Genomic DNA, 49104 nt, shown 5'->3' on the forward strand with positions numbered 1-49104 from the left:
CATGTAGTCATGACTGACCAGGCGACCGCCTTCTGCGGTGCCGAGGTAGCGGCTGTCGCCGTGCGTGGGGATAAACCAGAAAACGTTCATTGCAAACTCCAATCGATATCGGTATCAGGTAAAACCAGCGGCGCGCCGCTCTCTCGAAAGCCGGCGCATCCTTCGTGCGTATTACTTTCTTACTTCAGCACCGCGTCCTTGACGCTGAGTTTTTTCGGGATCAGCTTGAGCTCGAAGAAGGCGTCGGCGATGCGTTGCTGCTCTTCCAGCACCTTGGCGTCGATCGGCCGGAAGATATGTTCATAGCGCTTCAGGCTGATTTCGATGACATCGGTGTCCAGACCCTGGATAGGCGCGAGTTGGGTCGCGGCTTCCTTGGTGTTGGCGCGGATCCATTGGCCTTCCTTGGTGATTTCTTCCAGCAGCACTTTGATGATCGCCGCATTCTTTTCAGCGAACGGACGCGCGCTCAGGAAGAACTGGTGATGGCTGACTGCGCCCACACCGGTTGCCAGGCGACGTGCGCCGATCTGTTTTTCAGCGGCGGCCTGGAACGGATCCCAGATGGCCCACGCGTCGATGGCGCCTTTTTCAAACGCGGCACGGGCATCGGCCGGCGCCAGGTAAACCGGCTGGATATCGCTGTAGCTGAGGCCGGCTTTCTTGAGCAGGGCCACCACCAGCCAGTGCACGTCGGAACCCTTGTTGAAGGCGATCTTCTTGCCCTTCAGTTCGGCCACGCTCTTGATCGGCGAATCCTTTTGCACCAGCAGGCCTTCAGCATCCGGCGTCGGGATTTCATACGCGGTATAGACGAAGTTCGCACCTGCCGCCTGGGCAAACACCGGCGGCGCTTCGCCGACATAGCCGAAGTCGACCGAGCCGACATTCAGCGCTTCCAGCAGTTGCGGCCCGGCCGTGAATTCGGCCCATTTGACTTCCACGCCTTGCGCCTGGAGACGCTTTTCCAGCAAGCCGTGCGCCTTGAGCAGCACCAGCGTGCTGGCGGCTTTTTGATAGCCGATGCGCAGCACTTGCCTGGACTGGGCCGCGGCGAAGTTGCTCACGCCAAGGCCTGCAGCGGCAATGGCCAGAGTGGTCAGCAGGCCGAGGGTACGGCGTCTGGCGGAACGTTGTTGTGCACTCATCTGTTTTCCCGTAACTGTTATTTTGTGAAATTCGGCGTAACAAGGCCCCTCCGCTTCTGCAGCGGATCTTGGGTCTTGCATGGATGACTAATTTGAAGCGGAGCTAGATTCGGAGCTACGCTTAAACGCTACATCGGATTTGCGAAAACGGTACGTCGGTGAATGCTCCCGGCGCGGTTTTGTGCAAGGCCAACAGGCTGCTCGACAGTTGATCGACGCCTTCCTGCACGCGCGCCACGATGGGCGCATCGAGCACCAGGCCGTCCTGCTCCGACCAGATCACTTGTGCTTCGGTCGCGTAAATGCTTGGCAGTACATGCTTGGGCCCCAGCGACGACAGCACCGGACGCAGCGCGTAATCGAGCGCCAGCATGTGCGATTGACTACCGCCGGTCGCCAGCGGCAAGACCAGCTTGTCGGTCAGGCCGAACTGCGGCAACAGGTCGAGGAAAGCCTTGAGCGCACCGCTGTAGGCTGCCTTGTAGACCGGCGTCGCCACGACGACTGCGGAAGCTTCTGCAACGCGGGCCAGCGCGGCCTTGATCTCGGGGTCGTTGAAGTCGGCGCGGATCAACGCCTGTCCAGGCAAATCGCGTACGTCCAGTTTGGAATAGCGGTGCCCGAGCGCAGCCAGCTTTTCGCCGACGTGGTGCAGCAAGCGGGTGGAACGGGACGGAGCGGAAGGACTGCCGGCCAACAAGAGAATCGTCATGGTCAACTCAAAGGGTGAATCAGGTGAATCTGGAGATGATTCCGGAAGCCGTGATGCAGGCTCCCGGAGTTTGGCGCTGAGGGTCGAACTTGTATCGTTACGCCGGGTGCTTACTTCTTGTTCGGTACGTACAACTGATCGAAACTGCCGCCGTCGGAGAAGTGATCCTTCTGGGCCTTCTGCCAACCGCCGAAGGTGTTGTCGACGGTGATCAGGTTGACCTTCGGATATTGCGATGCGTACTTCGCAGCGATCTTCGGGTTGATCGGACGGTAGTAGTTCTTGGCGATGATTTCCTGGCCTTCATCGGAATACAGATACTTCAGGTATTCTTCGGCGACCTTGCGGGTGCCGCGACGATCAACGACTTTGTCGACGATCGATACTGGCGGTTCAGCCAGGATGGAGATCGATGGGGTGATGACGTCGAACTTGTCCGGACCCCATTCTTTCAGCGAGATCAGCGCTTCGTTTTCCCATGCCAGCAGGACGTCGCCCAGGCCGCGTTCAACGAAGCTGATGGTGGCGCCGCGTGCGCCGGAGTCCAGCACCGGCACGTTCTTGAACAGCTTGGAGATGTAATCGCGTGCAGCGGCGTCATTGCCGCCCTTCTTCAGCGCGTAGGCCCATGCCGCGAGGTAGTTCCAGCGTGCGCCGCCCGAAGTCTTCGGATTCGGCGTGATCACCGAGACGCCCGGCTTGATCAGGTCGTCCCAGTCCTTGATTTTCTTGGGGTTGCCCTTGCGCACCAGGAACACGATGGTCGAGGTGTATGGCGAGCTGTTGTGGTCGAGGCGTTTTTGCCAGTCGGCCGGCAGCAGTTTGGCCTTTTCCGAGATTTCGTCGATGTCGTAAGCCAGCGCCAGCGTCACCACGTCTGCGTCGATGCCGTCGATGACGGAGCGTCCCTGTTTGCCGGAACCGCCGTGGGATGCCTTGATGGTCAGGTTGTCGCCGGTCTTGGCCTTCCAGTACTTGGCGAAGGCCTTGTTATAGTCGGCGTAGAGTTCGCGAGTCGGGTCGTAGGAGACATTCAGCAAGGAGATATCCGCAGCGTGCGCCAGCGGCACAACCTGGGAAAACAAGGCTGCCACGGCAACCGACTTGATAAGCTTTTTCAACATGATCTGCATCCCTCTTTGTTCAGTTTTGTTCTGGAGAGCACAGGTTAATGAGGCGGCAAGAAAAAACGAACGAATACTTTCTTCTCTCAATATGCAAAAAACAGATATGCAACAACAAGACTGCCGAATATAGACAGGCGCTGTTCATATCAAATTCGCATAAGGGAATCACCGGCAGCAATATAGCCGGGAGGCATGGATGAATAGGAATTCACGGCGAATCGCAATATCGGCCGTTATGACGCAATCACGGAGCCGGGGCTGCTATCTGTCCCTTGAACACTGTCGCCGCCGTTTCATTTTTTTATCGTAAAACTACCGGCGGCCCCGTAAAACGCCTCGTCCTGGCGCACCGTCTTCTTCTCATTTTCACAATGTGGTATAAAGAACCTATTGCAATGCATCAGAAATCGAGATGAAAAAAGAAGCCCACGACGAGACAGGCGCGATATCGATCCAGGTCATTGAGCGGATGGTGTCCCTGCTGGACGCGCTGGCAATGTATCCGGATCCGGTCAGCCTGAAGGAATTGTCGGCCGCCACCAAGCTGCATCCATCGACGGCCCACCGCATCCTCAACGACCTGGTGGTGAAGCGTTTCGTCGATCGCTCGGAGCCCGGCACCTACCGCCTCGGCATGCGTCTGCTGGAACTCGGCAACATCGTCAAGAGCCGCCTGAGCGTACGCGAAGCCGCACTCGACTTCATGCGCGCCCTGCACCGCAAGACCCATCAGACCATCAACTTGTCGGTGCGCCAGAGCGATGAAATTGTTTATATCGACCGCTCCTTCTCCGAACGCTCGGGCATGCAGGTGGTGCGCGCCATCGGCGGCCGGGCGCCGCTGCATCTGACCTCGACCGGCAAGCTGTTCCTCTCCATCGACGACCCCAAGGCGGTGCGTTCCTATGCCACGCGCACCGGGCTGGCCGGCCACAACAAGAATTCGATTACCGACCTGAGCAAGCTGGAGCGCGAGCTGAGCATGGTGCGCGCGCTTGGCTACGCACGCGACAACGAAGAGCTGGAGCTGGGTGTGCGCTGTATGGCGGCAGGCATCCGCGACGACTCCGGCAAACTGGTCGCTGGACTGTCGATTTCGGCGCCGGCCGATCGCCTGCAGGAAGATTGGGTGGAAGACCTGGTCACGACCGCGGCGCAGATCTCCTCGGCATTGGGCTTCGTGAACCAGCAAAACCTGCAGGATGGCGCGGCGTAATCCGACCGGCGACCCGATGCCGGGACGGGGGCAATAAAAAAGGCGAACCGAGGTTCGCCTTTTTTAATTATCCGGGACTAAATCCGGATCAGCCTTCGTCCGCGCGTGCGCGCAGATTCACGCGGGTCAGGTTCTGCGGCCCCTGCTCGGACAGCCATTTGCGCATACGTGCGGCGTCGCCCACGTGGGACAGCTTGCCCTTGGAATCGAGGAACACCATCACCACCGAACGGCCTTCGATCTTGGTCAGCATGACCAGGCAGTGGCCTGCTTCGTTGATGTAACCGGTTTTTTGCAGGCCGATGTCCCAATCCTTGCTGGCGACCAGGCGGTTGGAGCTGGCGTATTGCAGAGCGTGGCCGCTGGGCTCGACCATGTATTTGGCATCGGTCGAGTATTGGCGAATGATCGGGTAGTTATAAGCTGCAACCACCAGTTTGGCGAGATCGCGTGCGCTGGCGACGTTATTGCTGGAGAGGCCGGTCGAATCCACGTAGTGCGTATCCATCATGCCCAACGAGCGCGCCTTGGCGTTCATCGCGGCGACGAATGCCGGCAGGCCGCCCGGATAATTGCGACCGAGCGCCGATGCAGCGCGATTCTCGGAACTCATCAGTGCAATGTGCAGCATGTCGTCGCGCGACAATTGCGCACCGACGCGCAGGCGGGAACTGCTGTGTTTTTGACGATCGACATCGTCATCGCTGACGGTCAGGATTTCTTCCATGTTCTGGCGCGCTTCAACCACCACCAGCGAAGTCATCAGCTTGGTGACGGAAGCAATCGGCAAGGCGACGGAGGAATTTTTTTCAAACAGGACTTGCGAACTGGCCTGGTCGATTACCAGTGCGACGTTGGAACGCAGCGCCAGCGGATCTTGCGTCAGGTTGAGGCCGGCCATGTCGCCGGCGGTCATGACGGGCGGCACCACCGGAACGGTCGGCATCGCTGCGACGCGCTGATACACCACGCGGCGCCTGCCGTGGACGACGGCGACCTTCTTGACCAGTTTTTCACGGCGGTCCAGCGAAGCTTGAGTGGCCCGCTTGGGCGCGGCGACTGGACGACGATGGACGACGTTCTTCTTGATTACGGCCTTTTTAACGGCGGTTTTCTTGGAATTAGGCGAAGTTTGCGCTTGCACAGAGGAAGTGCCGACCAGGACCAGAAGTGCCGTAGCGACGGCAGCTAGCGCAGATTTGAGCATTGGTGAACCTCCCCCTGATTGATACATACAAGAAACTGTTGGCAGTGTAGCAAACCAAGGGAAAATCGCAAGATAATTAGGTAGTTAGCGCAACTTTTTAAACAACTTTCTTGAAAAATGCGCTTTTTTTAATTTTTAGAAACCCCATGCGACTCTTTTTAACGGTCGCGATACCTCAGATTTGCTATAAACAGACCCGCCAGTACGAAATAAAATCCACAGCATGATACCAGTGTAACGCCACCTCCAGCCAGTCCATCGCGATAACAGAGGCGAATATCGGGACCAGATGAACGCATTGCAACGCACTCGCGGACCCGATGCGGACGAAGCCGTAATTGCACACCAGCGTCGCCAGGATACTTGGGGGGAAACAGTCAGATAAAGAACACCGCTCACACTACCTGATTGAGCGGTATAACGAACCTCCCCCCGCCTCCGTTGACGAGCATCAGCAAAGTGAATGCAAACAGCCCGAGCGCACATGGGGTCCAGTATATTCTCGGGCGTGCTTTAAATCGGCTTGATCGCTTCCACCAGCACGGTATCGATGTCGAAGGAATAGTCTTCCGCCACGTTGAAGTAAGCGCGCACCTCTACCGGCGCGGCGCGCCACAGCGACTTGATGGCGACGATGTGTTCCGGCGAGGTGCGCATGCGTGCGACCCATGAGGCGAATTCCAGCGTCAGTTTCCAACTCTTGGAAAATTCGACCTGCAGGCCGGTCTGCGCAATCAGTTTTTTCCACGACGACAGGCTGACGTTGCGCACGTGCGAGGTGTCGCGCAGCAGTTCGATGCCCTGCATGTAGGTGTCGGCCAGCACATCGGCCGGCGCTGCGGTGTCGATCACCACAAAGCGACCGCCCGGCTTCAGCACGCGCGCGGCTTCCTGCAAGGCCTGCGGCAGATTGCGCCAGTGATGCGCGCTGAAACGCGTACAAACGACGTCGAATGAGGCATCGGCGAACGGCAGGCGGTCGGCGCTGCCCTGCTGCACTTCAATATTCGATAATTTGCGTTCGACGGCGGCGGCGCGCACCACTTCCAGCATCTGCGCCGACAAATCGTAGGCGACCACTTGTGCGGCGAACGGCGCCGTGGCGAAACTGGCGTGGCCGCCGCCGCAGCCCAGATCCAGCACGCGGGCGTGCGGATAGGCTGCGGCATACGCCGCGAGGTCTTGCAAATCCGCACCCTGCGCGTGGACAGCGCTGGTCAGATACGAGGCGGCGGTAGTGCCGAATTGTTCGGAAATCACTTCATTGTGGCTACGCATTCCTGGCTCCCTGGGTTGATATGTTCACGTGGTGATTGAGTGGCTGGAGACGCAAGTTTAGTTGTTCTGTATCCTGGTACAAGTTCACCATTTATACTATTACCAAAACCAACAGCCTCAACCTCCCCTTTCGCCATGCCATCCGACGACGCCAGACAGGACAAGACTCTCAAACCCGATATCAAGCGCAAAGCACTCGGCGAGTTCATCAAATCGCAGCGCGAGCAGATCTCGCCGACGCTGGCCGGACTCGGCCATCTGTCGCACGGCACCCGACGCCGCACGCCGGGCTTGCGACGCGAGGAAGTGGCGCAGCTGTGCGGCATCAGCGTGACCTGGTACACCTGGATAGAACAAGGCCGCACCGATTCGATCTCGCCGCAAGCGCTGGCGCGTATCGCCGATGCCCTGCACCTGCCGCGCGCCAAACGCACCTATTTGTTTGAACTGGCGGAAAAGAAGGATCCGGTGCATCAGGAGGATCACACCGAAAGCATCGCGCCGGAAATTCTCGATGTCGTGCGCAGCATCCGCCAACCGGCGTATGTGCTGGACCGCTACTGGAACGCACTGGCCTGCAACGCGCCGGCTCGCAAGCTGTTCACGGGCTGGCTCACTGCCGGCAGCGAATATGGCAACCTGCTGTTTTTCACGTTTTGCACGACGGCCTCGCAAGAACTGATCACCGATTGGGAACAGCGCGCACGCCGCCTGGTCGCGGAGTTTCGGGCCGATTGCGGCCAGTACCTGGACGATCCGCAGATCAAGACGATGGTGGAAGAATTATCGGCGCGCAGTGCGCTGTTCAAGCGCGCCTGGAGCCTGCAGGATGTGGTCGAACGCGAAGGCGGCAAGCGCCTGTTCCGCCATCCCGTACAGGGCGAGCTGACTTACCAGCAGGTGAATTTCCGTGTGGCGAACCGGCCGGATCTGAAGCTGATTACCTTGATGCCCGTCTGAACGAAACTACTTGCGCACCACGAAAGCGACGCCGATCACGGCTACCACCATGCCGATGATGCCGACCAGGCTGAAGACTTCGCCGAACATCAGCCAGGCCATCACGGCAGTGGTCGGCGGCGTCAGGTACAGCAGGCTGGTGACGGCCGTCGCCGCGCTGCGCCGGATCAGCGCGAACAGCAGGAAGATGGCGCCGATCGACAAGGCCAGCACCGACCACAGCAAGGCGCCGATGAACTGCGGCGTCCACGCGACCGCATGTAGACTCAGGTCGAAGTCTTCCAGGAAAATCGCAAACGGCAGCACCACCAGCAACGACGCCACGAACTGCACGATGGTGCCGGTGCGCAGGTCGAAGTGCGGGCAGAAGCGTTTCTGATACAGCGTGCCGATGGTGATCGTCACCAGCGCCATGACGCACAGGGAAATCGCTTGCCACGACAAGCCGATCAGTGAAATCTTGTTGGCCACCACCAGCCCGACGCCGCACAAACCGAGCCCCAATCCCAGCCATTGGCGTCCCTTGACGCGCTCGCCGACGAAGGGTGCGGCGAATGCAGTGAGCACCGGTTGCATGCCGACGATCAACGCGGTCAACCCGGCCGGCATGCCCATCTTGATGGCGCTCCACACGCCCGCCAGATAGGCCGCATGCAACAACACGCCGGCCACGGCGATGTGTCCGATCTGCCGTCCTTGCGGCCACGGCGCGCGCAGCACCAGCACCAGCGGCACCAGGACAATCAGCACACCGGCGAAGCGCAGCACCAGGAAAGTCAGCGGCGGCGCGTACGGCAGGCCGAACTTGGCGACGATGAAGCCGGTGCTCCAGATCAGCACGAAGGCCAGCGGAACGAAATTGAGCAGCAAGGGATTCCAGGAGCGTTTGTCCTGGGCGGCGCCGGCGGCGATGCGAATCATAGTTATCCAAAACACACTGCGGGAGGTCTGCGCGGAAGCGGGGTGAAAATCCTGGCTCCGGGTTCAATTCCAGTCGGCAGCGTATCGACTGGCTAGCGTTATTGTTTGTACGTGGACGGCGACGGTGTCTTCGATGTTTTTTCCGTAACCGCCCGCCATCGTAACCGCGATCGGAATTCTTTGCTGACGACCCAGTTCGAACACCAGCGTGTCGCGCGCCGCCAGGCCGTCCATGCTCAGTTTCATGCGCCCGAGCCGGTCGCCTTCGTGCGGATCGGCGCCGGCCAGGTAGATGATGAGTTGCGGAGCGAAGCGCGCCATCAGTTGCGCCAGCGCCGCCTCCAATGCAGCCAGGTAGTCGGCATCGCCAACGCCGTCGGGCAAGGCGACGTCGAGGTCGCTGCGTTCTTTTTCGAATGGATAGTTGCGTTCGCCGTGCAGCGACAAGGTGAACACCGAATCGTCCTTCGCCAGAATCGATGCGGTGCCGTTGCCCTGATGGACGTCGAGGTCGACGATCGCCACGCGCGCGGCGCGGCGTTCGGCTTGCATCAGGCGCGACGCCACGGCGGCGTCATTGAACACGCAAAATCCGGCGCCGCGATCGGCATAAGCGTGATGCGTGCCACCGGCCAGATTGATTGCGACGCCCTGCTCCAAAGCGCTGCGGCAAGCGGCAATGGTGGCGCCGGCGGACCGGCGCGAACGCTCGACCATTTCCGGCGACCAGGGGAAGCCGATGTCCTTTTGCACCTGCTCCGGCAAGGCGCCGCGCGAGACCAGATCGACATAGCGCGGATGATGCGCCAGCGCCAGCACGCCGTCGGTGGCTGCCTGGGCTTCATGGAATTCCAGATCCGCCACTGCACGCGCGGCGCCCTCGCGGATGAGGCGATACTTGATCATCGGGAAACGATGTCCGACCGGCAGCGGCAGGACGAAATGGTCGCTGTAGTAGGCTCTCAAACATTGACTTTCAATAGGCATTCAGCAGCTTGATGCGGACGCCGATACAGGCCTGATGCAAGACTGAAGCGGCCCCAAAAAAAACCGACTCGGGAGTATGTGTGACATCTGCGGGAAATGCGCCACAATCTTTTTGAAAATCGTCGGCAAACCTATTGACATGCCGGTGTTTTCACCTAAAATCCGAATTGTGCACCGCACAAAAGAGTGTCCAACAATAGCGTGCATTTCCCTGCCCCATTCCATTCAATCTTGATATCGGACCAAAGGACTACGCAAAATGACGACTCTCACCGAACAATTCTCCGCCGCAACCAAAGCGAACTTCGAAGCGCAAATCGCACTGTTTAGCCAGTTTGCCAACAAGACCTTCGAGGGCGTCGAAAAGCTGGTCGACCTGAACCTGAAAGCCACCAAGTCTTCCCTGGAAGAAACGCGCGAAGCGACACAGAAGCTGCTGACCGCAAAGGATGCGCAAGAATTCTTTTCATTCTCGAGCGCGCAGGCTCAGCCTACCGTCGAAAAGAGCCTGGCTTATGGCCGCCATCTGGCCGGCATCGTGTCCACCACGCAAGCGGAACTGACCAAGACCGCCGAAGCGCAACTGGCGGAGGTCAACCGCAAGGTGATTTCGCTGATCGACGAGGCCTCCAAGAACGCCCCGGCCGGTTCGGAAAACGCGATCACTTTCGTCAAGACAACCATCGGCAACTTCAACGCCGGCTACGAGCAATTCACCAAGAGCGCCAAACAAGCGAGCGAAGCACTGGAAGCCAACGTCTCCAGCGCCGTCGATCAGCTGTCGCAGGCAACCGTAAAAGCAACAAGCCGCAGCAAGAAATAATTTCAACGAATAATTCGAGCCTGAACAACACCCGGGCAGACAATATTCGTTATGATGATTGCTCTGCCCCGGTTTGCTTTACTGGTTTGTTGACACAGTTGTAACGCTGCAAGATTTCTGCAAGTGGTTGCAAGTAGTGCTTGTGCAATACCCGTTATTCAGCAATGAGGCGTATCCCCGTTCTACCCGTAGCGCCTCAGAGCAATCCTTGTCTCCTCGGTATCTGATTTCCTCCTAAGATACCGTTTCTGATGCCTCGGTGAGCCGGGGCATTTTTTTGCCCACGGCATCATCTCCGACTCAGTTCAGTTTCCACTTGCCTGCTGGTAATCCGCCTTCAACTGGCGCAGGCCCTCTTCCATCTTGCGGAAAGCATCTTCCACCTGCGCTGGTTCTCCTTTGACCCCGAGGTCGATGTGGCGGCGCGTCTTGTCGTCGCCGACATGCGGCAAGCTGAATACCTTCACGAGCGCAAACTCCGCCTCGATGGCTTCCATGAGCGGCGTCAGCGTCGACTCCGGCATGTCGAATACCAGCACCGACTTTTCCGCACGCGCGACGCGGTGGAACAAGTGCGCATAGTGCGTATCGAGCACCCATTCAAACATCGGCCACGCCATCACCGGAAAGCCCGGCGCGAAATAATGCGCGCCCTCGCCGCTGACGTTCGGCACAAAGAAGCCGGGGATCTTGTTGAACGGATTGGGAATGATCGAGGAGCCGACCGGAAACTCGCCCATCTTCAGGCGATGCAGGTTTTCCGGCGCGTCGAACACCGGAGTGATGCCGGCCTCGCGCGCGGTATCGGCGATGCGTTCCTGGATTTTGACCTTGGCGTCAGCGTGCAGCGCGAGCTCGACGCCCAGCGCCGCCGCCGCGCACTGGCGCGTGTGATCGTCCGGTGTGGCGCCGATGCCGCCGGTGCAAAACACGATATCTTCGCTGGCGAAGGTGCGCCTGAGAGTGTTGGTGATACGTTCAGGATCGTCGCCGACGTATTCGGCCCAGGCCAGTTGCAGGCCGCGTGCCGTGAGCAATTCAAGTACTTTGGGGAAATGCTTGTCGACGCGTTTTCCGGAAAGGATTTCGTCGCCGATGATGATGAGTCCGATAGCCATAAATATCCGTTCGCTTCTGCTGGTGGTAACCCGGAATTATGCCCTGATCCGGATAATCCGGCTGCGCCCGGCTCAGTTGCCGGCGGAAGAAGCGGAAACCGTGTCGGCGTTCGTCGCAGCGCGCAGGCTGCTCAACGCTTCCAGGCAATAGTATTGGAACCACAACCCCGTGAAGACGAACACCAGCACGTACAGCCAGATTGCACCTGCCGCCAGTATCGGAAAGAAAATCACAGACAGCGCGCCGCCCAGCCACAGCAGCGTAGGCGCAGCGCCCATGGTGCCGGCGATGGCGCCGACCAGCAGCAGCGGCCAGCGATGCGCATGCAGAATCGCGCGGCGTTCTTCGGGCGTGGCGTAGTCGGCCAACGTGTCGTACGCCATCACGCGATACGTCAGCCAGCCCCACAGCAACGGATGGATCACGAACGCCAGCGGCGGGAAAATCGACAACGGCAAGGTCACGATCCAGCCGAACACGAACACCGCAAAGCACCACAGCGAGGTCCACAGGCTGCCCGCCACCGAACCGCCGTGACGCTGTTCGAGATGCGCATAGTGACGGCCGCCGACGTGGCGTGCGATCGCCGGCACCGCCCACAAGCCGACGAACACCAGCGCCGTCAGGATCATCAGCGGCAGCAAGGCCCACATGGCGATCAGCGGCACGATGACCGTCTTGAGCGCACCCATGTTGAACCAGCTGAGAATCGAGCCGGCTACGCCGAAGCCGTTGTGGCCGACGAAGTAATCCTGCAGCCAGTCGATCATCGGCTGCAGGCCGAGCCACAGCGCCACGCCCCAGAGAACGATGGACATCACGAACGGCAGCACCGTCAGCAACAGCATGCGGATATGCAGCTGCGACAGCAGCGCGCGCCCGAAGGAGATGGTCATCAGGCGCATCAGCGCGCCGCCTTGCGGGAAAATTCGACGATGCGCTTCAAGCCCAGCCATTGCTGCGCCCAGAAGCCGCGGCCATAATTGCGCCCCTTGCCGGCCGGCGGCGGCAACTGATCGCGCACGCCGGTCATGGCGAAGCCGGAGCCGGCGCCGACATGGCGCGTGCGGAACAGCACGTCCCAGATCGGAAACAGCACCGCGAAATTATGACCGCCCAGCGAATTCTTGCCGCGGCTTTCGTGGCCGATGCCGATCGCGTGATGCAGGCGGTGGAAGCGCGGAGAGACCAGCAGCCATTCGCCGATGCGGCCGAAATGAATACGCACGTTGGCATGTTGCAGACTTTGCAGCATGCGCGACGCCGACACCAGCAGGATGTATTGTCCGGGCTGCACACCGATGGCCAGCGCCACGATGCCCATCAGGACATCGCGCACCAGGTCGTCGAGCAGATGGTTGCGGTCGTCGCTCCACAGGTTCATGTTTTCCTGGCTGTGATGCAGGCTGTGCAAGGCCCACAGCCAGCGCACGCCATGTTGCGCGCGGTGATACCAGTAATCGCAGAAATCCAGCACGATCAGGTACAGCAGGAAACTCACCAGGGCCTGGTCGGTCACGCCCGGCCAGACATCGTCGAGATTGAACGTGCCCCAGCCTTCCCAATGCAGGAATTCGCTGAGAGTGGACATGAGCGGATCGAGCAGAAAAAACACCAGGATCGAGAACGCGCCGAGACGATGCAAGGCGGTGTAGATGAAGTCATTCCAGCGCGCGCGCCGGTCGGTGAATGCATGCACCGGAATCCACGCCTCCAGCGGCCGCAAGATGATGAACAGCACGGCCAGCTCACACACGCCGACCAGAAACCATTCGGTGCCGGTGAACGCCTCTTCGACGAATTCGCCCAAGCCAAGCATGAACACCATCGGTTGGACGATGGTTTCGAACAACCATCCCTGGACGGTGGCGAACAAATCGGAAAATGCCTGAATCATGTGCATCATGATGATTGCCTGGATAAACGCTGCGCTGGTGGGTGCTTACTTGATGACGGCGGTTTGCTGCTTGTCGAGCGCGGCCCGGTAAGCCGGATGTTCGCGCAAGGTGGCGAAGCAGAAGCCCTTCTGTTCCAGCCCGGAAATCAGCGGCTCCAGCACGGCCGGCGCCCATGGATCCTTGCGCGACCAGATGCCCAGATGCGCCATGACGATATCGCCGTCTTTCAGCTTGCGCAAGGCTTGTTGCAGCAGCATGGCGTTGGGCCATTTTTCGCTGGGCAACTCGTCGCCGGAGAAGCCGGCTTCGGCCCACGCCACATGAGAATACCCGCAAGCGCGCCCTGCCGCCAGCAGTTGCGGCGTCAGCTTGCCGCCCGGCGCGCGCCACAGATGATCGAGCGTAGCGCCGGTCAGCTCCTTGAAGCGGTCCGCCACACGCTGCAGCTCGCCGCAATACTGGGCCGCGCTCCAGACCTGCTTCTTGCCCGCGTGCGCGCCGAATTGCGGTTTGACCTCGATGCGGCCGTCAGGCAGGTCGCGCTGGACGTAGACATGGTCGAAGGTGTGCGTACCGAAAGCATGGCCTTCGGCGACGCGTGCTTTCCAGTACGGCGCCCAGGCCGGATCGAGCGTGTAATCGCCGTTGATGGTTTTTTCATTGGCGAGGAAGAACGTTGCCTTGATGTGATGCTTGTTGAGCGTCTGTGCGATGAACTCGGCTTGCGACTGGCTGCCGGTGTCGAAACTGAGGTAAATGGTGCCCTTGCAGGACCTCGCACTATCGGTCGCCGCCTGCGCCGGCCAGATCGCGATCGCCATCGCGCACAATGCGGCGATCCGACCGAGGCAAGAGGACGCGACTGGCAGCGGCTTCCGCATCAGAGGTCGGCAGCCCGATTGATGAAGTAGATGCCGTGCGGAGAACGCCCGACCGGGATGATTTTCGTGATCTTCTTGCTGGCCAGGTCGATCACGGCGACCTTCTTGACCCAGCGCAGCGTGACCCACATGGTCTTGCCGTCGTCGGTGACTTCCATGCAATCCGGGCCGCCCGGCACGGAAATGACGCCGACGCTTTCCAATGTCTGCAGGTCGAGGATGTTGATGGTGTTGGAGACGCGGTTCGAGACATAGACGTAGCGCTTGTCGCCGTGGGCGCGGAAGTTGTGCGCGCCTTCACCGGTACGGATGGTCTTGACGGTCTTTTGCGTGCGCCAGTCGATTACCTGCACGTAGTCTTTGCCCATGATGCCGACCAGCAGGTACTTGTTGTCCGGCGTCATGAAAATACCGGCAGGCAACTTGCCGACCGGCATGGTCCATTTGACCTGCTGCGTGGCCAGGTCGATGGCGCTGATCTCGTTGCTGCCCTGCTGGGTGATGAACGCCGTGGTGCTGGCCGCATCGAAGGCGATATGGCTCGGCGTCTTCGCCAGGCGCACGCGCTTGGCCAGGTCGAGGTTATGACCGTCGTAGCGATACACGTCGACGCGATCCAGGCGCAACCCGTTGGCGATGAACCATTTCTGGTCCGGGGAGAAGCCGATCTGGTACGGATCGATGATGCCGCGCAACTGACGCTGCACTTCGCCGGTCTTCGGGTCCAGGAAAATCAGCTGGTTGCCGGTGGCGCTGGCGACGATGAGCGACTTGTTGTCGGGCGTCGCCATCAGGTGATGCGGCTCCTTGCCGACCGAGAAAGTGTTGATTTCCTTGTAAGTCGACTGATCCAGCAATGTCACCGTGGCATCGCCGGAATTAAGGACCACCACCACGTTCGCAGACGCCGGCGCAGAAACAGCGATGACGGCAGACAACGCACACAGCGCCAGAAGGGAGAGCCGGGAAAACCGGCCAAAACTATGCAGCATGAAGAACTTTACTTAAAAAAATGCGATCTTACCGTGCATGAAATCCGTAACAAATCCGTAAAAAAAGCACGCCCCAGGATACCTAACGCTTGTGATGCCGATTTGGCTGACACGGGTGGTGTCGATCCCGGTGTTTTGCGGTGTTTTGGTTTACACTGCGACCAACCCCGTTCAGCAACGCAGCATATACATGCGCAAAACGCAGAGAGAACGGGCCTTTCAGGGCCCTTTTCTTCCGGACGCGCGGCTAAAACACGGCACAAACATACTCTTTGAAAGGAAACAAATGTCTACTATCGCTACCTCCTCTGGACTGCAATACGAAGAAATCCAGGTTGGCGCCGGCGACGAAGCCAAGGCAGGAAACCACGTCAGCGTGCATTACACCGGCTGGTTGCAAAATCCGGATGGCAGCGCCGGCAGCAAATTCGACTCGAGTAAAGACCGCAACGATCCGTTTGCGTTCCCTTTGGGCGCAGGCCATGTGATCAAGGGCTGGGACGAAGGCGTCCAGGGCATGAAGGTCGGCGGCGTCCGCAAGCTGATCATCCCTGCTGCGCTGGGCTATGGCGCACGCGGCGCCGGCGGCGTCATTCCACCGAACGCGACGCTGATTTTCGAAGTCGAACTGCTCGCGGTTTAAACGGGTTAAGCGGTTTTACATCGTCTCAAGGCTATCCAGGAGGAAACATGAGTTTGCAGGAACAATTTGAACAGACTGTCGCCGAGTCCAAGAACCTGTCGGAACGCCCCGACAACATGACCCTGCTGAAGATGTACGGCCTGTACAAGCAAGGTAGCAGCGGCGATGTGCAAGGCGACCGTCCCGGCATGACCGACTTTGTCGGCCGCGCCAAGTGGGATGCCTGGGAAGCCCTCAAGGGCTTGCCGCAAGAGGAAGCGCAGCAGCAGTACATCGACCTGATCGCCGAACTGAAGGGTTGATCCCCTCTGCGAAAGCAGCATCCGGAAAATAAAAAACCCGCCTCGGCGGGTTTTTTATTGCCTTCATAGCAATTCCTGATGCTTACCGCTTTGGCTGAACGTCGCGGTTAAGCAAGTTCGGCGGTGTCTGCCCCGACAGCGCGGCGATTAGGTTGTCGGCTGCGCAATTGGCCATCGCCAGGCGGGTCGGCGTCGAAGCGCTGGCGATGTGCGGCGTCAGCACGACGTTCGACAAACCGAGGAAATCCGGATGGAAGGCCGGCTCGTTCTCGAACACGTCGAGGCCGGCGGCGGCGATTTTCCTGTCGCGCAAGGCGGCGATCAGCGCTGCATCGTCGACAATCCCGCCGCGCGCCAGGTTGATCAGCGTGGCCTGTGGCTTCATCAGGGCAAGGTCGGCGGCCTTGATGGTGTGATGCGATTCTTTCGAATAAGGCAACACCAGGATGACGTGGTCCGCGGTGCGCAACAATTCTTCCTTGCCGACATACTTCGCATTGTTGGCGCGCGCCTCCAGTTCCGGCGAGAGTTGCGAACGATTGTGATAGATCACTTCCATGTCGAAGCCCAGCGAGCGTCGCGCGATGGCCTGGCCGATGCGGCCCATGCCGATGATGCCCAACGTCGCGCCATGCACGTCCGGTCCGGTGAAACTGTCGTAGCTCCACTTCTTCCAGTGACCGGCGCGCAGCCAGTGTTCCGACTCGGTGACGCGGCGGGCGGTCGCCATCAGCAGCGCCCAGCCAAAGTCCGCGGTGGTTTCGTTGAGCACGTCAGGCGTGTTGGTGGCTTGCACGCCTGCCTTGGTGGCGGCGGCGATGTCGATGTTGTTATAGCCGACCGCCATGTTGCACACCGCTTTCAATTGCGGATTGGCGGCGAACAAGGCGGCGCTGACCGGTTCGCTCGGCGTCGAGAACAGGCCGGCCTTGCCCTGCACCTTGGCGATCAATTCGTCGGCCGAGAAGATGCGGTCTTCCTGATTGGACTCGACGTCGAAATGCTGCGCCAGGCGCTCCAGCACTTCAGGGAAAACGGCGCGTGCAACGAAGATCTTTGGTTTCATGCTTGTCTCTTTTATCGTTAAACAAAAAACAGGAAGGTCATGATGACGAACAGCGGCACCAGGATGACCAGCGACCAGGCCATGTAGCCGAAGAAGGACGGCATCCTGATGCCGCGCTCTTCGGCGATGGCCTTGACCATCATGTTGGGCGCGTTGCCGATGTAGCTGTTGGCGCCCATGAACACGGCGCCGGCAGAAATCGCAGCCAGCGTCGAACTCAGCGTGGTCATCAGCGTATGCGCATCGCCCGAGGCGGTATTGAAGAACACCAGGTAAGTCGGCGCGTTATCGAGGAACGACGACAGCAATCCGGTGATCCAGAAATACATCGCGTCGACGGGCTGGCCGTCCGGCCCGGTCACGGCGCGCACGACGGCGCCGAAGGCGCCCTCCTCGCCCGCTCGCAGCATGGCGATCACGGGAATGATGGTGATGAAAATGCCGGCGAAGAGCTTGGCCACTTCAACGATCGGCCCCCATGAAAAATCGTTGCCGGCGCGCGCGGATGTCGGCGTGCTCCACAGTGAAACCACGATGATCGCCACCAGCGCGAGGTCGCGTAACAGGTTCTGCAATTCGACCGGCGTACCCATCACGTCGAACACCACGCCCGACTTCCAGAAACCGCTCATGAGGACCAGCGCGATCACCGCCAGCAACAGCACGAAATTGAATTTTCCCTCAAAGCTGATGCCTGAATCGGGCGTCGGATCGAGCGCCGGCGGCAAGGCTTCTTCCTTGTTCTTGTAGTAGTGGAGGTCGAGCAGATAGAAGATCGCCAGCAGCGACACGCAGACGAACAAGGTCTCGGGGAAGATATTCTGCATCGTCCAGAAAAAGTCCACGCCCTTGAGGAAACCAAGGAACAGCGGCGGATCGCCCAGCGGCGTCAGCGAGCCGCCCGCGTTGGCCACCAGGAAGATGAAAAACACGACGATGTGCACCGCATGCTTGCGGTTGTCGTTGGCCCTGATCAGCGGACGAATCAGCAACATTGACGCGCCGGTGGTCCCCATGATGCTGGCCAGCACGGTGCCCAGCGCCAGCAAGCCGGTATTGAGCGCAGGCGTGCCATGCAGATTGCCGCGTACGCAGATGCCGCCGGCCACCACGAACAAGGCGGTCAGCAAGGCGATGAAGGGAATGTACTCGGCCAGCAGCGCGTGGACAGTGCCGGCTGCGGCCGTATGCACGCCGAACGTCGCCGCAAACGGCAGCAGGAATGCCGCGCCCCACGCCAATGCGATTTTGCCGAAATGATGATGCCAGAAGTGCGTGAACAGCAACGGGCCCAATGCAATCGACAGCAGCAGACCGATGAAAGGAATCCCCCACAACGCCGACAATGCGCCGCCGTCAAGATCGGCTGCATGAGCCAGTTGAGGAAGCATCAAGGCAAGGCCGAGACCGGCCGATGGCGTGAGGAGTTTTGTGCGCAATGTGGGACCTTGTGAAGACGAGAAAATCGCTATAAACGAGGCCACACTATACCAGCAAGACCGGCCATGGCGGCCGTAATCCGAGCGCATTAAAATATTTCAAGCGGCGAAATGTTCTCGCGCGTCGCAGCTCTGCCGGATGCTTATTTGATTTCGAACACCTGCCGCAAATACTTGACGTAGGCTTCGTCGTCGCACATGTTCTTGGCCGGCGTATCGGACAGCTTCGCCACCGGCTGGCCATTGCAGCGCACCATCTTCATGACCACCTGCAAGGGCGTATAGCCGAGATCGTTGGTCAGGTTGGTGCCGACGCCGAAGGCCACCTTGGCGCGGTCCTTGAAGCGCAGGTACAGCGACACCACCTTGTCGAAATCGAGGCCGTCGGAGAACACCAGCACCTTGCTCTTGGAGTCGACGCGGTTGTTGTCGTAATGCTTCAGCAGGCGTTCGCCCCATTCGAACGGATCGCCGGAATCGTGACGCGCGCCGTCGAACAGCTTGCAAAAGTACATGTCGAAATCCCGCAAAAATGCGTCCATGCCGTACACGTCCGACAAGGCGATGCCGAGGTCGCCGCGATACTCGCGCGCCCACATTTCAAAGCCGTAAATCTGCGAATCGCGCAGGCGCGGACCAAGCGCCTGACAGGCTTGCAGATATTCATGCGCCATCGTGCCGAGCGGCGTGAGGTCGTGCTGCATCGCGAACTGGACGTTGGAGGTGCCGGCGAAATGGCTGCCCATGTGCTCTTTCATCGCCAGAATCACTTCGGCGTGCCAGCTGCGCGAGAAGCGGCGGCGCGTGCCGTAGTCGGCGATCTTGCAACCTTCCAGCAAAGAATTGTCGGTCAGCAGCGCGATCTTGTCGCGCAGGCGCGCACGGCCGGTTTCGTAATCGGGCGCGCGCTGGGTCGCGCGGAAATACACTTCATTGACGATCGCCAGCACCGGCACTTCGAACAGGATGGTGTGCAGCCACGGACCCTTGACCTGGATCTCGATCTCGCCATTGCCGGCCGGCGACGGCGTCACGCTGATGTATTTTTCGTTGAGATGGAACAGATCGAGAAAGTCGACGAAATCGCTCTTGATGAAACGGAAGCTGCGCAGGTAGGCCAGTTCCGATTCGCGGAAGCGCAGGCGGCACAGCGCGGCGATTTCAGCCTTGATCTCGTCGATGTACGGCGTCAGGTCGACATTGTCGTTGCGGCATTTGAAGCGGTACTCGACCTGCGCCCCCGGGAAGTGGTGCAGCACCACCTGCATCATGGTGAACTTGTAGAGGTCGGTGTCGAGCAAGGAAGAAATTATCATGGCGCCTGACGATTCGAAAGGATCGTGTGCTGGAGAGGACAAGGGGCACTATCTTACCTTGGATGGAGAAATTCGTGCCCGCCTGCGTGGAGGGTTAATCGACGACGTAAATCGGTCCTACGCCCGGCAAGGTGTTGCGCTTGTTCAGCGCATCGCCGATGCCGGCCGGCGTCCCTTGATGTAATTGTCGTCCGGCATGTAGCGCGCGCCGTCGAGGTAATGCCATTCGGTCATGTTGCTGCGGCCGTCCTTGCATACCAGCGTCGCCACGAACGCGCCCATGCTCGATTGCTGGTCGTGAGCACGGAAGGTGATCGGCCCGACCGGCGTTTCCACTCCCAAACCGCGCATGGCCGTCACCAGTTTTTCAGAATCGACCGAGCCGGCCTTCTTGATCCCGGCGGCGATCGACATCACGGTGCTGTAGCCGAACACCGCTTGCAGCAGCGGACGATCATTGAAGCGCTTCAGATAGGCCTCGCGGAAGCGCTGATGTTCGGGCGTAGCGAGTTGCTCCGACGGATAGCCCAGCACCACCCAGTTCTTGGTGCCTTCATACTGCGCCAGCACATCGCCCAGCGTCGGACCGGCCGACATCGAGAACACGGTGGTGGCGGCGAACAGGCCCTGGCGGCTGCCCTCTTCCGCGAATTGCTGCAGGTCGCTGCCGAAGGCGGCGTTGAAGATCGCATCGGGACGCGCCTGGCGCAAAGCCTTGACGACCACCTCGGCGCGCATCTTGCCCAGCGCCGGCCATTGTTCGGCGACGAACTCGATGTCCGGACGGCGCTCTTTCAGCAGCAGTTTGAAGTTGGCGACGGCGCTTTGTCCGTATTCGTAATTGGGCGCGACGATGGCCCAGCGCCGACCCGGCAGCTTGGCGGCGGCTTCCGCCAGCATGGCGGCCTGGGTGTAGGTGGAAGGCCGCAGGCGGAAGGTGTAGCGGTTACCCTTGTCGAGCGTGATGGCGTCCGACAGGGCGTCGCCGACCACGAACAGCTTCTTTTCGGAAGCGGCGGTTTTGGCCACTGCCAGCGCCACGTTCGACAACATCGAACCGGTCAGCACGTCGACGCGATCGGTCTTGATCAACGCCTCGGCATGCCGCACGGCTTCATCGGGACTGCCGCTGTCGTCGCGCGAAATCAATTCCAGGTTGCGTCCCAGCAGGCCGCCGCCGGCGTTGATTTCGGCCACGGCCAGATCGGCGCCGTTACGGTAGGCCTGACTTGACTGCGCCACGCCGGTGTAGCTGTTGATTTCGCCGATGCGGATGTTCTCTGCCTGCGCGGCGACCGTCATCGCCAGCCCCAGCGCCAAGGCCGCTGCCAGCCCGGTCAGCGCATGCTTCATGAAACCCGTCTTTGCTTGTTCGCCATTCACTTTTGATCTTGTCCTTTGACGAATGAATATTTCATATTTACTTATACGTAATTTGTATAAGCCTCATTTGTGAGAAAAGTTGAATTGCCTTAAAATACAAGGCTTTCCAGCCGGTTGTATAGGAATTGTCGCGCGAGCGGCGGATTTGCTTGAAATCTGCCTGCAAGTGCGCCGCAATCAGGGAACATCGGGGAACAACCAGCAATTCCGGCGGCAATCGCAATCTTAGCTGCATGTGCCTCGATTGAACCGCGCCATATTGCCACTAATTCCGGCTGAGTTTGCCCAGGTTTTAAAGAAATTTTACAGATAGGACTGTTATGACCCACGTTGTGACCGACTCCTGCATCCGCTGCCGTTATACGGACTGCGTCGATGTATGCCCGGTTGATTGCTTCCGCGAAGGCCCGAATTTCCTCGCCATCGATCCCGACGAGTGCATCGATTGCGCCGTTTGCGTGGCCGAGTGTCCGGTCAATGCGATCTATGCGGAAGAAGACGTCCCGGCCGATCAGCAGGAATTCATCAAGCTCAATGAACAACTGGCGCGTTTCTGGCCTTCGATCACCAAAACCAAGGCGCCGCTGGCCGAAGCCGAGGAATGGAAAGACGTCAAGAACAAACTGGAGTTCCTGCAGCGCTGAGCCTTACCGCAGCACAGCGCCGCAACGGAGCGGCGCCGGCAACCGGCCGGCACGCTCTTCAACAGACAGCCTTCACTTCTAGCCATACAGCCAAGATCGGGAATGCATGCGCAAGCCGCCATGCAAACCTGCCTTGGCCGATAGCCAATTGAGTCTGGAAACACCCTCAACTGAAACGGAAATTGGATTTTTATGGATAACTTCAAGATTGCCGCGGCTGACGCCGGCAAGACAACGCCGATCGAAACCGATGCCGTCATCGTCGGCGCCGGGCCGGTCGGCCTGTTCCAGGTATTCGAACTCGGCCTGCTGGAAATCAAGGCGCACGTCATCGACTCGCTCGCCAACGTCGGCGGCCAATGCGTCGAGCTGTATCCGGACAAGCCGATTTACGACATCCCCGCCGTCCCTGTATGCACCGGCCAGGAGTTGACCGACAACCTGCTGAAGCAGATCGAACCGTTCGATCCGACCTTCCATCTGGGCCAGGAAGTCACCGTCGTGCAAAAGCGCGAAGACGGCCGCTTCGACCTGGAAACCTCGGCTGGCACCAAGTTCATCACCAAGACCATCTTCATCGCCGCCGGCGTCGGCTCGTTCCAGCCGCGCACGCTGAAGGTCGACGGCATCGAAGCCTTCGACGGTTCGCAATTGTTCTATCGCGTCAAGGATCCGGCCCGGTTTGAAGGCAAGAACATCGTCATCTGCGGCGGCGGCGACTCCGCGCTGGACTGGGCGCTGAACTTCGTCGGCAAGGCCGAATCGGTGGTGCTGCTGCACCGTCGCGAGGAATTCCGCGCGGCCCCGGCATCGGTGGCCAAGATGAAGGAATTGTGCGAACAGTACGAAATGCAACTCATCGTCGGCCAGGCCACGGGCTTTGAAGCCAAGGACGGCAAGCTGTCCGAAATCAAGGTCACCGGCGCCGACGGCGTCACCCGTCGCCTGCCGCTGGACATGCTGCTGGTGTTCTTCGGTTTGTCGCCAAAACTGGGGCCGATTGCCGAATGGGGCCTGGACATCGAGCGCAAGCAGTTGAAAGTGGTCGACACCGAAAAGTTCGAAACCAATGTGCCGGGCATCTTTGCGGTCGGCGACATCAACACCTATCCGGGCAAGAAGAAGCTGATCCTGTCGGGCTTCCACGAAGCCGCGCTGGCTGCTTTCGGCGCAGCGCCTTATATCTTCCCGGAAAAGAAGATCCACATGCAGTACACGACGACATCGCCGAAACTGCACAAGATCCTCGGCGTGGAAACTCCGGTTTTCGATTAAATCCTGATCAAAACCGGTTTCCGCATATCCAAGAAAAGCCCCTGCCATCCGGTCAGGGGCTTTTTCTTGGGCGCTTTGAGCCTGCATGCAGGCTCAAGATCGACATTCGGATGCCGATAATGTCGCCATAAATCGTTGAATAAAAACGCATGATTTGTACGACAACTTGAAAATTCTTTGTCGACATCTGAGTTTTTATCACGGCCCGGCGCGCCACGGCGCAAGGCAAACCGTGTTAAAATATTGCATTGCAACATAGCAAGAAAACAGAGCAATACTTGTAGTCTCGACAGCACACAATGCCGTTATGGACTAATCAGCCAGCTTCATGCGTACTATGTGTAAAGGTCAGCCATGCTTTATCAAATTCACGAATTAAACCGCGCCTTTCTCACCCCCTTGATGCAATGGGCGGAGACCTCGGCAAAACTGTTTTCCGACCCTGTTTCCCCGCTGGCCCACACGCCATTCGCACAACGTATCGCTGCCGGCTACGAACTGCTGTACCGCCTCGGCAAAGACTACGAAAAACCCGAATTCCAGATCGAATCGACCGAAATCAACGGCAAGACCGTCGATATCATCGAAAAAATCGCCGAAACCAAGCCCTTCTGTCGCCTGATCCATTTCCGCAAGGACCTCGACAGCAAGCAGCTCGCCGCGCTCAAGCAGCCTACCGTGCTGCTGGTTGCGCCATTGTCCGGCCACCATTCGACACTGCTGCGCGACACCGTGCGCGGCCTGCTGCCGAACCACGACGTGTTCATCACCGACTGGACCGATGCACGCATGGTGCCGCTCGACGAGGGCGCGTTCCACCTGCACGACTACGTTTATTACATCCAGGACTTCATCCGCACCCTCGGCCCGGATGTCCACGTGATCTCCGTGTGCCAGCCGACCGTACCGGTGCTGGCCGCAATTGCCCTGATGGCCAGCGCCAACGATCCCAAGCTGCCCAAGAGCATGACCATGATGGGCGGCCCGATCGACGCGCGCAAATCGCCGACCGCGGTCAACGACCTGGCCACCGAAAAGCCGTTCAGCTGGTTTGAAAACACCGTGATCTACAGCGTGCCGGCCAACTTCCCCGGCTTCGGCCGCAAGGTCTACCCGGGCTTCCTGCAGCACGCCGGTTTCGTCGCCATGAACCCGCGCCGCCACGCCGAAAGCCACTGGGACTTTTACATGCACCTGCGCGACGGCGACGACGAGTCGGCCGAAAGCCATCGCAAGTTCTACGACGAATACAACGCCGTGCTGGACATGCCGGCCGAGTTCTACCTGGAAACCATCAAGATCGTGTTCCAGGACTTCGACCTGCCGCAGGGTACGTGGAAGATTGACGGCAAGCTGGTGCGCCCGCAGGACATCAAGTCGGTGGCGCTGTTTACCATCGAAGGCGAACTGGACGACATCTCCGGCTCCGGCCAGACCCAGGCGGCGCAAGACCTGTGCTCGTCGATTCCTAAGTCGCGCAAGCAGCACTTCACCGCGCCCAAGTGCGGCCACTACGGCATTTTCTCGGGCCGTCGCTGGCGCGAAGTCATCTGTCCGAAAATCGGTGAATTCATCAAAGCGAATTCCTGAGCGCGCACTTCCCCGCAGCCTTTGCCTGTAACCAGGCAAAGGCTTTTTTATTGCCCGCACTCCTTAGTCCCCCCGCAGCGCCGGTTTCCGGGATAATACGGCTTCACGCCCGCCCAGCCATTTTTTCCCAGCCATCCAACGTGTCTTCCTCCGCAGTCCTTACCCTCGCCGACCAGATCGAAAACCTGCTGCCGCAAACCCAGTGCGGCAAGTGCGGCTATCCCGCCTGCCGACCCTATGCGGAAGCGATCGCCGATGGCAGCGCAGGTTACAACCAATGCCCGCCGGGCGGCGCCGAAGGCGTGGCGCGCCTGGCGCAACTGCTGGCCAGACCGCTGCTGCCGCTCAACCCCGCCAACGGCCTGGAACGTCCGCGCACGCGCGCCGTCATCGACGAAGCCGCCTGCATCGGCTGCACGCTGTGCATCCAGGCCTGCCCGGTCGACGCCATCGTCGGCGCCGCCAAACAGATGCACACCGTGCTGCCCAACCTGTGCACCGGCTGCGATCTGTGCGTGGCGCCCTGCCCGGTCGACTGCATCGCCATGGTCGAAGTCACGCCGGGTCTGACCGGCTGGCAGGCGTGGTCGCAGGAGCAGGCCGACGCCGCCCGTGCGCGGCACGATTTCCGCAGCTTCCGCCTGCGCCGTGAAAAACGGGAAAACGATGACCGCCTGGCCGCAAAAGCCGCCGCCAAATTGAAAGAGGTGGAGGCAGCCGACGCATTGACGCCGGCCGAGAAAGCCGAGCAGGACCGCAAGAAAGCCATCATTCAGGCCGCCATTGAGCGCGCACGCCTGAAAAAAGAACAAGCCGCCGTCAACGATCAACCACCAGCCAAGCACACCCGCCAGCCATGAACAGCGAAAAGCGCCGTGAAATATTCAGCCGCCTGCGGCAAGCCAATCCGACTCCGACCACCGAGCTGGAATACACCACGCCATTCGAGCTGCTGATCGCCGTGCTGCTGTCGGCGCAGGCTACCGACGTCTCGGTCAACAAGGCCACGCGCAAGCTGTACCCGGTCGCCAACACGCCGGCCGCCATCTACAAACTGGGCGTGGACGAGCTGATCCCCTACATCCAGACCATCGGCCTGTTCCGCACCAAGGCCAAGAACGTGATCGAGACCTGCCGCATCCTGCTGGAGCAGCACGGCGGCGAGGTGCCGGAGACGCGTGAAGAGCTCGAAGCGCTGCCGGGCGTGGGTCGCAAGACTGCCAACGTGGTGATGAACACGGCCTTTGGTCATCCGACCATTGCCGTCGACACGCACATCTTCCGCGTTTCCAACCGTACCGGCATTGCGCCGGGCAAGGATGTCGACGAAGTCGAACGCAAGCTGATGAAATTCGTCGCGCCGGAATTCCTGCAGGACGCCCATCACTGGTTGATCCTGCACGGCCGCTACACCTGCATTGCGCGCAAGCCGCAATGCTGGAACTGCCTCATCGCCGACCTGTGCGAGTTCAAGAAGAAGACGCCGCTGCCTGAAAAAGGCGTGTAGCCGCTGAGGCGGCACTCAGCCAGCGCTCAAGTCAGCGCTCAGTTCGCGCTGCCGCTGATGACCTTCTTTACCACCCAGCTCTGATTCTCCACCTCGTAGATGGTGAACGTGGGATTGTTGAGATCGCCTTGCTGATTGAACGAGACCGGACCCGTCATGCCGCTGAAGTGGATTGCGTGCAGCGCCTCGGCGATCTTTTTCGGCTCCATCGAATTGGCCTGCCGCATCGCCGCGATCAACACTTGGGTGGCGTCGTAGGCGAACGGCGCGAACAGCTCGATATTGCTGTCGAATTTCTGCATGTAGTTCTTTTCAAAATTCTTCCAGCCCGGCATCTTGTCCATCGGCAGCCCAGGTTCCAGCACGACGCTGCCGTTGCCGTCGGCGCCCGCTGCACGCAGGAACGGCAAACCCACCGTGCCGCTGGAGCCAATGAAGCGAATCCCTGGACTGCGTCGCTTCAGGCTGCGCGCCAGTGTCGACGCCTGCAGCTCGAGGCCGCCGAACATCACCGCGTCGGGACGCAACTTGAGGGCGTCGATCAGCACAGCATTGAAATCCGAGGTCTTGTCGCTGACACTGTGGGAGCCGACGATCTGCGCGCCGAGCTCCTTGGCCGAGCGGCTGAATTGTTCGACGAAGCCGCGTCCGAACGGCGTGCCGTCGTCCACTACCAGGAAGCGCCTGGCCTGCAGCGTCTTGACCGCGTAATCGGCGGTGTAGCTGCCCGCGCTGTCGTTGTTGCCGATGGTTCGGAAGGCGGCGCGATTGCCCTGTTGCGTGAACAGGTTGCTCATGCTGGCCGGCGATATCTGGATCACGCCGCCGGCATTGTAAATCGGCGCGGCGGCGAGACTGGCCGCGCTGTTCCAGTGGCCGATGACACCCACTACGCCGCTGCGCACCAGATAACGAGCGATCAATTCGGCGGTGCGCGGATTGGTGCGGTCATCCTGGATCAGCAATTTCAACTGGACCGGCCGGCCCTGGATCTGCAGGCCGCGCTTGTTGGCTTCGTCGACCGCGAGTTGCGCGGCGTTGGCCATGCTTTTACCGACTGCGGCGGAAGTACCGCTCAACGGGCCCGCATAACCGATCAGCACGGTCCGGCTGCCGTCGTCTTCCGGGCTGACATTGGTGCCGATTTGGGCAGCGGTCCTGGCGCTGGACCTGGTGATCGAGGCGTGCGAGGACTGGGAGAACAACAAGCACAACAGCAGCGGCGACGACAATAGCGCCGGCAACAGGAACGCGAACTGCACCCTGCAGAGCCTGAGTTTCATGAATGATGTCCCCTCATTTGGCGAGATATGACGATGTTTTTGCTCGTCTTGTAGGGACATATTACCGCAGGACAATTTCACGCGCATGACTGGTTTCGCATGCCCCAGAGAGGGGGGGGGGACCCGGACGAGTTGGCCGACACGGCGTACAATACGGCTTTTACGCGTTTCGCCAGCCGCCGCAATGTTCAACCCGTCCCAGCATGATGTCCGCCGCTTCTTTTGCGAAGCATTCCGCAAGTATCGCGCCAACGAAATTCTGACTCCGCTCGAAGCCATCGCCCGCGACTGGATCGTCGAGCATCCCGAATACGATGATGCGCTGAAAGACGTCGAACAGGCGCTGGCCGCCGATTACTCGGTCGAACAAGGACACAACCCCTTCCTGCATTTGTCGATGCATCTGTCGATCAGCGAGCAGATTTCCATCGACCAGCCGCCCGGCATCCGCAAGGCTTTCGAAGCACTGGCGCAGCGCAAGGGTTCGGCGCACGAAGCGCATCATGAAATCATGGAATGCCTGGGCGAGATGATCTGGAATTCCCAGCGCAGCGGCCTGCCGCCGGACGGCGCGGCCTATATCGAAAGCATCAAGCGGCGCTGATTTTCCTGCTCCGGAGATGCTTCCATGAAAAAGCCACGGCATGCCGTGGCTTTTTACGTTGAGGCAAAGCCTCGCTTACTTTTGCTTGTTACTTTTCCAGCACCAGCGAACCGGGCAGCTTGTGCAGGTAGGCGGCGATATCCTGGATGTCCTTGTCGGTCAGGACTTTGGCCTGGCCGGCCATGATGGCGTTGGTGCGGCCGTTCATGCCGTCGTTGCCGCGGCGATACGACACCAGCGCATGCTGCAGGTAGTCCTGATGCTGGCCGGCCAGCTTCGGATACGAAGGATCGATCGGGGAATTGAAGTCTTTGCCGTGGCAGGAAGCGCAGTTGTACTTTTCAACCAGCAGCTTGCCCGATTCGGCGTTGCCCGCCGCAGCGGCTTGCAGGGAAACAACGGAGGCAGCGGCGAATGCTGCCAAGGTCAGGATCTTGTTCATCTCGTGCTTCCCTTATTTTTGCTGTGAGTAGTAAGCAGCCAGTTCAGCGATGTCCTTGTCGGACAGGCTGCCGGCGATGCCCTGCATGGACGGATGCTTACGCTCGCCTTTTTGATAGGCCTTCAGCGCGTTCTCGATATATTTTTCAGACTGGCCGCCCAGCATGGGGACCTGGTAGACCTCGGGGAAAGTTGCCTTGTAGCCTGGAATCCCGTGACAGCCGATGCACATCGACACATTGACCTTGCCGGTGTTACCTGCAAGATCGACGGCCGAGGCCGCGCTGGCAATACCCGCGAGAGCGAGCAGTACGAAGAGTTTTTTCATATTGGCAGGGGTAAATAAAAATCAAACTAAAGCGAAACACATGACTTTTCGAAGCTGGTCCCACAGGTTTGGCTATACATTATTGGCTCAACCAATTTGGCTTATTGGATTACCTGAGCATTCTCGCCCGTCCCCTGCGATGCCAAAAAACCGGTTGATTTTACCCCAACAGCGCCGTGAGTCAATCTGTCGCAGCGCTCCAAATTACAACATCCCTCCTCCGCATCCTCATCTTATTGCGGTGCTTCAGCCTTCTTCTTCGACTTTCGACTCGCTCGGAACAGGCTTTACAGCCGTACTGGCGGCCTTTTCAGGGAATAAAAACGTCCACGGCGAGGCCGCAAAACGTCGCAGCACAGCACGAAAAACCACGCGCCGGATGCGCGCCGGGATTTCCCGCGCCCGCAAAGCCAGCGCCATCGCACACAAGAACGCGATGCCGACGTTGAGCGCGCCGATCAGCACGATACCGCTGACCGCCAGCCAGAATGCCGGCGTCGTCACGATATCCCAGCCCAGGCTGGCCCCGGCGGCCACCAGCGTGCCGGTCGCCAGCGTGACGTGACGCACGTCCAGCGGCAGTCCGAAGAACTCCGCCACTACCGGCGCCATGCCGAGCAAGACGCCCAGCGAAACGTTGCCGACGATCGTCGCGACATGGCGCTCCAGCCAGATTGCCCAGCGCGCCGCGCGGGCGGCGCCGAGCGCATGCACCAGCCGGCGCTGGTGCGCCAGTGCTTCGCGCAGGCGGCGCAAGGCGAACCAGTTGTCGGCAAATCCCGCCGCCAGGCTCGACAGCCACAGCAGGATGCCGGTCAAGGCTGCATACAAGGGCGCGGGTCCGACCAGCGACAGGCTGTGCAAGGCCGCACGGGCTTTTTCCGGCGTCATCAGCGTAGCGCCGGACGCCAGCAGGAAACCGGCCGTCATCAGCAGCATGGTCGGGATCACCGCAATCAGGTTGCCGAAAATCGCCGCCGCCTGCGAGCGCAGCAGCATGGCGGTTTCGCCGATCAGGGCGCGCAAGCCGTCGACGGTGTCCAGCTCGCCCATCTTGGCGGCCAGCGCCGGCGCCGTCACGGCCGGCTGTTTGGTCGCCAGCACGCCGCCCAGCGCGGCAATCACCAGGAAGCTGACCGCATAATTGATCGAAGCAAAGACGCCGTCGAAGAAATGCGGCAGTCCCAGCTTGGCCAGCGCGATCTTGCCCAGCACCGTGAAGGCCGTGACCACGCCGCCGATACAGGCCGCCTTGAGCATCGCGCGATAGCCGGCGCGGTCGCGCGCGATGTAATGCTCGCCGTGATCGGCGCTGCGCTCGACCATCTTGCGCGCCAGCAGCGCAAAACTGCGTCGCACCAGGCTGCGCACCGACGAGCGGCTGTGATGCGCGGCGATCAGGTCGGCCAGCAGCAATTGCACGCGACCGGCTCCGCGTCCGGTTTCGGGTTCCCGCCAGGTAGCCGAACGCACGTCGATCAGACGCCCCATGCGCGTCAGCTGGGCGCGCATGCGTTCGATGCGATAGACCAGGCTGACCGAGACGCCGTATTCGTCCAGATGCGCATAGATACGATCGGTCTGCGCCTGGCACACCGCGATCAGCATGCGCGCGCTGCGCAAGGCGCCCTCGTCGTGCGGGCTGGCGCGCAGGTATGCTTCCATCTCGCGCCGCAAGGCCATGAAGGGCGTGGCCTGCAACGGAATCTTGGGATCCAGCCGCTGGCGGAACGCCGGGCTGATGCCGTCGGCCACCACCACCGTGGTGAGATAGGTCAGCGCCTCTTCGATCTGCTGCCAGTAGGTATGCGAGATGCCGTCGTCGGCTGCCAGTTTCCACAGCCGCTCCTGCAGCTCCTGATCCAGTTCGAGCAGCCATTCGGCGTCGTCCGGGTCGGGAAACATGGCCGCGAACAAGGTCGGCAACTCACTCGGCGACAAATGCCGCGGCAACACCATCTTGAAGGCGCGTTCGGTCAGTTCGGTGAAAAAGGCCGGTTCATGCGGCAAGCCGGTGACCGAAAACAGTTCCGGCCCGCTCGCCTCGCGCAGCGTCTTTTGCAGGCAGCCCTGCACGTGGCGGCGGATGTCGCGATGCGCATCGAGCCAGTCAAGCATCGCGCGCACGCGCTGATGCTTGACCCGGCGCCAGCCTTCGGCGTCGAGCAGGGAAACCTTGGGTTGATGGCGCACCCATTCGGCGACGTCGATCATCCAGTTGGCGCGGTCATGCCAGGCGGCGTCGGGATCGGCCCGGCGCATCAGCACTTCCAGCTGCGGCCCGTGTTCGCCGTGGTGTTCGTAACGCGCTTGCAAACCGTGGCGAAAACGCCGCCAGATCACGTGCATCTTAAGAAAAAGAAACTTCATGCCTCACTCTGTTTTTATGGGGAAAAAGACATGCCGCAGCGGCAACGCCGCAGCAAATTCCCCTGACCACGCTATTTGGGGACGAAAAGCCGGCTTTCAAGCAACGGCGAACCGTTTGCACCGGTCGGCGCGCGGGAAGCCTCAATCTTTTTACCTTATACTCGGATTTATTTTCGTCCTGATGACACCCCCGCCATGCGACAAGAAACACGCTTCGAAGGTTCCTCCAGTTACGTCGCCACCGACGACCTGAAACTCGCGGTGAATGCCGCGCTGACGCTGCAACGCCCGCTGCTGATCAAGGGCGAGCCCGGCACCGGCAAGACAATGCTGGCCGAAGAAGTCGCGGCAGCGCTGAACCGGCCATTGCTGCAATGGCACATCAAATCCACCACCAAGGCGCAACAAGGCCTGTATGAGTACGACGCGGTCTCGCGGCTGCGCGATTCGCAGCTCGGCGATGAACGCGTCAAGGACATCCACAACTACATCGTCAAGGGCGTGCTGTGGCAGGCCTTCACCGCCGACGAGCCGCAAGTACTGCTGATCGATGAAATCGACAAGGCCGACATCGAGTTCCCCAACGACTTGCTGCGCGAGATCGACCGGATGGAGTTTTATGTGTATGAAACCCGCGAAATGGTGCGCGCCAAGCATCGCCCGCTGGTGATCATCACGTCGAACAACGAGAAGGAATTGCCGGACGCCTTTTTGCGCCGCTGCTTCTTCCACTACATCAAGTTCCCCGACAAGGACACCATGCAGCAGATCGTCGACGTGCACTTTCCGCACCTCAAGCGCGACCTGCTGGCGCAAGCGTTGCAGACCTTTTATGAAGTACGCGACATCCCCGGCCTGAAGAAGAAGCCGTCGACCTCGGAGTTGATCGACTGGCTCAAGCTGCTGCTGGCCGAAGACATTCCGGCCGAGACGCTGCACAGCAAGGACGGCAAGGCAGCGATTCCGCCATTGCACGGCGCGCTGCTCAAGAACGAACAGGACGTGCATCTGTTCGAGCGCCTGGTATTCATGTCGCGCAACAACCGATAATTTTCATCTGCCCACGCAAGGAGTCCGCCATGCAATTCCTGCACCCGATCACGCTCAAAGGCCACTACGCCACGCTCGAGCCGCTGTCGCTCGACCACCACGATGCGCTGATCGCGGCGGCCTCCGACGGCAAGCTGTGGAAGCTCTGGTACACATCGATTCCCAAACCGGAAAACATGCGCGCCGAAATCGAACGCCGGCTGCGCCTGCAGGAACAAGGCTCGATGCTGCCCTTCGTCATGCGCCGCCATGACACGGGAGGGCTGTGCGGCATGACCACCTACATGAACGCCGACGCCGTCCATCGCCGCGTCGAAATCGGCTCGACCTGGACCGCCGCCAGCGCCCAGCGCACCGGCATCAACACCGAGTGCAAGCTGATGATGCTCACGCATGCCTTCGAGACGCTGCACTGCATCGCCGTCGAATTCCGTACGCATTGGATGAACCAGCAATCGCGCGCGGCGATCCTGCGCCTGGGCGCCAAACAGGACGGCATCCTGCGCAACCACCAGCGCATGCCTGACGGCTCGCTGCGCGATACGGTGGTCTATTCCATCATCGAATCCGAATGGCCGACGGTCAAGCGCCATCTGCAATTCAAGCTCGGACATTGACGCATCACCAGACCACACCGCCATGCTGATCGATTTCTTTTTCACGCTCAAGGACGCCCGCATCCCGGTCTCCATCAAGGAGTTCCTGGTCCTGCTCGAGGCGATGCAGAAGAACGTCATCTCGCCGGACATCGACGATTTCTACTATCTCTCGCGCATCACGCTGGTCAAGGACGAGGCCAACTACGACAAGTTCGACAAGGCCTTCGGCAGCTACTTCAAGGGCATCGAAACCATCTTCGAAAAGAATCCCGAGATCCCGCTCGACTGGCTGATGAAGCGCATGCAGCGCGAGCTCACGCCGGAGCAGAAAGCCGCGCTGGAAAAATTCGGCTACGACAAATTGATGGATCGCCTCAAGGAACTGCTCAAGGAACAGCACGAGCGCCACGAAGGCGGCAACAAGTGGATAGGCACCGGCGGCAGTTCGCCCTTCGGCAACAGCGGCTACAACCCGGAAGGCATCCGCATCGGCGGCGAGAGCAAGAACCGCAGCGCGGTCAAGGTATGGGACGAACGGACCTACAAGGATTACGACAGCGAGCGTGAACTCGGCACGCGCAACATCAAGGTGGCGCTGCGCCGCCTGCGCAAGTTCGCACGCGACGGCGCCGAGGAAGAACTGGCGTTCGACGACACCATCCGCGCCACCGCCAACAATGCCGGCTATCTCGACATCAAGATGCAACCGGAGCGCCGCAACAACATCAAGGTGATGATGCTGTTCGACGTCGGCGGTTCGATGGACGACCACATCGCGCGCACCGAAGAATTGTTTTCCGCGGCGAAGACGGAATTCAAGAACATGGAATTCTTCTACTTCCACAACTGCGTCTACGACTACGTATGGAAGAACAACCGCCGGCGCCACGCCGAGCGCTTCCCGACCTGGGACCTGCTGCACAAATATTCGCCGGACACCAAGCTGATCTTCGTTGGCGACGCCACCATGAGCCCTTATGAAATCGTCCAGCCAGGCGGCTCGGTGGAATACAACAACCCGGAAGCCGGCGCCGTCTGGCTGCAGCGCTTCACCAGCACCTTCGCCAACTTCGCCTGGCTCAATCCGGAGCCGGAAGGCCTGTGGCAATACCGGCAATCGATCTCCATCATCCAGCAATTGATGAGCCAGCGCATGTTTCCGCTGACCATTGACGGCCTGGAACGGGCGATGCGCCTGCTCAGTAAATAGCCCGAGCGGATTCAGGCTGCAACGGGTGTGTAGCCGGCCTCCTTGATCGCTTCTTCAAACTCGCCTGCGGCAACGCTGCTGTCGATGTTGACACGCTTTTCGGCGACCTGGACGTCGACCTTGGCATTGGCGTCCACTTCCTTGACGGCGCGCGTGATGGCGCTCGCACAATGGTTGCAGGTCATGTCCTGGACGTTGAATGTCAGCATGGCGTTACTCCTTTCGTGATGGAAAAATGTCAGCTTAAACCTTCCCACAAGGTAAAGGTCAAGCGCAGCATTTCGTGAATCGTGTCAAAATAGGCCTTGACCTTACCATGATGGGAAGGATCATGCTGACCCCGTGATCAATCCCTTGACGAGCCCGACATGAACTCCGCCACACTCTCTCCCAAACTGCAGGAACTGACGCTCGACGTCGAAGGCATGACCTGCGCCTCCTGCGTTGGCCGCGTTGAAAAGGCGCTCCATAAAGTCAGCGGTGTCAGCACCGTCTCGGTCAATCTCGCCACTGAAAAAGCCACGCTGACCACCACCAGCGATGTCACTGTCGACACCCTCATCGCCGCCATCGACCGTGCCGGTTACGCCGCCAGCGTGCCCGCCGCAGCGCAGGCGGCGGCCCGAAAATCCGCCATTGCGCCGCCCTGGTGGCCGGTCGCAGTCGGCGCCCTTTTCACCGCGCCGCTGATCCTGCCCATGCTGCTGATGCCGTTCGGCATCGAATGGCAATTGCCCGGCATCTGGCAATTGCTGCTGGCGACGCCGGTGCAGTTCTGGCTTGGCGCTCGCTTCTATCGCGCCGGCTGGCGTGCCGTGAAGGCCTACACCGGCAACATGGATCTTCTGGTCGCACTCGGCACCAGCGCCGCTTACGGTTTGTCGCTGTATCAGTTGTTCAGTCAATGGCAAGCTGAACATCATGGACATGCCGGCCACGGCGCGGCGCATTTTTATTTCGAAGCCTCTGCCGCCGTGATCACCCTGGTGCTGCTCGGCAAATGGCTGGAAACCCGCGCCAAGCGCCAGACCGCCGACGCCATCCGCGCACTTGATGCGCTGCGTCCGGACAAGGCGACGGTGCGGCGCGACGGCGTCGACAGTGAAGTCGCCTTGTCCGCCATCCGGCTCGGCGATCTGATCGTGGTGCGTCCCGGCGAACGCGTCGCGGTCGACGGCGTGGTGCGCGAAGGCGCCAGCCATCTGGACGAATCCATGCTCACCGGCGAAAGCCTGCCGATCGAAAAACACGGCGGCGACCACGTCACCGGCGGCGCCATCAACGGCGACGGCTTGCTGCTCATCGAAACCAGCGCCATCGGCGCGGAAACCGTGCTGGCCCGCATCATCCGCATGGTGGAGCACGCCCAGGCCGCGAAGGCGCCGATCCAGCGCCTGGTCGATCAGGTCAGCGCGGTGTTCGTGCCGGTGGTGCTGGTGCTGGCCGCGCTGACGCTGCTGGCCTGGGGCCTGATCGCCGGCGACTGGGAACAGGCGCTGCTCAATGCCGTCGCCGTGCTGGTGATCGCCTGCCCGTGCGCGCTCGGCCTCGCCACGCCGACCGCCATCATGGCCGGCACCGGCGTCGCCGCGCGCTACGGCATCCTGATCAAGGATGCGGAAGCGCTGGAAGTCGCCCATCACATCGGCGTGGTCGCCTTCGACAAGACCGGCACGCTGACCGAAGGCAAGCCGGTGCTGGCGGCCGTGCATGCGCTCGACAACGACACCGGCAAACTGCTCGCTCTCGCTGCCGCATTGCAACGCAATAGCGAACATCCGCTGGCGCATGCCGTGATGAGCGCCGCAGCACAGAAACACATTGCCCCGGCCGCAGCCGACGACAGCAAGGCGGTTCCCGGTCGCGGCACGCAGGCATTGATCGGCAATCGCCTGAGCTACCTCGGCAGCGCACGCTGGATGCAGGAGCTCGGCGCGACACCCGATCGACACGCGGAACTGGCCGGGATCGCCAAGACACTGGAGCAACAAGGCCGCACGATTTCCTGGCTGGCGCAAACCGAAGCCGACGGCAGCAACGTCGTCCTGCTCGGCTTGCTAGCGTTCGGCGACACGCTCAAGGCCGGCGCGCAGCCAGCCGTGACCAGCCTGCATGCACTCGGCGTGCGCACCGTCATGCTCAGCGGCGACAACCACGGCGCCGCCGCGCACGTGGCGCAGCAATTGGGACTCGACGATTTCCGCGCCAACATCCTGCCGGCCGACAAGGCCCAGGCAATCGCTGAATTGCGCAAGGACGGCGTGCTGGTCGCGATGGTCGGCGACGGCATCAACGATGCGCCCGCGCTGGCCGCGGCCGACGTCGGCATCGCCATGTCGACCGGCACCGACGTCGCCATGCAGGCGGCCGGAATCACGCTCATGCGCGGCGATCCCTCGCTGGTGGCGGACGCCATCGACATCTCATGCCGCACCTACGGCAAGATCCGCCAGAACCTGTTCTGGGCGTTCATCTACAACATCGTCGGCATTCCGCTGGCAGCCTTTGGATTGTTGAATCCGATGATCGCCGGCGCGGCGATGGCGATCTCGAGCGTGAGCGTGGTCAGCAATGCGCTGCTGCTCAAGCGCTGGAAACCACAGCAATCTCAACGGGAACAAGCATGAACACAGGAACAAGCATGAACATCGGCGAAGCCGCACAGGCTTCCGGCGTTTCCGCCAAGATGATCCGCCACTACGAAGACATCGGCCTGGTGCCGAAGGTGGCGCGCACCGATGCCGGCTATCGCATCTACGGCGAGCGCGACGTGCATCTGCTGCGTTTCATCCGGCAAGGCCGCGTGCTGGGTTTTTCGATGAAGCAGATCGGCGACCTGATGGGCTTGTGGCTGGACCAGTCGCGCCCGAGCCGCAAGGTCAAGCAACTGGCCAACGATCACATCGCCGAACTCGATATCAAGATCCGAGAATTGCAGGCAATGAAATCAACCTTGCAACGACTCGCCCACGATTGCCATGGCGACAGCCGGCCCGACTGCCCTATTCTTGACGCATTGGGCTCCGGGCTTCCCGCCGAAACACACTAATCATCGGATCAGAACCATGACAAGCACGCGTCCCGACACCATCCGCTGGGGCATCATTGGCTGCGGCGCCGTCACCGAACGCAAGAGCGGTCCCGCCTATCAGCAGACGCCCGGCTTCGCGCTGCACGCCGTGATGCGCCGCGACACCGCCAAGGCGGCCGACTACGCGCGCCGGCATGGCGTGCCGCGGTACTACGACGATGCCGATGCGCTGATTGCCGATCCGGACGTCGACGCCGTCTACATCGCGACGCCGCCCGACACGCACCTCTTCCATGCCTTGAAAGTGGCGGCGGCGAACATGCCCTGTTGCATAGAGAAACCGATGGCGCCATCGTTCGCCGAATGCGAAGCCATCTGCGCCGCTTTTGAAAGCCGTGGCCTGCCCTTGTTCGTGGCCTATTACCGCCGTTCGCTGCCGCGCTTCGCGCAGGTCAAACGCTGGCTCGACGACGGTCGCATCGGGACACCGCGCCACGTCAGCTGGCAATTCAGCCGCACACCCTCGCCGCTCGACCTGAGCCGCGCCTACAACTGGAGAACCGATGCGGCGATTGCGACGGGAGGCTACTTCGATGATCTTGCCAGCCACGGCATCGACCTGTTTGCACACTTGCTGGGCGAGGTGATGGAGGCGTCCGGATGCAGCGTCAATCAGCAGGGATTGTATTCAGCCTGCGATGCGGTCGGCGGCGCGTGGTTGCATGCCGGCGGCGTGACCGGCAGCGGCAGCTGGAACTTCGGCAGCTTCGAACGTTGCGACAAGGCGGAGATCACCGGCAGCCTCGGCAAGATTGCCTTCTCGGTGTTTGAAGAAACGCCGCTGCAGCTGACCACTGCTGCCGGCGCCGAGGAAGTTGTCATTGCCAATCCCGACAACATCCAGTTGCATCACGTGCGCAACATGCACGCGCACCTGCGCGGAAACTCCACGCATCCGTCGACCGGACGGACTGCGGCACGCACCACCTGGGCGTTGGATCGTATTCTGGGAAAAGCTTCTTAGAACGGCTCAACTTTCTTGACGTCGATCGTCGCGTCCTTGCCAAGATGCTTGTCGACCTTGCCGTGGATGCGCACCTGGGTAGTTTCACTCACCGGCGTGGACGGGAAATGCTTGTCGTCGATCTCGATCTCGATCTTGCCGCTGTTGTCCTGGAACGTGTAGTGCTCATCACGCAGCTTGGCGATGATGAAGCCGACCAGCACCACATGCGTGTCGTCGGCCGACTTGGCGGCGCTGGCGACCGTCTGTATCGCCGGCTTGTGCGAGGGGCCGGTGTATTGGGCGAATGCGGGAATTGCAGCGATGGCAGCGACGGCAGCGACGGTCAAGCGTGCGGACAAGGCTAACGCGCAAGCAGAGGATTTTTTCATGACTGCTCCTTGTATTTATCTCGGGAGGAACAGGTTCGAAAGTTTCGCGCGATATTGGTTCCTGCGCCGTAATACTCAATGACAACCGCTGCCGTGGCTGCCGAGATTGACCGGCTTGCTGTCGTCGCTCATGTTGGCCAGTCCTTGCAGGATGCCGCAATCGCGGGTCGCCTGCGCCGTGTCGCATTGCGCGCGCAGGCTCTTCAACTGCACCTGCAATTTTTTCAGCTCGGCGATGCGCTGGGCAACGTGGCCGATGTGCTTGTCGAGCAAGGCGTTGACCTCGCCGCAATTTTCTTCCGGCGCATCGCGGAATTGCAGCAGGCTGCGCACTTCGTCGAGCGTCATGTCGAGCGAACGGCAATGGCGGATGAATTGCAGTCGCTCAACATGCCTGTCGCCGTACAGGCGGTAATTGCCCTGTGAACGCGTGGGCGCGGGCAGCAGAGCTTCGCGCTCGTAATAGCGGATGGTTTCGACCGGGCAATCGGTGCGCGCCGCCAGTTCGCCTATCTTCAATGCATCCATGCTTTCCTCCAAACAACCAACCTGCAAGCAAGGTTATAAAAGGCTTGACCTTGTAGCTGGTTCAGGGTTTTTAATATACAGCAAGCCCCCATCTTCCGCTTGTCAGGAGCACGCATGTCGAATTGCTGTAACCACGATCACGACCACAACCATGGCAAGAAAACGATCCATGAGCATAGTCACGGACATGCACATGAACACGCTCACGACCACACCGAAGCAGCCGCAGACAATACCAAACCGGCCGGCCTCGCCGATGCCGAAGAGGCCGTGTTCTTCATCCAGAAGATGGACTGCCCCACCGAAGAAAAATTGATCCGCGCACGCCTGGGCAACATGGACGGCATCGCCGCCATGCAGTTCAACCTGATCCAGCGCGAGCTGACCGTGCAGCATCGCCTGCCGTCGGTCGCGCCCATCATCAAGACGCTGACCGCGCTCGACATGCTGCCCAAGGTCAAGAGCGACACGCTCGATGCCGAGGCATACATGGGCGACGATGACGATCACAGCGCATCCTATGCGATTCCCGCGCGCAAATGGCTGATGGTCGGCATCGCTGGCGTGGCGGCGTTGGCGGCGGAAGTCGTCGCCTGGAGCAGCGGCGACGACGGTTCGCTGGCGGTGATTGCGCTGGCGCTGTTCGCGATTGCAGTCGGTGGAGTCGATACGCTCAAAAAAGGCTGGATCGCACTGCGCCACCTGTCGCTGAACATGAACTTCCTGATGTCGCTGGCCGTGATCGGCGCCGCCATCATCGGTCAGTGGCCCGAGGCCGCCGTCGTCATCGTGCTGTTCACGCTGGCCGAAATGATCGAGTCGCTGTCGCTGGACCGTGCCCGCAACGCCATCGCCGGCCTGATGGCGATGACGCCCGACCAGGCCACCGTCCTGCAGGACGGCGCCTGGATCGCGGTCGCGGCCAAACAAGTGGCGCTGAATGCGGAGGTACGCGTCAAGCCGGGCGAACGCATCCCGCTCGACGGCGTGGTCACGCAAGGACAGCCGGCGATCAACCAGGCGCCGATCACCGGCGAAAGCATGCCGGTCGCCAAGCAGATCAACGATCAGGTCTTTGCCGGCACCATCAACGGCAACAGCGCCTTCGACTATCGCGTCACCGCAGTGCAAAGCGAATCGACGCTGTCGCGCATCGTCAGGAGCGTGCAGCAGGCCCAAGGCCAGCGTGCGCCGACGCAGCGTTTCGTCGACCAGTTTGCGCGCTATTACATCCCGTCCGTGGTCGCGGTGGCAGCGCTGATCGCCATCGTGCCGCCGCTGTTGCTGGGTGCGGCGTTCTATCCGTGGCTGTACAAGGCGCTGGTGCTGCTGGTGATCGCCTGCCCTTGCGCGCTGGTGATTTCCACGCCGGTGACGATTGTCAGCGGACTCGCTGCGGCGGCCCGCCACGGCATCCTGATCAAGGGTGGCGTGTACCTGGAACAAGGACGCCTGATCAAGGCGCTCGCCCTCGACAAGACCGGCACCATCACGCACGGCAAACCGGTCGTGACCGACGTTCAACTGTTGTCGGACGGCGATCAGGCCCTGCTATTGCAGCAAGCCGCCAGCCTGGCGCTGCGCTCGGACCATCCGGTGTCGGCGGCGATTGCGGCGCACTGGACACAGCAGCAAAACCAGCAGCAAAACCAGCAACAACGCCGTGCAGACGAAGTCGCCGACTTCGAAGCCTTGAGCGGACGCGGCGTCAGGGGACGCATCGGCGACAGCGAATTCCATCTCGGCAATCACCGCCTGGTGCATGAAATGGGCATGTGCAGTCCGCAACTGGAAGCCCGTCTGCAACTATTGGAAAAGCAAGGCAAGACGACCACCATCCTGTGCCGCGACGGCCGCGTGCAATTGTTGCTGGCGGTCGCCGACACGGTGCGCGACAGCAGCCGCGACGCCATCGCCCAGCTGAAGCAACTCGGCGTCAGCGTCACCATGCTCACCGGCGACAACCCGCACACTGCCCGCGCCATCGCCGACATCGTGCAGCTTGACGACGCGCGCGGCGACCAGCTGCCGGAAGACAAGCTGGCGGCGATCGGCGAGTTGATAGCACGGCACGGTTACGTCGGCATGGTCGGCGACGGCATCAACGATGCACCGGCGCTGGCGCGCGCGCAGATCGGTTTCGCCATGGGCGCGGCCGGCACCGACACCGCACTGGAAACCGCCGACGTCGCGCTGATGGACGACGACCTGCGCAAGATTCCCGACTTCATCCGCCTGAGCAAAAAGACGCATCGCGTCCTGATGCAGAACATCACGATTGCGCTCGGCATCAAGGCGGTATTCCTGGCGCTCGCGCTGGCAGGCGAAAGCTCGCTGTGGATGGCGGTCTTCGCCGACATGGGAGCGAGCCTGATCGTGGTGTTCAACGGCCTGCGACTGGTGCGTTCGCTGTAAATATCTTCACCACACCGGTTGCGCCGAACCGAGCGGCGCAGCCGGCCTGTCCCAGGCCATCGCCGTTGCACCCACCGTCACCGCGCCGCGCAGGCGTTGCGCGGGGCCCCAGAAAGTCTGCTCAATCGCCGGCGCCAGATCGCCGGCGCTTTCCGCCGCCAGCGCCGCATCGACCTGCTTTCCCGAACCCGTCACCAGCAACTGCGCCATGCGCGCCAGCGACGTGCGCACTTCGCTTCCCTTGCCGGTCTTCAAACGCTGCGTCAATCCGCGGATCGCGGCCGTCGCCATCAGGTAACCGGTGGCATGGTCCAGCGCCTGCACCGGCAGCGGCGTCGGCTTGTCGCGTCCGAGGCGGCGCATGCCGGCTTCGGCGATGCCGCTGCTCATCTGCACCAGGCTGTCGAAACCGCGCCGCGTTTTCCACGCGCCGCTCCAGCCGTAGGCGTCGAGGCTGACATCCACCAGCGCCGGATTGATGCGGCGGCGATAGTCTGCGTCGAAGCCCATGCCGGCCAGCGCGTCGGAACGATAGCCGTGCACCAGTACGTCGGCCTGCGCCAGCAATTGGGTGAAGATTTCCCGTCCCTGCGAGGTGCGCAGGTCGAGTCGCGCGCAGCGCTTGCCCGGCACCAGGTCGGGCACCACACCCGGCTCATCCCAGCTCGGCGGATCGAGGCGCAGCACGTCGGCGCCGAAGCCGGCCATGAAGCGCGTTGCGGTAGGCCCTGCCAACACACGCGTCAGATCGAGCACGCGGATGCCCTGCAAGGGGCGTTGCGAATTGACCGGCCAGCGCGGCTTCGCGCTCGCAGGCGCATCGGCGATGTGCAGCAGGGGTTCCGCGTTGACGGCGGCTCCCTGCGGATGAACGCGCCACTCCTCCATCGTGCGCATTTTGGCGGCGCACCCGCCTTGTGCGACGACGGCGGTTTCCAGCTCCCCGGCGTTCCATCGCGCCACGGCCTGTGCCACGGCGCTCCTGTCGACCGGCGCCTCCAGCACCGCCAACGCCGCCGCGCGATGATGCGGCGCGTTGGTGTGCAGGCGTATCCAGCCGTCGGCGGCCTGGTAGTCGCCAGCGACCGCGTCCCACAAGGGCGGCGCTTCCCAGCCTTGCGGCCGCAGCGAGGTGCCGAACCAGAACGACGCCAGCCGGCGGTCTGTTGCCACTTCCTGTTCAGCGCCGCCGGCGGCTTGCACCAGTTCCGCAACCGCGAGGCCGGCGGCGGCGATGGCGCCCGTCGCCAGATCGGTCACCGCGAATACCGACGGCAGACTGCCCTCGCCGCTCAGGCGGACTTGTTCAAGGAAAGTCGACTCGCCCCGTGCGGCCTGCCAGATCTCGCGCAGGAAAACCTGCGTGCTTGGGTGTGATTCAACAGACATCGTGACCTCTCATCGGAAGATTGGTGGACAGAATTGGCGACATGGGTGCAGCATATTCCGCTCGTTTTAATTGTCAATATTGATTAATATAATCAACATAACATCGTCACGGATCCCTGCCTTCCCATGCCCACCTATCTCAGCTCCGCCGAAGCCGCCGCCGCGCTCGGCGTCTCGCGCCAGACCCTGTACGCCTACGTCAGCCGCGGCCTGCTCAGCGCGCAGTCGGACGGCGCCGCGCGGGAAAGCCGTTATCTGGAAGAAGAAGTCACGCGCCTGGCGACTCAACGCACGCGCGGACGCAAGCCGAAAGAAGTCGCCAAGGCCACGCTCAGCTGGGGCCTGCCGGTGCTGGAATCGGCCATCACGCTGATCGAAGACGGCCGACTCTACTATCGCGGCCGCGATGCCGTCGCCCTGGCGAACTCGCAGTCCGTGGAAGACGTCGCCGCACTGCTGTGGAACGCCGAGCTTGGACAGGCATTCGGTCCCGGCGAGGTCGCGGCGCATCCGGCCTACGCCGGCCTGCTCAAACATTTCGCCGGACGCCGCGCGGAAGAATCGCTGCTGCCGCTGTTCACCATCGCCAGCGACGACGTCGCCACCGCACAGTGGCAAACCTCGCCGCAGCGCACCGCCGAAGGCAGCGGCGCGCTGATGCGCCTGCTCGCCGCCAGCCTGCTCGGTACGCGACCGTCGCCGGCGCCCATCCATGAACAATGCGCCAAAGCGTGGAAGCTGGATGCGCACGGCGCCGCATTGGTGCGCATGGCGCTGGTGCTGTGCGCCGATCACGAACTGAACGCCTCGAGTTTCACCGCACGCTGCGTGGCGTCCACCGGCACCAGCCTGCGCGCCTCGGTGATCGCCGGACTGGCGGCACTCACCGGCGGCAAGCACGGCGGCGCCACGGCGCGCGTGGAAGCCTTGCTGGATGAAATCGATGCGAATGGAAAAGCCGACATCGCCGCCGGACTGCAACGACGCCTGGCGCGCGGCGACGACTTGCCCGGCTTCGGCCATCATCTCTATCCCGACGGCGACGTACGCGCCAATGCCTTGCTGGCGGAAGTACTGCCGCATCATCCCGACTGGCGCGACATCATCGCCGCTGCCCGCAACCTGATCGGCCAGCATCCGTCGCTGGACTTTGCGCTGGTGGCGCTGCGCCGTCATCTGCAATTGCCGGTCGGCGCCGCTTTCGGCCTGTTCGCACTCGGCCGCGGCATGGGCTGGATCGCACAAGCGCTGGAACAGCGCGCCAGCGGTGAACTGATCCGGCCGCGTGCGGCGTACACCGGTCCACGCCCGGGTTCCATTCCAACTTCCGTTCCGCTTTCGCTCGTCTCCGATCGCGTAAAATAACCAGGCCATTTTCCGGCAGTGCTTGCTACAGGCGGCCCATGACTTCGCGCGTAAAAATCCTCCTGCTCTGGCTGCTGGCCTTGGCGGTTCCCGTCCAGTGATTCGCTGCCGCCGTGCAGACCGACACCGGCTCAAGCCCTGAAAATTAAACGGGAGCGCGCAAAAACCAAAACTCACGTCCGGCCTTTCGGCCGGACGGCGCCAGCGGTTCGGTTAAGCCGCCATCTTGCTGCACTCATCGGCGCATCGCGTACAGGCTCGCGCGCAGTCCTGGCAGTGCTGTGCCTCGTGTTTCTTGCATTCCTCGGCGCAGGTTTTGCAAATTTGTGCGCACAGCTTGCATACCTGTTGAGCGAACTCGCTACCCCTGGCCATCAGTGCCGCGGCCGTTCGGCAAATCTCCGCGCAGTCGGCATCGGTAGCGATACAGCGTGCCATCATTTTTACGTGATCTTCTTGCAAGCAGGCTGCGGCACATTGGTCGCAAGCTGCTGCACATGCATAACAAGCCTCGATACAAGTACGGAATTCTTCACGTGACATCATGATCTCCTTAAAAATGGATGGGCGATTTACCCGGATGGCGCTCCAGCGGCTGCCAGAGCCTGGTTGTTCGGAAAGCCGGAGGACCACAAGCTCAATGGTCGACCAGCTTCCATTCCTTTTTCCAGCGACGCATCGTGGAAATTTCTTCTTGTTGTTGTGAGATGGCCTTCTTTGAGAAGGCGACAATTTCTGATTGACTCAGCTCCTTGAATCGGCGAACTGCGCCGGGCTTTCGGCGCAGTTCCAGAGCCTGGATTAACCTTCCGATGACATCAATCGGCCATCGGTCCCAATGTACCCAGCCAGGCAACGAGCGCCAGAATCAAGCAAGCGCAAGCTGTCTCGATAAGCAGACTTCTTCGCAACCCCGCAACCGCTTCCTGATGCTTGCCGGAGACATGCGCTCGCTCAAGTACCGGACTTAGCCGGTACCGGTTCGCTGCTGCAAGCGCAAGCATCATGCCGAAGAGAACAAGCTTGGCGATCAGCAGTTGCCCATAAGGTGTCGAGAACAGTCCGGTCACTGTCGGGCCGACGATCAGCCAGTAATTCAGCGCACCGGTCATCAGTAATGAACCGACGATGAGCGTGCCCACCAGGGCAAATCCATTGAGCGTGCGACTAAGCAGAGAAACGTTGTTGGCGTCATGACCATCACGCAGTGCCAATATCAGAATAAATACGGCAAGCGCACCTATCCAGGCGCCCGCGGCGAGCAGGTGGATGATGTCTGCTGCCAGATGCAACTGACCACGCGCGCCTTCATCCATGGCGCCGTGGCCGCCCCAGGACAGCGTAGCCAAGGCAACGCCGCCGGCCAGGCTCATCATGCCGAATTTCCAGGTTGGCGCTTGCGCTAAAAACAATACCGCCAAGACACTCAGCACCAGCATCGCCATGCGCAAGCACCAGGCCAGGCCGAATGGCGTATCGGTCAGCATCATTTCGAACATGTGCTGCTCGATCGAACTGAAGTCGGCCGCACCGCTCATCGCTTTGGTCATCAAGACCATGCTGATCGCTGAGAGAATCATGCCGACAATGGCTGCGCTTGCAGTCAATGTCGAAAGCTTCCTGGCCAACATGGACGAACGTTCGGGCTTGCGCAAGGCATGCAGGTGAAACAGTGGCAAGCCGAAGACAAGCATCAGGTCCAAATACAGCGCGAAACGCACCAGAACGGTCACCCCATCCATTGCCAGCTCACTTCACCGCAAAAGTAACTTTGCCGGTGATCGGGTGGGTATCCGAGGAGACCGCACGCCAGTCAATGCTATAAACACCAGGCATCAATGGTTGCGTAGGCGTGATGACCATGGTTTTTGGATCCTCAGCGCCGGAAATCTTTGCGCCGACTTTCATCGGTGCGGCGTGGTTCATGCCCGGCATGCTGGTCATCATCAGACTCGCGCCGGAAAACTGCTTGGACAGATTCTCGGAAAAGCGCAATTCGATCTTCTCCGGTGCGCTGACGGTCGAATTGTCTTCCGGGGTCGAGCCCAGAAGCCTGGGATGTGCAAAGGCTGCGGTGGCGAAGGCTGCTGCAGCGATGGCGCCGGCGGTTTTGGCGATAAAGAACTGGTAAGACATGGCAACTCTCCTGTGGATAGTCAAAAATTTTCGTATTAAAACAAAATGCGAACGCCGGCCACGAGCCTTGTCTCGCCGACATTGCTGCCGGCGCCACGGGTGTAGCTGGCAGTACGGCCAAACTTCTGGCTTCGTTCGATCCCAATATAGGGTGCAAACCGGCGCGAGAATTCATAACGCAGGCGCATACCGTAAGCCGCACTGGACAGACCGCGGCCGATGCCCAGATCGGGGTCTTCCTTGCCGTACAAGTTTGCCTCGACGCGGGGCTGTAGTATCCAACGCTGTGTCAGCAGCACTTCATACTCTGCCGACAAGCGCAACGCAGTGCGGCCTTGCTCGCCGACGTAGCCCGTTGCCTCGACTTCAAACCAGTAAGGCGCCAGTCCTTGAAGCCCGAATGCCAGCCAATTGCGGCCCGGCCGGTTACTGCCCGCGTCGACGCGCAGGCCGAGCTGGCTATCCCAATAGGGAGTGACGGCATGACTCCACAGCAATTCCGTGCGCGAATCGCCCACGCGACCTTGCTCGATATCGCCTTCGGCCTTGATGTAGAACTTGTCGTAGGTGTTGCCGATCCAAGCTTGGGTGTCGTAAGCAACAGAGTTGGCCTTGCGGGTGTGGACCCGCTCCAGGCGGTCCGCTATGAAAGAGCCGAATGAGTGCATGTCCGACATCATCAGGCCGCTGGTATCCTTTTGCGCATAGGGGCCTGTATTGAGGGTGTATCCATTGGAATAGCCGTGTGGATCACGGGCGTCGGATGGCGCTGTCGAAGCCGAGCCCATGTTCATGCCATGGTCCATGCCCGCGTGGTTCATCGCGCCGTGATCAGCCGTCCCAGGAGTGCTGGAAGTCTCCCCATTCATTGTGTCCATGGTCTGCATGGAGTCCATCGTCGTGACCGCCGGCTGGCTCGCGGCGTCGCTGGTCGGCGCGCCGTGGCCTGCATGAGCCTGGGCCTGCGCCGCATTCATGCTCACCGACGCAAGCGCCAGCAGTAACATCCGGGTGGGGTAACAGGTAAAAATCATTCTCGATATGCCTTTCAGTGCAGATCCTGGTTAGCTGACGATGACTTCGCGGAACATGCCCATATCCATGTGATACATGAGGTGGCAGTGCCATGCCCAGCGGCCCAAGGCGTCCGCCGTGACCAGGAAGCTGATGCGCTGTGCCGGCTGCACCGGGATCGTGTGGCGCCGGGCGAGGAAATCACCGTTCGGAGTTTCCAGTTCGCTCCACAGGCCATGCAGGTGCATGGGATGCGTCATCATCGTGTCGTTGTGGAGGATGACCCGCAGGCGTTCGCCGTAGCGGAAATGCACAGGCGTGGACTTGCCGAACTCCAGCCCATCGAGAGACCAGGCGTAGCGCTCCATATTGCCGGTCAGGTGAAGCTCGACTTCCCGTTCTGGTCCGCGATCGTCCAAGGCGCCGCCGATGGTGTGCATGTCAGCCAGTGTCAGGACACGGCGCCCGTTGTTGCGCAAGCCAACGCCCGGATCATCCAAGTTGGTACGGGCGCTGTCGACCTTGGAGTCCGTACTGGCACCGTACTCCGTGCTGGCGTGGCGCGCTTTCTTGCTCGGGACTTTTAGCGGATTGCCGGAAGCCATCTGATGCCGGCTATGGTCCATGCCTTGCATGGGTTGCACGCCACCCGCCATGGATGCCCCCGACGACGGGGCGTCCATGCTGTCCATGTTGTCCATGAAGTCCATGCCGGACATCGAATCCATGTTCATCGACGGCATATTGGCCATGGCGCCATGGTTCATTCCGCCCATGGAAGACATATCTCCCATCATGTCGTTCATGCTGAGCCATTCAGGCTTGTCGACGTCCGGTACCGGGGCGGCCAGGCCAGCACGAACGGCCAGCGTCCCCATGGCGTAACCAGTGCGCTCCATGGACTGGGCAAATATCGTATAGGCCTCATCTTTGGGCTCCACGACGACATCGCATGTCTCGCCGGGGCCGAAACGGAATTCATCGACGCTCACCGGCTCAATATCCACACCGTCCACCTGGATGACCTTCAACTTCAGGCCCGGAACCCGTACGTCATAGAAGGTGTTGCCGGAACCGTTGATGCAGCGCAGGCGAACCTTCTCGCCAGGCTTGAACAATGCGGTCCAGTTGCCTGCCGGGGTAACGCCGTTGGCAAGGTAAGTCAAGACGGCTGCCGACAAGTCTCCCAAGTCGGTCGGGTTCATGCGCATTTCATTCCACATCGCGCGGTTGTCGATGGCCGCTTTGACGCCGTCCTTGCGTGCATCGCGAACGAAGTCACCCGCAGTCAATCTGTTCAGATTGTAGAAATCGCCTTGCTTCTTGAGCTTGGAGAGCACCGACATCGGATTTTCATCCATCCAATCCGAGAACAGGACTACATGCTCACGATCGGCCATCTTCTTGCCACTGTCGATCGGCTCGATGACGATCGCGCCATACATGCCGGTTTGCTCTTGCATGCCGGAATGGGAGTGATACCAATACGTGCCGCTTTGCTTCACCTTGAAT

The 49104-nt window shown here is 60.8% G+C and carries 49 protein-coding genes (1 of these 49 cut by a window edge); 19 read left to right on the plus strand and 30 right to left on the minus strand.

Features of this window, described 5'->3' with window-relative positions; genetic code table 11:
• The 4 genes from ssuD to DXT88_RS14475 form a co-directional block, all read right to left on the minus strand.
• Positions 1-90, minus strand: the 5' end (the start) of a protein-coding gene (ssuD, locus tag DXT88_RS14460) for an FMNH2-dependent alkanesulfonate monooxygenase (RefSeq protein WP_265214474.1). The gene continues 1086 nt to the left of window position 1, outside the view; 90 of the gene's 1176 nt are visible here — the first part of the coding sequence; it begins with the start codon at positions 88-90; its stop codon lies beyond the left edge, outside the window.
• Between the two features lie 89 nt (positions 91-179).
• Entirely contained in the window at positions 180-1148 is a 969-nt protein-coding gene (locus DXT88_RS14465) for a sulfonate ABC transporter substrate-binding protein (protein ID WP_265214476.1), read from the minus strand.
• Between the two features lie 121 nt (positions 1149-1269).
• Complete coding sequence (gene ssuE, locus DXT88_RS14470) at positions 1270-1860, minus strand: NADPH-dependent FMN reductase (protein WP_016835620.1); 591 nt, start codon at positions 1858-1860, stop codon at positions 1270-1272.
• A gap of 110 nt (positions 1861-1970) precedes the next feature.
• A complete protein-coding gene (locus DXT88_RS14475; RefSeq protein ID WP_029363804.1) occupies positions 1971-2984 on the minus strand; it encodes a sulfate ABC transporter substrate-binding protein in 1014 nt (337 codons plus the stop codon).
• Between the two features lie 415 nt (positions 2985-3399).
• Here DXT88_RS14475 and DXT88_RS14480 point away from each other — a divergent pair, with 415 nt between their 5' ends.
• A complete protein-coding gene (locus DXT88_RS14480; protein ID WP_265214478.1) occupies positions 3400-4203 on the plus strand; it encodes an IclR family transcriptional regulator in 804 nt (267 codons plus the stop codon).
• A gap of 88 nt (positions 4204-4291) precedes the next feature.
• Here DXT88_RS14480 and pbpG read toward each other — a convergent pair whose 3' ends face one another.
• Both pbpG and DXT88_RS14490 read right to left on the minus strand, forming a co-directional pair.
• Positions 4292-5410, minus strand: coding sequence for a D-alanyl-D-alanine endopeptidase (gene pbpG, locus DXT88_RS14485; protein WP_265214479.1), 1119 nt, complete (start codon positions 5408-5410; stop codon positions 4292-4294).
• A gap of 513 nt (positions 5411-5923) precedes the next feature.
• Positions 5924-6688, minus strand: a complete 765-nt coding sequence (locus tag DXT88_RS14490) for a class I SAM-dependent methyltransferase (RefSeq protein WP_016835616.1) — start codon at positions 6686-6688, stop codon at positions 5924-5926.
• A gap of 135 nt (positions 6689-6823) precedes the next feature.
• Between DXT88_RS14490 and DXT88_RS14495 the strand changes: the two genes are divergently transcribed.
• A complete protein-coding gene (locus tag DXT88_RS14495) occupies positions 6824-7648 on the plus strand; it encodes a helix-turn-helix transcriptional regulator (RefSeq protein WP_016835615.1) in 825 nt (274 codons plus the stop codon).
• Between the two features lie 6 nt (positions 7649-7654).
• Here DXT88_RS14495 and DXT88_RS14500 read toward each other — a convergent pair whose 3' ends face one another.
• Both DXT88_RS14500 and DXT88_RS14505 read right to left on the minus strand, forming a co-directional pair.
• The gene (locus DXT88_RS14500) at positions 7655-8569 is read right to left on the minus strand and encodes a DMT family transporter (protein WP_265214480.1); all 915 of its coding nucleotides are present in this window, start codon (positions 8567-8569) and stop codon (positions 7655-7657) included.
• Positions 8570-8632: 63 nt separating this feature from the next.
• On the minus strand, positions 8633-9475 hold the full coding sequence (locus DXT88_RS14505) for a histone deacetylase family protein (RefSeq protein ID WP_265214534.1): 843 nt from the start codon (positions 9473-9475) through the stop codon (positions 8633-8635).
• Between the two features lie 340 nt (positions 9476-9815).
• Here DXT88_RS14505 and phaP point away from each other — a divergent pair, with 340 nt between their 5' ends.
• A complete protein-coding gene (phaP, locus tag DXT88_RS14510) occupies positions 9816-10379 on the plus strand; it encodes a TIGR01841 family phasin (protein ID WP_016835612.1) in 564 nt (187 codons plus the stop codon).
• 305 nt (positions 10380-10684) lie between these two features.
• On the opposite strand, the gene DXT88_RS14515 is transcribed toward phaP, so the two are convergent.
• The 5 genes from DXT88_RS14515 to DXT88_RS14535 form a co-directional block, all read right to left on the minus strand.
• Positions 10685-11497 (minus strand): competence/damage-inducible protein A, encoded by an 813-nt coding sequence (locus DXT88_RS14515; protein ID WP_016835611.1) that lies wholly within the window; start codon positions 11495-11497, stop codon positions 10685-10687.
• Positions 11498-11569: 72 nt separating this feature from the next.
• The gene (locus DXT88_RS14520; protein ID WP_265214535.1) at positions 11570-12403 is read right to left on the minus strand and encodes an EI24 domain-containing protein; all 834 of its coding nucleotides are present in this window, start codon (positions 12401-12403) and stop codon (positions 11570-11572) included.
• Entirely contained in the window at positions 12403-13395 is a 993-nt protein-coding gene (locus DXT88_RS14525; RefSeq protein WP_265214536.1) for a sterol desaturase family protein, read from the minus strand. Before DXT88_RS14525 ends, DXT88_RS14520 begins: the two co-directional genes overlap by 1 nt.
• 45 nt (positions 13396-13440) lie before the next feature.
• Positions 13441-14217, minus strand: a complete 777-nt coding sequence (locus tag DXT88_RS14530) for a polysaccharide deacetylase family protein (protein WP_265214482.1) — start codon at positions 14215-14217, stop codon at positions 13441-13443.
• A 59-nt stretch (positions 14218-14276) separates the two neighbouring features.
• On the minus strand, positions 14277-15269 hold the full coding sequence (locus DXT88_RS14535; RefSeq protein WP_029363801.1) for a YVTN family beta-propeller repeat protein: 993 nt from the start codon (positions 15267-15269) through the stop codon (positions 14277-14279).
• Between the two features lie 286 nt (positions 15270-15555).
• Between DXT88_RS14535 and DXT88_RS14540 the strand changes: the two genes are divergently transcribed.
• Together DXT88_RS14540 and DXT88_RS14545 are read left to right on the plus strand one after the other, a co-directional pair.
• Entirely contained in the window at positions 15556-15912 is a 357-nt protein-coding gene (locus DXT88_RS14540; protein ID WP_016835606.1) for an FKBP-type peptidyl-prolyl cis-trans isomerase, read from the plus strand.
• 47 nt (positions 15913-15959) lie between these two features.
• A complete protein-coding gene (locus DXT88_RS14545; protein WP_016835605.1) occupies positions 15960-16214 on the plus strand; it encodes an acyl-CoA-binding protein in 255 nt (84 codons plus the stop codon).
• A gap of 82 nt (positions 16215-16296) precedes the next feature.
• Here DXT88_RS14545 and DXT88_RS14550 read toward each other — a convergent pair whose 3' ends face one another.
• From DXT88_RS14550 to DXT88_RS14565, 4 genes are all read right to left on the minus strand, one after another.
• Positions 16297-17280 (minus strand): 2-hydroxyacid dehydrogenase, encoded by a 984-nt coding sequence (locus tag DXT88_RS14550; RefSeq protein ID WP_265214489.1) that lies wholly within the window; start codon positions 17278-17280, stop codon positions 16297-16299.
• Positions 17281-17297: 17 nt separating this feature from the next.
• A complete protein-coding gene (locus tag DXT88_RS14555) occupies positions 17298-18671 on the minus strand; it encodes a sodium:proton antiporter (RefSeq protein WP_265214538.1) in 1374 nt (457 codons plus the stop codon).
• 191 nt (positions 18672-18862) lie between these two features.
• A complete protein-coding gene (gene pncB, locus DXT88_RS14560) occupies positions 18863-20035 on the minus strand; it encodes a nicotinate phosphoribosyltransferase (RefSeq protein ID WP_029363799.1) in 1173 nt (390 codons plus the stop codon).
• A gap of 144 nt (positions 20036-20179) precedes the next feature.
• The gene (locus DXT88_RS14565; RefSeq protein ID WP_029363798.1) at positions 20180-21388 is read right to left on the minus strand and encodes an ABC transporter substrate-binding protein; all 1209 of its coding nucleotides are present in this window, start codon (positions 21386-21388) and stop codon (positions 20180-20182) included.
• A 350-nt stretch (positions 21389-21738) separates the two neighbouring features.
• Here DXT88_RS14565 and fdxA point away from each other — a divergent pair, with 350 nt between their 5' ends.
• From fdxA to nth, 5 genes are all read left to right on the plus strand, one after another.
• Positions 21739-22062 (plus strand): ferredoxin FdxA, encoded by a 324-nt coding sequence (gene fdxA / locus DXT88_RS14570; protein WP_016835599.1) that lies wholly within the window; start codon positions 21739-21741, stop codon positions 22060-22062.
• 192 nt (positions 22063-22254) lie between these two features.
• Complete coding sequence (locus tag DXT88_RS14575; protein ID WP_265214490.1) at positions 22255-23337, plus strand: NAD(P)/FAD-dependent oxidoreductase; 1083 nt, start codon at positions 22255-22257, stop codon at positions 23335-23337.
• 354 nt (positions 23338-23691) lie between these two features.
• On the plus strand, positions 23692-24927 hold the full coding sequence (locus tag DXT88_RS14580) for a polyhydroxyalkanoate depolymerase (RefSeq protein ID WP_029363796.1): 1236 nt from the start codon (positions 23692-23694) through the stop codon (positions 24925-24927).
• Positions 24928-25067: 140 nt separating this feature from the next.
• Positions 25068-25787 carry an electron transport complex subunit RsxB gene (gene rsxB / locus DXT88_RS14585; RefSeq protein WP_265214492.1) on the plus strand — a complete coding sequence of 240 codons (720 nt, stop codon included), beginning with the start codon at positions 25068-25070 and terminating at the stop codon, positions 25785-25787.
• Positions 25784-26434, plus strand: a complete 651-nt coding sequence (nth, locus tag DXT88_RS14590) for an endonuclease III (protein WP_016835595.1) — start codon at positions 25784-25786, stop codon at positions 26432-26434. The genes rsxB and nth overlap by 4 nt, the downstream gene beginning before the upstream one ends.
• A gap of 38 nt (positions 26435-26472) precedes the next feature.
• Here nth and DXT88_RS14595 read toward each other — a convergent pair whose 3' ends face one another.
• Complete coding sequence (locus DXT88_RS14595; RefSeq protein ID WP_265214493.1) at positions 26473-27717, minus strand: branched-chain amino acid ABC transporter substrate-binding protein; 1245 nt, start codon at positions 27715-27717, stop codon at positions 26473-26475.
• A gap of 184 nt (positions 27718-27901) precedes the next feature.
• On the opposite strand from DXT88_RS14595, the gene DXT88_RS14600 reads away from it, so the two are divergent.
• Positions 27902-28321: a DUF1841 family protein gene (locus tag DXT88_RS14600; RefSeq protein WP_265214494.1), complete on the plus strand. Its 420-nt coding sequence runs from the start codon at positions 27902-27904 to the stop codon at positions 28319-28321.
• An 88-nt stretch (positions 28322-28409) separates the two neighbouring features.
• Here DXT88_RS14600 and DXT88_RS14605 read toward each other — a convergent pair whose 3' ends face one another.
• The 3 genes from DXT88_RS14605 to DXT88_RS14615 form a co-directional block, all read right to left on the minus strand.
• Positions 28410-28763 carry a c-type cytochrome gene (locus DXT88_RS14605; protein ID WP_265214495.1) on the minus strand — a complete coding sequence of 118 codons (354 nt, stop codon included), beginning with the start codon at positions 28761-28763 and terminating at the stop codon, positions 28410-28412.
• A 12-nt stretch (positions 28764-28775) separates the two neighbouring features.
• The gene (locus DXT88_RS14610) at positions 28776-29090 is read right to left on the minus strand and encodes a c-type cytochrome (protein WP_016835591.1); all 315 of its coding nucleotides are present in this window, start codon (positions 29088-29090) and stop codon (positions 28776-28778) included.
• 246 nt (positions 29091-29336) lie between these two features.
• Positions 29337-31460 carry a site-specific recombinase gene (locus DXT88_RS14615; protein ID WP_265214498.1) on the minus strand — a complete coding sequence of 708 codons (2124 nt, stop codon included), beginning with the start codon at positions 31458-31460 and terminating at the stop codon, positions 29337-29339.
• A gap of 195 nt (positions 31461-31655) precedes the next feature.
• Between DXT88_RS14615 and DXT88_RS14620 the strand changes: the two genes are divergently transcribed.
• From DXT88_RS14620 to DXT88_RS14630, 3 genes are read left to right on the plus strand one after another with little or no spacing between them, the layout of a single operon-like run.
• A complete protein-coding gene (locus DXT88_RS14620; protein WP_265214500.1) occupies positions 31656-32510 on the plus strand; it encodes an AAA family ATPase in 855 nt (284 codons plus the stop codon).
• Between the two features lie 29 nt (positions 32511-32539).
• Entirely contained in the window at positions 32540-33127 is a 588-nt protein-coding gene (locus DXT88_RS14625; RefSeq protein ID WP_016835589.1) for a GNAT family N-acetyltransferase, read from the plus strand.
• Between the two features lie 22 nt (positions 33128-33149).
• On the plus strand, positions 33150-34319 hold the full coding sequence (locus DXT88_RS14630; RefSeq protein ID WP_265214503.1) for a vWA domain-containing protein: 1170 nt from the start codon (positions 33150-33152) through the stop codon (positions 34317-34319).
• A gap of 11 nt (positions 34320-34330) precedes the next feature.
• Here the strand turns inward: DXT88_RS14630 and DXT88_RS14635 are convergent, their stop codons facing one another.
• On the minus strand, positions 34331-34528 hold the full coding sequence (locus tag DXT88_RS14635) for a heavy-metal-associated domain-containing protein (RefSeq protein WP_265214505.1): 198 nt from the start codon (positions 34526-34528) through the stop codon (positions 34331-34333).
• A gap of 159 nt (positions 34529-34687) precedes the next feature.
• Here DXT88_RS14635 and DXT88_RS14640 point away from each other — a divergent pair, with 159 nt between their 5' ends.
• From DXT88_RS14640 to DXT88_RS14650, 3 genes are read left to right on the plus strand one after another with little or no spacing between them, the layout of a single operon-like run.
• Positions 34688-36946, plus strand: a complete 2259-nt coding sequence (locus DXT88_RS14640; RefSeq protein WP_265214507.1) for a heavy metal translocating P-type ATPase — start codon at positions 34688-34690, stop codon at positions 36944-36946.
• A 14-nt stretch (positions 36947-36960) separates the two neighbouring features.
• Positions 36961-37368, plus strand: a complete 408-nt coding sequence (gene cueR / locus DXT88_RS14645) for a Cu(I)-responsive transcriptional regulator (protein WP_265214540.1) — start codon at positions 36961-36963, stop codon at positions 37366-37368.
• A 16-nt stretch (positions 37369-37384) separates the two neighbouring features.
• Positions 37385-38374: a Gfo/Idh/MocA family protein gene (locus DXT88_RS14650; RefSeq protein ID WP_265214509.1), complete on the plus strand. Its 990-nt coding sequence runs from the start codon at positions 37385-37387 to the stop codon at positions 38372-38374.
• On the opposite strand, the gene DXT88_RS14655 is transcribed toward DXT88_RS14650, so the two are convergent.
• Both DXT88_RS14655 and cadR read right to left on the minus strand, forming a co-directional pair.
• Positions 38371-38745, minus strand: coding sequence for a YgiW/YdeI family stress tolerance OB fold protein (locus DXT88_RS14655; RefSeq protein ID WP_265214511.1), 375 nt, complete (start codon positions 38743-38745; stop codon positions 38371-38373). The two genes, DXT88_RS14650 and DXT88_RS14655, sit on opposite strands and share 4 nt — an antisense overlap.
• Before the next feature lie 75 nt (positions 38746-38820).
• Positions 38821-39273, minus strand: coding sequence for a Cd(II)/Pb(II)-responsive transcriptional regulator (gene cadR / locus DXT88_RS14660; RefSeq protein WP_116433296.1), 453 nt, complete (start codon positions 39271-39273; stop codon positions 38821-38823).
• Positions 39274-39387: 114 nt separating this feature from the next.
• On the opposite strand from cadR, the gene DXT88_RS14665 reads away from it, so the two are divergent.
• A complete protein-coding gene (locus DXT88_RS14665) occupies positions 39388-41688 on the plus strand; it encodes a heavy metal translocating P-type ATPase (protein WP_265214513.1) in 2301 nt (766 codons plus the stop codon).
• Between the two features lie 6 nt (positions 41689-41694).
• On the opposite strand, the gene DXT88_RS14670 is transcribed toward DXT88_RS14665, so the two are convergent.
• On the minus strand, positions 41695-43077 hold the full coding sequence (locus DXT88_RS14670) for a CoA transferase (protein WP_265214515.1): 1383 nt from the start codon (positions 43075-43077) through the stop codon (positions 41695-41697).
• A 126-nt stretch (positions 43078-43203) separates the two neighbouring features.
• On the opposite strand from DXT88_RS14670, the gene DXT88_RS14675 reads away from it, so the two are divergent.
• Positions 43204-44442 carry a citrate synthase gene (locus DXT88_RS14675; protein WP_265214517.1) on the plus strand — a complete coding sequence of 413 codons (1239 nt, stop codon included), beginning with the start codon at positions 43204-43206 and terminating at the stop codon, positions 44440-44442.
• 213 nt (positions 44443-44655) lie between these two features.
• On the opposite strand, the gene DXT88_RS14680 is transcribed toward DXT88_RS14675, so the two are convergent.
• From DXT88_RS14680 to DXT88_RS14700, 5 genes are all read right to left on the minus strand, one after another.
• Positions 44656-44988 (minus strand): four-helix bundle copper-binding protein, encoded by a 333-nt coding sequence (locus DXT88_RS14680; RefSeq protein ID WP_321161114.1) that lies wholly within the window; start codon positions 44986-44988, stop codon positions 44656-44658.
• A gap of 272 nt (positions 44989-45260) precedes the next feature.
• Entirely contained in the window at positions 45261-46184 is a 924-nt protein-coding gene (gene copD / locus DXT88_RS14685; protein WP_265214519.1) for a copper homeostasis membrane protein CopD, read from the minus strand.
• Between the two features lie 7 nt (positions 46185-46191).
• Positions 46192-46578 carry a copper homeostasis periplasmic binding protein CopC gene (gene copC / locus DXT88_RS14690; RefSeq protein WP_265214520.1) on the minus strand — a complete coding sequence of 129 codons (387 nt, stop codon included), beginning with the start codon at positions 46576-46578 and terminating at the stop codon, positions 46192-46194.
• Between the two features lie 35 nt (positions 46579-46613).
• Complete coding sequence (locus DXT88_RS14695; protein ID WP_265214522.1) at positions 46614-47612, minus strand: copper resistance protein B; 999 nt, start codon at positions 47610-47612, stop codon at positions 46614-46616.
• Positions 47613-47642: 30 nt separating this feature from the next.
• Positions 47643-49104 (minus strand): copper resistance system multicopper oxidase (locus DXT88_RS14700; RefSeq protein WP_265214524.1); only part of this gene is annotated, 1462 nt, incomplete at its 5' end.

Origin of the sequence: Herbaspirillum lusitanum (assembly GCF_026127345.1) — a bacterium.
In the GTDB taxonomy this organism is placed as follows: Bacteria; Pseudomonadota; Gammaproteobacteria; order Burkholderiales; family Burkholderiaceae_D; genus Herbaspirillum; species Herbaspirillum lusitanum.

Excerpts from the sequence above, each read along its gene's own strand:
- DXT88_RS14650 (WP_265214509.1), top strand. The coding sequence starts at position 37,385 with ATGACAAGCACGCGTCCCGACACCATCCGCTGGGGCATCATTGGCTGC.
- DXT88_RS14600 (WP_265214494.1), top strand. The coding sequence starts at position 27,902 with ATGTTCAACCCGTCCCAGCATGATGTCCGCCGCTTCTTTTGCGAAGCA.
- DXT88_RS14555 (WP_265214538.1), bottom strand. The coding sequence starts at position 18,671 with ATGCTTCCTCAACTGGCTCATGCAGCCGATCTTGACGGCGGCGCATTG.
- DXT88_RS14635 (WP_265214505.1), bottom strand. The coding sequence starts at position 34,528 with ATGCTGACATTCAACGTCCAGGACATGACCTGCAACCATTGTGCGAGC.
- DXT88_RS14640 (WP_265214507.1), top strand. The coding sequence starts at position 34,688 with ATGAACTCCGCCACACTCTCTCCCAAACTGCAGGAACTGACGCTCGAC.
- fdxA (WP_016835599.1), top strand. The coding sequence starts at position 21,739 with ATGACCCACGTTGTGACCGACTCCTGCATCCGCTGCCGTTATACGGAC.
- DXT88_RS14670 (WP_265214515.1), bottom strand. The coding sequence starts at position 43,077 with ATGTCTGTTGAATCACACCCAAGCACGCAGGTTTTCCTGCGCGAGATC.
- pncB (WP_029363799.1), bottom strand. The coding sequence starts at position 20,035 with ATGATAATTTCTTCCTTGCTCGACACCGACCTCTACAAGTTCACCATG.
- DXT88_RS14520 (WP_265214535.1), bottom strand. The coding sequence starts at position 12,403 with ATGCGCCTGATGACCATCTCCTTCGGGCGCGCGCTGCTGTCGCAGCTG.
- DXT88_RS14680 (WP_321161114.1), bottom strand. The coding sequence starts at position 44,988 with ATGATGTCACGTGAAGAATTCCGTACTTGTATCGAGGCTTGTTATGCA.
- cueR (WP_265214540.1), top strand. The coding sequence starts at position 36,961 with ATGAACATCGGCGAAGCCGCACAGGCTTCCGGCGTTTCCGCCAAGATG.
- DXT88_RS14495 (WP_016835615.1), top strand. The coding sequence starts at position 6,824 with ATGCCATCCGACGACGCCAGACAGGACAAGACTCTCAAACCCGATATC.
- phaP (WP_016835612.1), top strand. The coding sequence starts at position 9,816 with ATGACGACTCTCACCGAACAATTCTCCGCCGCAACCAAAGCGAACTTC.
- DXT88_RS14625 (WP_016835589.1), top strand. The coding sequence starts at position 32,540 with ATGCAATTCCTGCACCCGATCACGCTCAAAGGCCACTACGCCACGCTC.
- DXT88_RS14620 (WP_265214500.1), top strand. The coding sequence starts at position 31,656 with ATGCGACAAGAAACACGCTTCGAAGGTTCCTCCAGTTACGTCGCCACC.
- DXT88_RS14595 (WP_265214493.1), bottom strand. The coding sequence starts at position 27,717 with ATGAAACTCAGGCTCTGCAGGGTGCAGTTCGCGTTCCTGTTGCCGGCG.
- DXT88_RS14565 (WP_029363798.1), bottom strand. The coding sequence starts at position 21,388 with ATGAAGCATGCGCTGACCGGGCTGGCAGCGGCCTTGGCGCTGGGGCTG.
- DXT88_RS14545 (WP_016835605.1), top strand. The coding sequence starts at position 15,960 with ATGAGTTTGCAGGAACAATTTGAACAGACTGTCGCCGAGTCCAAGAAC.
- DXT88_RS14480 (WP_265214478.1), top strand. The coding sequence starts at position 3,400 with ATGAAAAAAGAAGCCCACGACGAGACAGGCGCGATATCGATCCAGGTC.
- pbpG (WP_265214479.1), bottom strand. The coding sequence starts at position 5,410 with ATGCTCAAATCTGCGCTAGCTGCCGTCGCTACGGCACTTCTGGTCCTG.
- DXT88_RS14540 (WP_016835606.1), top strand. The coding sequence starts at position 15,556 with ATGTCTACTATCGCTACCTCCTCTGGACTGCAATACGAAGAAATCCAG.
- ssuE (WP_016835620.1), bottom strand. The coding sequence starts at position 1,860 with ATGACGATTCTCTTGTTGGCCGGCAGTCCTTCCGCTCCGTCCCGTTCC.
- DXT88_RS14475 (WP_029363804.1), bottom strand. The coding sequence starts at position 2,984 with ATGTTGAAAAAGCTTATCAAGTCGGTTGCCGTGGCAGCCTTGTTTTCC.
- DXT88_RS14500 (WP_265214480.1), bottom strand. The coding sequence starts at position 8,569 with ATGATTCGCATCGCCGCCGGCGCCGCCCAGGACAAACGCTCCTGGAAT.
- nth (WP_016835595.1), top strand. The coding sequence starts at position 25,784 with ATGAACAGCGAAAAGCGCCGTGAAATATTCAGCCGCCTGCGGCAAGCC.
- DXT88_RS14535 (WP_029363801.1), bottom strand. The coding sequence starts at position 15,269 with ATGCTGCATAGTTTTGGCCGGTTTTCCCGGCTCTCCCTTCTGGCGCTG.
- DXT88_RS14525 (WP_265214536.1), bottom strand. The coding sequence starts at position 13,395 with ATGATTCAGGCATTTTCCGATTTGTTCGCCACCGTCCAGGGATGGTTG.
- DXT88_RS14465 (WP_265214476.1), bottom strand. The coding sequence starts at position 1,148 with ATGAGTGCACAACAACGTTCCGCCAGACGCCGTACCCTCGGCCTGCTG.
- DXT88_RS14530 (WP_265214482.1), bottom strand. The coding sequence starts at position 14,217 with ATGGCGATCGCGATCTGGCCGGCGCAGGCGGCGACCGATAGTGCGAGG.
- DXT88_RS14605 (WP_265214495.1), bottom strand. The coding sequence starts at position 28,763 with ATGAACAAGATCCTGACCTTGGCAGCATTCGCCGCTGCCTCCGTTGTT.
- DXT88_RS14505 (WP_265214534.1), bottom strand. The coding sequence starts at position 9,475 with ATGATCAAGTATCGCCTCATCCGCGAGGGCGCCGCGCGTGCAGTGGCG.
- DXT88_RS14615 (WP_265214498.1), bottom strand. The coding sequence starts at position 31,460 with ATGAAGTTTCTTTTTCTTAAGATGCACGTGATCTGGCGGCGTTTTCGC.
- copC (WP_265214520.1), bottom strand. The coding sequence starts at position 46,578 with ATGTCTTACCAGTTCTTTATCGCCAAAACCGCCGGCGCCATCGCTGCA.
- DXT88_RS14580 (WP_029363796.1), top strand. The coding sequence starts at position 23,692 with ATGCTTTATCAAATTCACGAATTAAACCGCGCCTTTCTCACCCCCTTG.
- DXT88_RS14515 (WP_016835611.1), bottom strand. The coding sequence starts at position 11,497 with ATGGCTATCGGACTCATCATCATCGGCGACGAAATCCTTTCCGGAAAA.
- DXT88_RS14630 (WP_265214503.1), top strand. The coding sequence starts at position 33,150 with ATGCTGATCGATTTCTTTTTCACGCTCAAGGACGCCCGCATCCCGGTC.
- DXT88_RS14575 (WP_265214490.1), top strand. The coding sequence starts at position 22,255 with ATGGATAACTTCAAGATTGCCGCGGCTGACGCCGGCAAGACAACGCCG.
- DXT88_RS14550 (WP_265214489.1), bottom strand. The coding sequence starts at position 17,280 with ATGAAACCAAAGATCTTCGTTGCACGCGCCGTTTTCCCTGAAGTGCTG.
- DXT88_RS14675 (WP_265214517.1), top strand. The coding sequence starts at position 43,204 with ATGCCCACCTATCTCAGCTCCGCCGAAGCCGCCGCCGCGCTCGGCGTC.
- cadR (WP_116433296.1), bottom strand. The coding sequence starts at position 39,273 with ATGGATGCATTGAAGATAGGCGAACTGGCGGCGCGCACCGATTGCCCG.
- DXT88_RS14655 (WP_265214511.1), bottom strand. The coding sequence starts at position 38,745 with ATGAAAAAATCCTCTGCTTGCGCGTTAGCCTTGTCCGCACGCTTGACC.
- DXT88_RS14665 (WP_265214513.1), top strand. The coding sequence starts at position 39,388 with ATGTCGAATTGCTGTAACCACGATCACGACCACAACCATGGCAAGAAA.
- DXT88_RS14490 (WP_016835616.1), bottom strand. The coding sequence starts at position 6,688 with ATGCGTAGCCACAATGAAGTGATTTCCGAACAATTCGGCACTACCGCC.
- copD (WP_265214519.1), bottom strand. The coding sequence starts at position 46,184 with ATGGATGGGGTGACCGTTCTGGTGCGTTTCGCGCTGTATTTGGACCTG.
- DXT88_RS14610 (WP_016835591.1), bottom strand. The coding sequence starts at position 29,090 with ATGAAAAAACTCTTCGTACTGCTCGCTCTCGCGGGTATTGCCAGCGCG.
- DXT88_RS14695 (WP_265214522.1), bottom strand. The coding sequence starts at position 47,612 with ATGATTTTTACCTGTTACCCCACCCGGATGTTACTGCTGGCGCTTGCG.